Source organism: Frankia sp. CcMO1, from assembly GCF_977945845.1.
Map to the genome: position 1 here is coordinate 1 of NZ_CDWTMG010000023.1, position 41,086 is coordinate 41,086.

Consider the following 41,086-nt stretch of genomic DNA (forward strand, 5'->3'; position numbering starts at 1 on the left):
TTAACTTCGAAGACCCGGCATCAGTCCCTGGTCCTCACCTTCGACGACGCCTATGCGAGTCTGTTCGAGCATGCCGTGCCCGTCCTTCGGGAACTTGGTATTCCCGCGACGGTTTTCGTGGTCACGAAAGAGATCGGCGGTTGGAACAGGTGGGATGCGGTGAACGGCGCCGCCAGGCTACCGCTCCTCGACGCGAGCCGGCTGCGCGCCCTTCACCGGGAAGGCTGGGAAGTGGCGGCGCACTCCCGCACTCACGGGAGTTGACGAGGATGAGCAGGGCCGGCCTGTGGGACGAGCTTTCCGCGGCGCGCAGCGACCTCGCGGCCATCGGGCTGCCGAGGCCACGCCTGTTCGCCTATCCCTACGGGGAACATGACGCGCGCGTGCGCATGATGGTGAAGAAAGCGGGATACGACGCGGCGTTCACGCTGCTGACTCGGCGTGCCTTCCCGACAGCTCAGGACCGCTATGCCCTGCCCAGGATCGAGGTGGGGCGCCAGACCCGCGTTGATGCGCTCGTCGAGACGGCACGCAGACCGCAGGTTTACCGACGCCCCGACCTCGAGCGGGAACTGGGTGGGGCATTGCGTCGAGTTATCCCGGCCCAACGGACGATCCGCGGACGCGCCGGGGATCACGAGGCAGAAGATCACGAGGCGAGGAGCGCCGGATGAACCCGCACGGGAATCGGGAGTCCCCAACCGGTCCGGCCGCGACCGACGAGGGTACCTGCTGCTGTCAGCTCGAGGTGTCGGCCGAGGGCGTCGTGCGCTCGGCCGTGCCGCCACGCGACCATCAGCGACGTGCGCGGGTCCTCGTCCTGCTGCACGGTGAGCCGCTCGGCTATGCCGCGGCCGCCAGGACGGCCACCGGCATCGACGTCGATGAGCTGCTCGGCAGGGTCTGGTCGGAGTTCGGCGGGCGCATGAACGATCACCTGGTCAGCGAGGGTCTCCGCCCGCTCGAGCGCCTCGAGGCCCGCACCAGGCCTGCCGCAGCCACCGAGGCCTGCCCAAACAAGGTTCAATCCACAGATCTCGATTCCACGGATCTCGTCTCCGTCGTCGTCCCCACCAGAGACCGCAGTGAGATCCTGGCCAACTGCCTGCGTCGACTCACGGAGATCACCTATCCGGCCGTCGAGTTCCTCATCGTGGACAATGCACCGTCGAGCGACGCCACGAAGCGGGTCGTCGACTCGTTTGCGGCCACCGACGAACGATTCCGCCATGTCCCCGAACCACACCCGGGTCTCTCCCGCGCCCGCAACCGCGGGCTCGCGCTGGCGCGGGGGGTTTCCGGCGCCAGCCGGACGTTGCGTGCGTCACGGGACTCGTCTGCACGGCGAGCATCGCGAGCGCGGCCGAAGCCTACTTCGACGCCCGGGCGTCGTACTGGTCCACCCGCTGCGAGCCGGTGCTTTTCGACCTCGCCGACAACGAGCGGCACGGTCCGCTGTACCCCTACATAGGTTTCGTCGGCACCGGCGCGAATTTCGGGTTCGACGCCGCGTTCCTGCGGGACCTCGGCGGCTTCGACGAGACGTTGGGACCGGGCACCAGGAGCCGGGGCGGCGAGGACCTCGACCTCTTCGTGCGCAGGCTGCGGGCGGGCCGAGCGATCGCCTACGAACCAGCCGCCTTCGTCTGGCATCACCACCGCGCCGACGACGCGGCGCTGCTCGCCCAGATGTTCAGCTACGGCTCCGGTTTCACTGCCTTCCTGGCCAAGCTGCTTCTCCAGCGGTCGACCCGGGGTGAGGTGGTACGTCGCATCCCACGAGGCCTGCGTGGGATGGCCCGCATCGGCCATGCGACGAGCCAGCGGCTCGACGGGCGGGTCCAGGCCCCGAAGGGTGCCCTGCTGCGGGAGTTCACCGGCTACACCGCCGGACCATTGCTCTACGCCCAGGAGCGGCGAGCAGCCGCCAAGCAGTGAGACAGAAGACAACAAGGAAGGCGGTGACGTGGTGCAACGAGGAGGTCTCATGGCGCCGAATACGGAGGTCGAGATAGAGAAACTCCCACCGGAATGGGCTCTCCGCTGCTACCGGCGATCACCACGAATGGTGCAGCAAAAGGCGCAGCAGATAGCATACTGGACGTTGCGGAACGCGCCGGGACACCGGGTTTCGTGGGGGAACATGAAACGGGTCAGGCCGTTCAGCGACCGCTACGGATGGGACCGCGGGCTGCCGGTCTACCGGCACTACATCGAGCAGTGGATCAGTCGGCATGCCGACGACATCCGGGGGGTATCTCGGCCGGGTCGGCCGAGCCGTCGGCGTCGAGCGTGACAACAATGTCCCCCGATGCCACGGCAAAGCCGCAGGCCATGGCGTTGCCCTTGCCGTATCGGGTCTGGCGGACGACGACCACGCCGGGGCGTAGCTCGCGGGCCAGTCGGACGGTGTCATCGGTGGAGTTCCCATCCACCAGGATTATTTCGGCGTCCACCGGAAGTCGGCCAAATACTTCCCGCAGATTCCGCGCCTCGTTGAGCGTCGGAATCACCACGCTTACCGATGACGAATCACCCGAACCAGACAAGGACGCCCCCTGGACAGACCTGGATGGCCGGTGGACTACGGTGGAATTTCGTCCTGCCGAGCTTCCGACCACGCGCTCGTCACGCGCCGTGACTCTAAATAATGGATGTTGATAGCTCCGGAAGCCCGGTGCTGGCGTGTCGCCGACGGGGGTCGGGATATTTCCTCATCGTCGGCGGCGGACGGTACGCAACCGGCGGCCCAACCGTTTCCCCGGCCGGTCGGGGCATGGCCAGCGGATGCGTTCACCTAGACACGGACGCGGCGGCGATACGCGTCCAGACGGGGTGGCCAGACGGGGTTCTGGACGCGCGACCACTGAGGTGCGTACGTTCGCCACGACCGGCGGGTCACTGGGGCTGCTCACCGACTGGCTCACCTTCGCCGGCTACGGGAGCGGATCGTTCCAGGTCCAACCCAGCAGCAACTATGAACACCCACTGCCATCCGATGGAGCGGAGAACAACCGATATGGCCAAGGCCGGGGAAACCGCACGACGAAGGCCCGAGGTGCCTGACTCAACCGGAGGGCGGGACGAGGACCCCGCGATGCTCTCGTCGGTGGCGGCCACGCCCCGGGACACAACCATCCCGGCTATTCCGCAACAACGGCAACCAGAGCCGCCGGCAGCCGGGCCGCCGGAGTGGAAGGTCCGGCTGACCGCCAGAATCTTCATCATCGATGCCACGGCAATCACGGTCGCGCTTACCTGTTCCTATGTCCTCCGGTTCGGTATGAATTCGAACCCAACCGTCCACGGGGCGTCATATCTCTCCGTCGCGATAGGTATCGGACTGGGCTGGCTCGCCATGCTCGGCGCCGCCGATACCTATCAGACGAAATATCTGGGCATCGGAACCGAGGAATACCGGCGGATCAGCGTCGCGACGTTCCGACTGTGGGGCACGACGGCGATCCTCTCCTACGTCCTGCGCGCAGAAGTCGCTCGCGGGTTCTGTCTGGTGGTCCTGCCGCTGGGGCTGCTGCTGCTGATTACCGGTCGGATGCTCGCCCGCCGGCGGCTGGTGGCGGCTCGGCGGGCCGGCCGTGCCCGCCACCGGGTTGTCGTCGTCGGTGACCGTAGCACGGTGGCCGAACTCGTCAGCGAGTTCCGATATGAACCCGCGGCCGGATTCGAGATCGTCGGCGCATGCCTACCCCGGCAGGACGACTACTCGGCCGATTATTTTCCCTTTCCCGTCCTCGGTGCCCTGCCGGCGCTGCGGTCCGCCGTCGCCCGCGCCATGGCCGACACGGTGGTGGTCGCCTCATCCGCGGCGGTCAACATCGAAGCCGCCAAGCGGATCGCCTGGGACCTCGAGGGGACCGGTGTCGATCTCGTCATCGCGTCGAGTATGGCCGGAATCGCCGGACCGCGGGTGTCCCTGCGGCCGATCGCAGGTCTCCCCCTGCTACACGTGGAGAGCCCGGTCTATACCGGTTGGCGAAAGGTCGCCAAAGACATCTTCGACCGAATCCTTGCCGCCATGGCCCTCGTTACCCTGTCTCCGCTGCTGCTTCTCGTCGCGTTGACCATCCGGGTCGACAGCACCGGACCGGCGTGGTTTCGCCAGACCCGGGTGGGTAAGGACGGCCGCGCGTTCCAGATCCTCAAGTTCCGGACGATGTACGTGGACGCCGAACGGCGCCGGGCAGCCCTGGAGGAGCGCAACGAGGCTGACGGGCCACTTTTCAAGATTCGCGACGACCCCCGCGTCACTCGGGTCGGACGGACGCTACGGCACCTGTCGATCGACGAGCTGCCGCAACTCGTCAACGTCCTCCGCGGCGAGATGTCGCTGGTGGGGCCGCGGCCGCCGCTGCCGGCAGAGGTCGCTCAATATCACGACTCCGTCCACCGTCGATTCAAGGTCAAGCCCGGCCTGACCGGACTGTGGCAGGTAAATGGGCGTTCAGAACTGCCCTGGCGGGACGGGGTGCGGCTCGACCTCTACTATGTCGAGAACTGGTCGATCATGCTCGACCTCGCCATCATCGCCCGGACTGTTCGCGCCGTTCTGCGGCGGTCCGGCGCATTCTAGGCTGGCGGAAGGGGCGGATAGCCGGCCCGCCAGTCGGCCCGCCGAGTCCAGACGACGCGCCAGCCGCCGCTCCCGGCGCCGGCCGGCCGGCCGGTTACCGTGGCGAGGGCCGCCCGCAGCGCCACCCCGAGGAGCAGCATCGCCAGACACACCGTCCGGCGCCACCCGGTCCAACGGGTCCGCGCCAGTGTCACCTTGCCCGTCATCACCAGCACGTGCTTGTCCGCCCATCCGGCGGAGGACGCACCGCCATGGTGAACCACGACCGCGCCGGGTGTGATCACGGGATCCAGGCCGGCTCGGCGGGCCCGGATCGACAGGTCGACGTCCTCGCCGTACATGAAGAAACGGGGGTCGAAGCCACCGAGCTGCTCGAACAGCGCGCGTGGGATGAGCAACAGGCAGCCCGTCACCACCCCCACGGCCCGAACCGTGTCGCGAGGCCACGGTCCCATTGATTCGGGATCGAACAGGGCCGAACGCCGGAAGGCGGTGGACAGTCCGAGGCCGAAGCACACATGGCTCCAGACGGTCGGGACAGCCCAGCACGACCTGGGGTCGATGGTCCGGTCCGGACCGAGGGTGCGACCGCCGTAGATGCCGTGCCTCGGGTTGGCCCGCGCGAAGTCCAGCAGGTTCGCGACCGCGCCGGGGAGCACCACCGTGTCGGGGTTGAGGAGGAGCAGGTACTCCCCCTTCGCGTGGGAGGCCGCGAGGTTGACCGCCCGGCCGAAGCCGAGGTTCGTCCTCTGCTCGATCAGGTTCACCGCGGGAAACCGACCACGGATGATCGAGACAGAGTCGTCCGTGGAGGCGTTGTCCAGGACGATCATCTCGGTCGCTAGACCGTCGGACGCGGCTACACAGGACTCCAGGCATGCCGCCGTCATGGCGCCGGTGTTGTAGGAGACGATCAGGATCGAGACGTCGACGCCCATTTCCCTCTCCAGACCCAGGTAATCTGTGTCGGCAGTGGTGGTCCGGCCGTCGGCCGTAACGCTGATCGTGCCAACTGGCCCCGGCCGCCAGTTCCTGCCTCACCCTAGACGACGGGTTGTCGTTCGGTTGGTTATCCGACCGCGGGCCGGTGGCGTTTCTGGCGCATTCCGGGTCCTCGCAACGCGGGCCAGCATTCCCACCCGGTCCCCGGTCGGCTCCTCGGGGTCAGCAGCTCCGCTGCCAGATCAGTGCCTTTGCGAGGGCGCCCCATTCGTAGGCGATCGCATAAGGCCATTCCCGGAGGCGACGCGGGCCGACCACAGTGACCCGCAGATCACCGTGGAAGCAGCGGCTGATGCGGACACGGGCGCGGGTGTCCTGCGCGCGGCCGGTGACGAAGAGGATCCTGGTCCAGCCATGTCGGGCGGCGAGCTCAGCGGTTGCCCGCGCCTCGCCCCGAGTGGTCACCGGGTGCGGAGAAAAGCAGATCACCTCCACCTTCGGTGCCTCGTGGGCGGAGCACCACCGCATCCCGGGGGTAGACATCACGAGGACGGGAGCGTAACCGGTACGGGCCAGTTCGATCGCCTTGCCGGTTCTGTCCCCCGGACCCGCCAACATGACGATGGCGTCCGCCTGGACGGGCACGTCGGCGGCCGGGAATACGAACAGCCGAAGGGTAAGCGCGGTGAAACCTGCCAGGACCACCGCGAACAGCATCACGATGAGCCGGCGTCGCCCCGCTCGTCCCCACCGGTGGCGCGCAGCCCGGCCCGCCTCCGGCGGGGGGCCGGATGACCGCCGCTCACCGGCCGGCGGTGACGACGCAGCGGAAACCACACCGTCATTCAAACATGCCGGTACCTGACCACGACCGAGGAAATCGTCGGTGCCCGAGGACCCCGGCCAGCCCCGAACCCCCATCTGTCGGTATTTCTCCTGACCACGGATTCTCCGTTTCCCGGGCCGGGCTAGAGGTCTCTCAACAAAGTCGCGAACCGGCGGGCCTGGGCTTCCGTGTTCAGGCGGTGCTCGACGTCCAGGTGGGCGGCCGCACCGAGCGCGGCCGCCCGGTCCGGGTCGAGCACCAGCTGCACGACCGCTTCAGCGAGCGCATCGGTGTCGTAGGGCGGAACGAGAATACCGGTACGGCCGTGATCGACGTAGTCCCGGATGCCGGGGGTATCGGTCACCACGACGGGACGACCACTGGCCATCGCCTCCAACACGACGGTGACGCCGCTCACGTGAAGATTGGGCCGGAGGCAGACGACCACCATCGATGCGGTCCTGTACAGGTCGCTCACCTCGGGAAGAGTAAGACGGTTCCGACGCCGGCCGAGCCACGGTGGCACGGCCACGTTTCGGGCTGTCACCAGCTCGAGTCTCAGCTCCGCCAGCCTCATCTCCGCCAGCCTGCTCCGCCCCTGGGACAGGCCGCGGACCAACGTTTCGAAGTCGCGGTGCCGATCATTTCCGACACTCACCACGGGCCCTTTCTTCGGAGGGTTTCCAGATGGCCGGAAAAATGTGGAGTCGCCCCCGAACGGAACGTACGAGAAACGGCTTTCAGGAATGCCAAGCTGCGTTCGGAGCGGCGGAATCTGGGCGGTGGAAAGCGTAAATATCCGACTGGCCCTTCGCAGGGCGCAGCGGGCGATCTCCAGCGAGCCGGGCCGTCGACCGGCGACATCGGCCAGCCAGTCGCCAGCGCCGGGCGTCACCACGGGAAGTGTCGTCGGGTCCCCACGCACGCACCCGGTCCGGCCACGATGGTCTACCGTGTGTGCCGCCCGCCTACCTGAATACGACTGCGTCGCGCGGGCCGGCGCCGGCCTGGGGTGATCAGACAGTGGATTTTGTCATGCAACAGTCGGATCGCGCCGACCCGGCGAGCGGAAAAACCCCCGCAGCCCCGGCGCACCATAAGCATGCGCGCGCAAGCGTCGTCATTCCGGCCTATAACGAGGCGGCCGTGATCGGCCGCTGCCTTGACCGGCTCGCCGACGGCGCCGCCCCCGAGGACCTGGAGATCGTCGTGGTCGCCAACGGCTGCTCCGACGAGACCGCCCGTCGGGCCCGCGACCGAGGTGTCCGCTGCGTGGAGACCGCGAAGGCCGGCAAGGCGGCCGCGCTGAACCTTGGCGACGCCGAGGTCACCGCCTTCCCGCGATTCTATGTGGACGCCGACCTGGAGGTGTCCGGCGCCGACCTGCTGCGGGTGGCCGACGTGCTGCGGACCGGCCCGGCACTGGCCGCATCACCGCGCCTGACAATCCATCTTGCCGGCACGAGCCGCGTAGTACGCGACTACTACCGCATCTGGCTGCGGCTGCCCTATGTGCGCAACGGCCGAATCGGTGGGGTCATTGGAGTGAGTGAGCAGGGCCGGGCCTGTTTCGATCGTTTCCCGGACGCAATCGCAGATGACTTCTTTCTCTATCACCGGTTCGCACCGGATGAGCGATGCACGGTCGACGGCACCTGTTTCGTCGTACATCCGGCCCGGACCGCACGCGACCTCGTTCGACAGAAAAGCCGGGTTTTCGCCGGCAACGCCCAACTGCGCGCCCTCGGGCTGGCGCCCGCGGGCGGTCCCACGAAGGGTGGTCGTGGCCTCGCCGGCGGGTCCGTGGACTGGCTCAGGGTGGTCCGCGCCGAGCCCCGCCTGCTCGGCGCGGCGCCGGCGTATCTCGCGGTCTCCACCGTGGCGAAGATGCTCGCCCGCCGGAAGGTTCGCCGCGGGGACCTCGGCACGTGGGAGCGCGACGGCAGCAGCCGCGGGGGCAGCCCAGCACCATCGCCATCGCCATCGCCATCGCCATCGCCATCGTGTCTCTGACCTTGCCTCGGGTCCGGCCACTCATCGGGTCCGGCCACACAGGACCACCGGCCGGCCGGTGTCCGCCCAGACGTTCCCGGCACTGAAGAAAGTGGTCTTACCGGCATCGTCGTTGCCCAGCCGGCAGACACTCCAGCGGAAGCCGCGGCCGAAACGGTTGTCCGTCACGCGGAGGTTCCTGGCAGCGACCACAAGCGTCGTTCCGCCGGCGTTCAACCAATTGTGGTCGATAACCACATCACGGTTACCTCCGTTCGCCCACTCCAGAAAGACGACGGCTGTCTGGGTCTTGTCGTACGGGGAGAGGTCGAGGTTGTTACACACCACACTCAGGTCCCGGACCCCGCGGACCTGGATGCCGTCGGTATGGGCCCCTTTCGGTGGCCCTCGGTCATGGACGTAGTTATGACGGATGGTGACGCCGGAAACCGGTCCGAGCGTGGACGAGATGTGGAAGCCGTCGTCGCCACCGGAAAGATTACTGTACTGGATGACGTGACCTGCGCCACCTCTGATTGCGATCCCACTTGTCGCCACGTGATCGATCAGCACATTACTTCCGCGCACGCGGATGCCATCGTGGACGATCGAGTTTCTTATCGTCACGTTGTCGGCATAGATGTCGATGAGTCCGGAGAACTCCTTGTTCTCCAGTACCTGTCCGGGAGTGGCCAGTTTCCCGGCGGGCATCGGCTGGAACCGGGATCCGGGCGCGGGGCCGGTGTTCGAGGCGTCCGGCTTGCGGTCGCATCCTCGGGCCGCGGCCGGGTCGCCCCCTGGTAGGCCGCGGGTCGCGGCACCGCCATCCCGGGTCGCGGCACCGCCATCCGGTGAAACCCCGGCCGGGACAGTGGCCGGGACAGTGGCGGGGGCCGGTGTGCCCGCCGTCCGCGCGGGCCCGTCTCTCGAGCGAAGGGCGACCAGCAGCCCACCGCCCGCCACCAGCGCCACGAGCACCGCCACGGATCCAATCAGGACATACCGGTGTCGATTGGTCAAATCAGCGCGAGCCATCGAATCCTTCCAGAGCTATCCCACCGAGCCGGGGGCCGCGCCGTACCGGCCCTTTTCGTGGGTCTGGAGACCCGAGCGGGGAACTCCAGCCGGTCTACGCCTGCACTGCCAGGAGACGGGGCTCGGCGGGCGCGGCCGGGCCGAGGACGAAGTCCAGGAAGGCGACGTGCCGAGCGGACCAGCTGTTGTCCGCGACGAAATCCAGCCGGTCAGCCTCCGTGACGGCCGGCCAGGTCAGGATCTCGTTCATCGCCGCCACCGGATCGTCCCCCGGACGCAGCAGTCGGACCCGCCGCCCGATGCCCCGAACCGGGGCAAGGTCCGTGGCGAGGACGGGACGCCCGGCTGCCAGATATTCGTAGATCTTGATGGGGTCCATAGCCTCGGTCAACGGAGTGCTCCGGTGGGTGAGCAGGCACACGTCGGCCGCGGCGATCAGACCGGTCACGGCCGGCCGGGGCAGATGTCCGGGCAACCGCACCGACCGCAGCATCCGCAGCGACCGGACGGAGGCCTCGTCCGGGATGGGGCCGGCCAGAATCACGGTGCCGGCCGACGCCAGGCGGCGAATCATGTCCAGATCGAGGCGGGTGTCGACGGTGCCCGCGTACACGCACCACGGCCGAGGGAGGCGCCGGAGCCAGTCCGGCGGGGACGGCGGGCGCAGCCACTCGGCCGGGTCGACACCGTTGTGCACGACCAGCCCGGCACCGGTCGGCCCGGCACCGGTCGGATGGAGGCGTTCCAGCAGCGGCCTGGACACCGCGATGACCGGCAGCCGCCGGCGCCGGATCTCCTCGTAGGCATGCCGGAAGGCCGGATGCCACCGCCGTAGCGATGGGTGGGTCGCCCAGTCGTCCCGGGCGTAGTACATGACCAAGCCGGCCCAGGACATGTCGGCGAAGCCCGCCAGCGGCGGATACATAGTGATCACGACGGGTCGTTTGCAGCCGGCCCGGCCCGCGGCCCGGCCGAGCCTCCTGTCATACCGCCGATAGGCCGCCCGCAGCGACGGCAGCGTCACCGGGTCCTTGCGGCGCCACCGCTGCGGCGACACCAGATGCCCCTCAACGCCACCGGACGGTGGCAGGACGGTGGTCCGGCCGCCCCGCAGCACCGTACCGAGGTGGCTCCGAAACGGCTCGGCCACGACCACGCGCCGGACCCTGGGCGATCGCAGCAGGGTGAGCAGTAGACGATCGGGAGGACGCATGTACGCCCTGATCGCCATGTCCTGGAGCGTCTCGATCGGCAGGGCCAGCACCACGTCCCGCTGGCCCGCCGTGGGGGCATCTTCCATAAGAGTGGACTCCTTCACCGTTGAGCCATCGGGTTCACCCGTGAGCCGTCGGGCCCAGCGCGTCGTCTCTGCGCGACGACGCCGGAGCAGGCTGCCCCGAGCCGGCGCTCGCGCGCCGGGCATACTGCAGTAGGTCCGCCAACGCGGGTGGGCGTTGTCTCCACGTGATCATGATGTAGGTCGCGGCACCGGCCAGCACGCTCGCCAACAGGCACACTGGGCGGGCAAGCCGGAACCCGTGGGTGAGCCACTGGACAGCGGCCATCACGGCGACGGTCCCCGCGGTCGCCACGACGTGCGGCCAGACCGCGGTGACCAACTCGCGCGGCTTCGCGTCCACCAGTCTGAAGGGAATCGCGAAGCCGGGCGGTAGCAGGAGGACGATCACGATGGCGTACGCCGCCGCGACCCCGTTGATTCCCCACGGCAGGCCGGCGAAGTAGCTGCCGAGCATCAGCAGGCCGGAGAAGATTCCCCAGCGCAGCAGCAGGTCAGTTCTTCCCTTCACGTTGTAGAGGACCCCGACGCTGAAACTCACCGACTGGATGCCGCCGATCGGGGCGAGCAGCCAGATGAGCGGCACCAGCCGTTCCCAGCGCGCGCCGAGCACGACCAGGACGACGTCGCGCGCGACGACAGTGAGTCCGGCCATGACCGGAAAACAGACCAGAGCGGCGAGCGCGCATGACCGGAAATAGACCCGGCGGATCGCGGCGTGATCGTCCTGGAGCCGGGACAGACCGGCGAACATGACTTCCTGGAACGCCGTGGAAACAGTGCTCACCGGATACATGAGCACCCGCTGCGCCAGGCCATAGTAGCCCAACTGCTGGGCTCCGAGGAAATGCCCGACAATCACCTTGTCGCCGTGCAGCAGAAAGAAGTTGAAGACGCTGAACCCGCTCAGGTTGGCGCTGAAACGCAGCACGGACCTGACCTCGGCGGGGCTGAACGACGCCCTGGGACGCCACGGCGACTGCAGCCACGCGACGAGGGTGGTGACCCCGAATCCGACCAGATAGCCGATGACCAGTGACCACACCTGGTAGCCCAGCAGGGCGAACAGGATCGAGCAGGCCACGTTGGCCGCCATCCCGATGATATTCGCCGCGGCGACGGCACCGAACTTCATCTCCCGGCGGAGCAGCCACTGCTGCAGGTCACCGAGGCTGGCGAGCAGCAGGCCGAGGCCCAGGACCTGGAGCACGGGCGTCAGCGCCGAGTCACCGTACAGGCTGGCCAGGCCGGGCGCCAGCAACGCCAGCAGGCCCGAGATGACCAGACCAAGCCCGATGTTGAGGAAAAAGACGCTGCTGAGCAGCCGCTCGCTGATCTTGTCTCGTTGGACAACCGCCATGCCGGTCCCGAAACCCCGCAGAATTTCGAGGAACATCACGATGACCAGCGCCATCGTCATGAGACCGAACGCCCGCGGTTCGAGCAGGTGAGCCAGGACGACCTGGACCAGCAGGCGGGTGACCTGCACGACAACCTGGTTCACCGACATCCACCGGGCTCCGCTGGCCATCGAACCGCGCGGCGCCCGACGGGACGGCGACGGCTCCGCCACGGTCTCCCCCGCCCCCAACAGGGCGGCCGGCCGGGTCACGGACGACCGGGTCACGGCCGGTGGCTGGCTCACCGCTGCCACCCGGAGGCCAGGACCGCCGGTGCGGGGGTCATCCGCCAGAGTGCTCCGGCGCAGCCGATGAGCAGGAACAGCAGGCCGGCAAGCATCGCGAAGCTCAGGGCGTCGAAGGTGAGGAAGCTGACGACCCCGGCCAGGATCGAGGCCATCAACGCCTGGCCGAGTTCCCGGTCATGCTGTTCCCGGGCCCGACGCCGCGCCCCACGGGCCACCAAGAGACCGACGGCGACCCAGACCAGCAGCACGATTGTCCCGACGACTCCGGTCTCCAGCACCGAGCCGAGTAGCTGATTGTCAAGGTAGAAGTACTGGTGGGGGGTGAATGTGCCCAGTCCACGGCCGAGGAGCAGCCTTTGCGTGAACAACTTCCAAGCCTGGGCGTAGTCCTCGGTGCGGCCGGTCACGCTGGGGTCCGCGCCGGCCCGCAGGAACAGCGAGACGGTCGCCTCGAGCAGACCGGGAAACAGCGTGTGCAGGACGAGGACGGACCCGGCCAGCGCCAGCAGGCCGTTGAGGCGGCGGCGGACCGGCCAGACCGCCGTCAGGGTCAGGATCGCCACGGCGGCGCTCACGGCGGTGCTTCGCGAGACGCTCATCGGCAGGACGGCCCCGATGACGGCGACCTGGGCCCAGGCACCGACCCGCGCCCACCCGCGGGCGGCGACGGCGTAGTACAGGGCCAACGGCAACACCACGGCCAGGACAACCCCGAACTCGATCGGATGCACGGCCGTCGCTGCGACCCGCTCGAAGCCAGACCGGACGTCGACGCGATCGACGTCCGGTCTGAGCGACATTCCCGGGGGGACCAGGACGGCGCTGTAGTTACGACCGGTCAGAAACTCGATCCCGCCGATGGTGGCCATGAAGGTGGCGCCCAGCACCACCCGGCGCAGCAGGCTGTCCAGCCGGGTCCGGCACCGGATCGCATCGGCGGCCAACAGCGTCACCCCGGCCTGCGCCACGACCGTCACGAGACTGCGATGAGCGGAGCTGACCTCTGTCGCTTCCACCACGCGGGTGAACATCATCGCGAAACTGAGCGTGAGAACCCATACGAGTACCAGCGTCGCGGCCCGCACCGGCTGGAACACCGGGTCGAACCGGGCGCGTCGTGCGGCCTGGTGAACCAGCCAGCCGGCAAGACAGCAAAGGCCGACGGGCACGGTCAGCTTCCCCAACGGCGGGAGCCGGTAGGTCGCCGGCACGGCGAAGAGAACGAAGACCATCAACGTCAGCAGCGTCACCGCGTCCCGCCGACTCGCCAGCAGGGGCACCGCCACGGCCGGGACGGCCAGCACCACGGCCGGCCCGACCGGCCCGAGCACCATCGCCGCCGCTACGGCGGCGGATCCGAACGCGACCGCAGCGAGCACCGACCCGGCGGCGCCAGGTGCCTGGCCGGCACCGAACGGCCCGGCCCCCGGCGCCGCCCGGCCGGTGAGAGAGCCGGCGGTCATCCGGCCACCAGCCCGCTGGTCACCGGTTCACCTCTCACCGGTTCGCCTCGAACCGCCAGGCGACCCGTCGAGTGCCCGCCATGGGATCTTCGGGGAGTGCGTGCCGTCCGCGCCGACCCCGGCCACGGCCACGGCTGGCGCCCGCCCGGGCGGGACCGTAATGCTCCGCCCCTCCCCGTGACCGGGCCCGGCGCCCGGCCTCGGCGTCGACGGCAAGCGCCAGCCCCAGCGCCGCTGCCACGCCGAGGAACGCGACGGTGCCAAGCAGCTTGAGGCTACGGGCGGGCTGCACGCTCGTCAGCGGCGGCTCGGACAGCGGCGCTATCCGGTAACGCTGGTCCGGCGGCACAGCAGACTGCAGATCGTTCGACTTCGCGGTGATCACACGTACCACCTGATCCAGGGTGCGAGTGGCCTCGGTGGGATCGGCGGCCGTGGCCGTTACATCGAGGAATACCGTCTCCGGTTGCACCGAGATCTCGTAGTCACCATGGAATCCAGCCGAACGGATCTCCTCCCGCACCTGCCGAGAGTCCATGATCTTCGACTCCGTGAGAGCCAGCAACTTGAGTGAATCGCCAAAGTAGGAGAGCGGGTTGACGGGCTGCAGGATAAACCCGGAACCGGAGGAGGATGTGGCGAGCTTCTGCTCCACCGACGGGCCGACCACGAGGACCATGGCCTTCGACTGGTAGACAGGCTTGGCGACAGACATCGTGATCCCGATTGCGGCCGCCGTGGCGAGCAGGATCGGAAGCATGACATACCATCGGCGGAACGCCGTTCTGGAGATCGTCACGATGTCCATGTCGGACTCCCCCGGTAAGCCGACGACGCCGACGGCGAGGCCTGGTCCGCACCATGACCAGAAGGTTCTGTCATTCGGGGCTCCAAGGATTCATACGCCTGAACCGATCCCATCATCAGCCTGGATCGATTCAATGTAGTCGCCCTGCGCCGCGCCGATATGCAGGCCGACCCGCGTGTCGTCGCGCTACCCGGACCGGTGGGATGGGGACTTCGCGGCGAGTCGGGTCCCGATTCGGGTCCCGAATGTCATGCGTACCTCGCCGCCCATGTGCCGAGCATGGGGCAATGCCCACTGCCGCCCCAGAACCGCCAGGCAGCGAGCCCGCTCGACCCGATCGAGCCGGTCGTGGGACAGGATCACATGAATCATCCGGACGGTCTTCTCCACCATCGGCAGCGACGGTGCCTGCCGGTGCGGGTCAAACCACAGAGCGCGTTCCTCAGCACCCGGGTTGGCATTCATCGAAGTGTTCTCGTGGAAACGCCTGAGAAACAGGCGTTCGGGCACCTCGACAAACTGTCCACCCAGGGCGAGTTGCGCCAGGAGAACCACGTCGGAACCGACGTATTTTCCGATGAGATCCGTCTTCAGGATCGCTTCTGCCCGTATGACACCGAATACCGGATGGTATTCGGTGCGGGTCGACAGGAAGTGTCGCAGACGCTCGTGCGGCGTCGGCTCACACAGGTTCATCCCATCCTCGAAGCCACCGGTCACCGTATCGTTCAGGTCGATGAGCGCCGTTTTGGGGTAGGCCAGGACGGCAGTGGGCGACGCGGCGGTCAGGGCCGCGACGCACCGGCTGACGAACGCGGGGGCGCAGAGGTCGTCGTGGGCGGCCCACTTGAAGTAGGTTCCCTCGGCGAGGTGGACGATCCGGTTGTAGTTCCAGGCCGCGCCGCGGTTCACCGGACTCCGGTGGTACTCGATCCGCGGATCCCGGCGGACGAATTCCCGGCAGATCTGCTCGGTTCGGTCGGTACTGCCGTTGTCGGCGACGACGATCTGAAGGTTCGGGTAGTCCTGCACGACGATCGACTCCAGCGCCCGGGCCAGGAAGTTCTCCCCGTTGAAGACGGGTAGTCCCACCGTCACGAGCGGCCGGGCGGGCGGGCGGGGTGACGGGACACCAGGCCCCGCCTGGCGATCATGCCCCTTGCGTCGGGCCTCACCCTGGGTGCCGCTGTCGACAGGTATGGCCATTCTCCATCGTCCCTCCGTCCGGCCGGAGCCGGACCTCTGCTGACGAGCTTGTCAACTACTAAGTGGCACGACCTCCGCGGGCACACCCAGTTCCGCCAACCGGCCGCGCACCTCGTCCAGATACAGCGGATTCGGGAGAAAAACGCGCCCCACCCGCTCCACCGACAGGTCCTCGGGTGCCAACACCGGATGCCCGGTGCCGGGCACGAACAAGCCCCTCTTCCGCGGGTTGAGGTCGACGACTCCCCGCACGGCGGAACCGGCGTCCAACACGTTGAGGAATGCCACCCCCTTGGACCCCGCCCCCCAGACCAGCGCACGCGGCGCGTCCCAAGCGGAATCGGCGGCCGTCGCCAGGTCGGCGAGATGCGCGGACCAGCGCCCGACAACCTCCCGGTAGACGTCACCGAACTTTCTGGCCTGGACCACGAACCGGTCCGTCGCCACCACGTCCTCGCCGGCGGCCGGTCCGATCCGACCGGGCGGACGGGCCGGCGGCGCCGTCCTGGCCTCGATCCAGAGGAACTGGTCACCGTAGGACGTCCCGGCGTCGGTGACGGTGAACCCGGCCGCGCTCACCACCCGCCGGAGTCCGGCCGGCGAGAAGTACGACACGTGCGGGTAGATGAAGTCCCACACCCCCGCCTCGCCGAGGACGAAGCCGCCGTTGGGCACCTCGAGATACAGCGATGCGTCCCGGCCGCCCAGCGCATTGCGGATATCGGTCAGGAAGCCCAGTGGATCGGACACGTGCTCAAGGACGTGCCGGCAGACGACAAGATCTGCCGGGAGATGGGAATAGCGCGGACCGTACAGGTCGACCACAAAGGTCACCGCGGCGTCGTCGGCACGTTCGGGGCCGATGTAGGTCGGGTCGTACCCGGTTCCGGCACACAGTCCCCGGGCGCACAACAGGCGCAGGAAGTCCCCCTTGCCCGACCCGATCTCGACAATCTCCCGCCCCACCAGGTTGTGCCGGACGATCAGACGGTCCGCCAACGCCTCGGCGTACGCCCGGAAGGCGGGCGAGAAGTGCAGCGAGTTGTCATACTCGCCGCCGTACTCGACGAGCCCGGCCTCGAACGCGACATTGACCACGGTGCCGCACTCGGCACACAGCGACAGCTCCAGAGCACGGCGCTGCGCGGCCATAGCGGCCTCCCGCGACGGCCACAGCACGCCGGTCATCACCGGCGAACGCTCAACACGTACCAGGTCTTCGAGCGCGGTGCCCTGGCACGCCGGACAGACATTGGTCACCGGACAGACGTTGTTCACCAGACAGACATTGCTCACTCAGACGGCCCTCAGCTCGGTGTCGACACCCAGCCGGGTCAACTCCCCCGCGATCTCGTCACGATAGATCGGATTCATGATGATCAGAAGGTCCGGCCTGTCTTCCCGCAGCCACTCGGACGGGACGATGCGGTGGCCGCTGCCCGCCATGAACATGCCGTGTTTGTGCGGGTTGATGTCGACGGCGTAGCGGACCAGGCCGGCGGCCGGGCCGAGGGTCGCCAGAAACGACACACCTTTGGAGCCCGAACCCCAGATCGCCGCCTTTTCGCCGCGCTGCTGCCCGTGCCGCAGCATCTCGCTCCACCGGTTCAGCGTCGTGGCCACCTCACGCTGGAAGTGCCGTACCCCGACGCGCAGGGTGGCCAGGTCGTCCTCGATCGGCAGCGGGTCACCGGCCGCCGGAACGGTGGACGGCCGCGCCTCGATCAGCAGGTACTGGTCGTCATAGTCGAGGGAGACGTCGAGCACCTCGAACCCGGTAGCTCGGAACAACCTCGCCAGCGAACCGGCGCTGAAATAGGAGCAGTGCTCGTAGTACACATCCCAGAACGCCGCCTCCTGCAGCACCCGCAGGACGTCCGGCAGCTCAAAGAGGACCGGGATATCGGTCCGGTCACCGATCGCGGCCCGGATCATTCGCATGAAGTCGCCGACCGGCGCGATGTGCTCCAGGGTGTGCCGGCACACGACGGCGTCGGCGGTCAGGTGCGCATACCGCTCGGAGTAGAGGTCCGTGATCCAGGTCAGCCGGCCGGCAACCGGGCTGGTGATGCGCTCGGGCCGGACACCCGGGTCGATCCCGATGCCGGCGCCGGCACCCTGCTCGACCATGTGGACGAGAAACTCACCCTTGCCGCACCCGATCTCCAGGACCGTCTTCCCGTACAGGTCGTACTTGTCGGTCCATCGCTTGGCAAGGTCCCGCGCGAACTCCTGAAAGCGGGTGGAGAATGCCTGCGTCTCCTCATAACGGGCGGAATACTGATTCTTGGCCGGATCGAAGGCCGTGTTCATGATGAAGCCGCAGCCCTCGCAGAAGGCGATCCGCAGGTTACCCCTCGGGAACGCCCGGGCCTCGTCCTCGCCGGCCAGCAGCAGACAACTGTGCGACGGGACGTCGTCCTTTGTATAGAAGGAGGTGAGACGGGAACCGCCGCAGGCGGGGCAGGCGGTGGACTGGTCAGTCATGGTACGACCCTCGGTGTCGGAACCGGAAGGATGAACCGGCCGCCCCGCCGCGGGTACGGCAGGTACCGCGGGTACGGCAGGTACGTCGAGCCGCGGGAGTGGCAGCCGAGCACGCTCATAGCACCCGCATCGGTGCGGCCGACCGCAGGGTGGCGTCGAGCAGACCGTCCGCCATGAGTTGCTGGATGCGCCGGATCCGCTGGAAGCGGGAGCCGATCAGGTCCTCCTTGGTCAGCCAGGCGGCGACGTAGGCCAAGTAGAGCTCCTCGACCCCCTTGCGGACGGTCCACACCGGCCGGAATCCCGGTATCTCCTCGGCGATACGGTCGCAGTCCACCCGGTAGTTCCGCTTGTCCGGCCCGGCCGTGTCCGCGAAGACCACCCGGCCGCCCGGCACGACCTCCTCGACGATCGCGGCCACGTCGCGTATCCGATAGTTCTCCGCCGACCGGCCGACGTTGTAGGCCTTGAGGTGGATCTTCTCGCGGGGCGCCTCGCACACGGCGAGCATCGCCCGGGCGATGTCCTCGATGTGTACCAGCGGCCGCCACGGCGTCCCGTCGCTCTTGAGGTAAACCTCGCCGGTCGTCACCGCGTAGCCGGTGAGATTGTTCACCACGAGGTCACCACGCAGTCGGGGTGAGACGCCGTACGCCGTGGCGTTGCGCAGGAAGACCGGGCTGAAATCGTCGTCGGCAAGCTCGGCGAGCTCCCGTTCGGCGATCACTTTTGACTCGCCGTAGGGGGTCACCGGATGAAACTCGGCCGACTCGTCGATGGGCGCGTCTCCGTGCGCGCCATAGAGGCTGCACGAGGACGAGAAGACGAAACGCGGTACGCCCGCGGCCTTGGCGGCGCGCCCGACCAGCAACGTCCCCCGGGCGTTGATGTCATAGGTCACGGCTGGGTTCAGATCACCCAGCGGATCATTGGATATGCCCGCCAGATGGACCACCGCGTCGTAACCCTCCAGATGGGACGGCCGGACGTCCCGAATATCAAGTTTCAACGCCGGCACGAAGTCCGGATCGAGTCCGAGGGTACACCCAGAGAACAGTCCGCTGTCCAGACCCACCACATCGTGCCCGGCGGCCCGGAAGAGCGGGACGAGACGGGTTCCTATATATCCGTCGTGTCCGGTGACCAGAATACGCATCGAGCTCAGTCCCATACCTTCCAGGGCGCACAGTCGCCATCCCACAGCGACTGCAGGAGTTTGCGGTCGCGTACCGTGTCCATACACTGCCAGAAGCCGCCATGCCGATATGCCATGAGCTGACCGTCCTTGGCGAGCCGCTCAAGGGGCTCCTTCTCGAACTGGGTGTCGTCGCCGGCAATGTAGTCGAAGACCTGCGGTTCTAGGACGAAGAAGGCACCGTTGATCCAGCCCTCACCGGCCTGTGGTTTCTCCGAGAACTCCACGATCTGGTCCCCGGCCAGCTCGAGGTGCCCGAACCGGGCGGGTGGCCGCACGGCGGTCAGCGTGGCGATCCTGCCATGCGAGCGGTGGAAGTCGAGCAACGTGTTGAGATCGATGTCCGCTACGCCGTCCCCCCAAGTCAACATGAACGTCCCCGTGCCACCGAGCCAGGGCGCGAGTCGCCTGATACGACCGCCGGTGGCGGTATTCTGACCGGTGTCGACCAAATTTACCCGCCAATCCTCCGAGGTACCCCCGTGCCGTTCCACATCACCATTCCGGAGCGACACCGTGAGATCACTGGTCAGCGCCGCGTAGTCCACCAGCCAGCGTTTTATATATTCTCCTTTATACCCCAGTGCGATCGTAAAATCGGCGAACTGGAAGTGGGCGTAGTACTTCATGATGTGCCAGATGATCGGCCGATTCCCGATCTCGATCATCGGTTTTGGTTTGATGACCGTCTCCTCCGCCAACCGGCTTCCCAGACCGCCGGCAAGAATACCGACCTTCATCGTTCCGCTCGTTCCCGGGACCCGGCCGTGTGAACCGGCGCTGCCGAGCCGCCCACGCGGGTCAAGCCGCCCTGGCGAGGGACCGGGATACTGGGGTAGCTGGCCTGGCGACCACGTAGCCGGTCGTGGACCCCAACGTAGCTGGGCTCCGAATACCGCCAGGACAATTCGTTCACAATGCGCTCCCGGCCCCGGGCGCCAAGGGTCCGGCGTCGGTCCGGGTCCGTCAGCAGTTCGGCGAGGGTCCGGGCGAAGTCCGCCACCGTGTCGGAGGGTACGTAGACGGCGGCGTCCTCGGCGCTCACCCGGGTCTCGGTCAGGTCATAGGCCACCACCGGCAGCGCATAGGCCATGTATTCGAGCGTCTTGGACATGGTGGACACCTCGTTCAGCGGGCTCCGCGGGTCCGGCGACAATCCGACCGTAGCGGTGGACAGATAGTCCCGGATCATCTGGTCGTCGGCCCGCCCGGTGAACTCGACCCAGTCGTCGAGACCGAGCCGGCTCGACTGTTTCCGCAGATCGTCCAGACAGTCACCAAATCCCAGCAAGGCGAAGGCGCAGTCGGTGCGCCCGAGAACGTGGACATAGTGATGTATGGCATCGAGGAGTCGGTCGACACCGTCCTGCGGGCCCATTATGCCCAGATAACAGGCAAGGTGCTGCCGGCCGCGCCGCAACTCGGGACGCTCCGCGGCAGGCTTCATCAGTTCGGGGTCCGGTCCGTTTCGGACGACGGTCACCCGTTCCGATGGCAGCCGCCCCCTAGTCAGGGCCAGCCGCCGGTACGATTCGTTGGTCACGATCACGTGGTCGGCGACCAGCTGGTTCATCCGTTCAAGCAGCAGCAGCGCGCGGAGCAACAGCCCCCCGTCCTTGCCGAACCGTGAGCGATAGAGTTCCGGACAGAGATCATGATGGTCGAAGACGAACTTCTTGCCGAACGGCTTGTAGAACAGCGCGAGCGCCCAGTACGTGTCCGGCGGGTTACACGCCTGGATCACGTCGAATCCGTGCCGGCGGGCCACGGCGACGGACAGGACAGCGGTTCGCACCCAGCAGTAGCCGAACTCGAAAACGTAACTGAGTACACCCTGGGTCCGGGGTGCGCCGCGATAGGTCCAGATGCTGACACCGTCGACGATCTGGTGACGCCGCTGCCCCGGGCCCCGTGGGCATATTACGGCGACCTGGTAGCCCTGGTTGCGAAGCGCCTGGCATTCCTGCCACGTCCGATGGTCGATCAGAATCGGCAGGTTCTGAACTACGATCAGAACCCGTCCTGCGTCGCCAATGTCGGGAGATTCGGTTGAGTCGGCGTCAGGCGCCGACGTGAGAGTATTCGCAGCCGTAGCCAACGAGATAGTCCCGTCGCGTGTCTGTCCCACATTTTTCTCCCGAAGATGAACGACCCCGTTGCCCGCGGACTGTGGACCCATCCCTCCCTTTCCACTATGGCGAGGCTAGCGGCCGGCCTGGGCATCACCGGCGATTGAAAAACTTGCGTGTCGCGTCTTGGTGCCGGGCTCGGCCGATTCTCGCCACAGGAACGACAGAACTGACCGTTGGGGGCGGCTTATTCCAGCCATGCTGTTTGACGACGGCAGCCATGGCCGCCATGGATGCCGTGTTCGCGCCTTTAATGCCCGGGTCACTCTCGCGCTTTTTGACGCAAAGCCGCTCCTGGCAGCGGACCGCCAGTGACTTGTCGTGCGTTCCTCGGCTTTCTGGTCAGCTTACCGAATCAGACGGTCATCGAATCAGACGGTCCCGGATCAGACGGTCGACGATGCGCGGCCGGCGAGCAGTCCCAGCGACCCGGCCGCCTCCGTCAGGCCGGCTCGGGCGTCGGGGTGGGCGACGTGGTCGATGAGTCGGGCGGTCTGTTCGTGCTGACCACGCCCCCACACGGCCGCGGTCCCGTTCTCGGAGACGACGTAACTGTGCTGGAAACTGGTGACCGGGCTGGTAAGCCGCGGCAGCACACAGGAATCCCCCGACCGGGCATGCCGGCTCGGCAGGGCGATGATCGCCTTGCCGTCGGCCGCGTGCAGCGCGCCGACGACGAAGTCGGACTGCCCACCGAAGCCGGAGTAGATGCGGTTGCGGATCCAGGACGCGTTCGCCTGCGCATACAGGTCCACCTGCAGCGCGGTGTTGATCGAGGTCATCCGCGGCTGCCGGGCGATGACCCCCGGGTCGTTCACGATCTCGGTGCGTACCAGCAGCAACCGCGGATTGCGGTGCGCCCACGAGTAGAGCTCGGCCGACCCGAACAGGAACGAGGTCCGCAGCGGTGTCCCGGCGGCCAGCGCGCCGGAGGCTTCGAGCGCGAGCATGCCATCGGAAAAGGTCTCGGTCCACACGCGCAGATCCCGCCGGTCGACGAGGGCCGACAGCGTGGCGTTCGGGACACCGCCGATGCCGAGCTGCAGGGTCGCCCCGTCCTCGACGAGCGCGGCGACCCGCTCGCCGATCTGCCCGCGGACGTCGTCGACGAGCGTGACCGCGGGGCTGGCGAGCGGCTGCTCCACCTCCACGGCGAGGTCGACGTCGTCGATGCTCAGTTCACCGTCGCCGAAGGTGTAGGGCATCGACGGGTTGAGCTGGGCGACCACTAGTCCCCCGTGCGCGCGGGCCGCCTCGACCGCGGCCGGCAGGATGTTGACTTCGGTGCCGAGCGAGACCTTCCCTCCGTCGGGCACGCTGGTGTGCAACACGACGACGTCGGGCCGGTGGGTGGTCGCGAGCAGGCGGGGTACGAGGCTGAGCCGGTTGGGCAGGTAGTCGAGGCCGGGCACGTTGCGCATCGCCGGGCCGACGAACGCGGTCTCCGGCGTCACGCCGTCGCGCTCCGGCACGCCGCCCTGAGCGTTGATCATGAAGAGGCGGTATTCACTCACCACCGCGTCGATCACACGCAGCGCGACGAGCGGGGTAGCGAAGTTCCCCGCCGCCACGACCCGCGGCGTGGCCGACCGCCATCGGCCAGGACCGGCTACCCCAGGATCGGCTACCCCAGGACCGGCTCCACCGCCCGCACCGGAGCCTGCGGCGAGATGGGTCTCGACGCGGCGACCGAACTCCGCCTCGCTGACGATATCCATACCCGCATGGTGGCGTACCGGTGCGCGGCCGGCGAAGAATGGTCATCACCTCATCCCGCGGCTCATGCCGGCCCAGGCCCGGTCGGTTATCGTCTTGAGAACATGGAGTCCGAACGGGACCTCGCCTCCGCGGACGAAGGGACCTCCGATCTGGCCGGCACCGCACCGCCGCCAGGACCGCCGGGACCGCCGGGAGAGCTGATCTTTCCCGCGGTCGCTCGGCTCGAGCTCGACGAGCTTCTCGCCCAACTGGTGGACCGGGCCCAGGACGTTCTGGCCACTCAGAGCCGGCTGCACGGCCTGCTGCGAGCCAACCGGATGATCACCGCCGACCTCAGTCTCGACGTGGTGCTACGGCGCATCGTCGAGTCCGCGTGCGAGCTGGTCGACGCCCGCTACGGCGCGCTCGGGGTAATCTCCCGTGACGGTCGGCTCGAACAGTTCGTGCACGTCGGGATGGACCCGGGACTCGTCGAGACGATAGGGCGGCTGCCCCGGGGAGACGGCGTGCTGGGCCTGCTCATCGCGGAACCGCAGCCGGTGCGCCTCGACGACATCGCCGACCACCGCCAGGCGGTCGGTTTCCCCCCGGGCCATCCACCGATGCGGGCCTTCCTCGGGGTGCCGATCCGGGTCCGCAACGAGGTCTTCGGCAATCTCTACCTCACCGAGAAACGCGGCGGTCGGGTGTTCACCGCGGAGGACGAGGAGCTGGCGCTCGCGCTGGCCGCGAACGCCGGTGTGGCGATCGACAATGCCCGGCTGTTCGGGGAGGCCCAACATCGCCAGCAGTGGTCGCAGGCGTCCGCCGACATCACCCGGCATCTGCTCGCCGACGGCGACGACCCGCTGGAACTGATCGTCCAGCGGGCCCGCGACGTCGCCCGCGCGGACACGACGGCGCTGGCTCTCGGGTCGGAGACGGCGACCGAGCTGTCCTTCGACGTCGCCGCCGGGCAGGACGCGGACCTGCTGCGGGGCCGGCGGGTACCGATAGAGAGCTCGCTGGCCGGCCACGCGGTACGCGACCATGCGCCGCTGGTCGTCGCCGACGTCCGCGAACTGGCCGAATCCGAGGTCCACGACCTCGACATCGGGCCAACGATGATCGTTTCGCTGATCACGTCACATGTCACGTCCGGGGCGCTGATCCTCGCCCGGCGCCGTGGCGGTGACCTGTTCACGGACGCGGACCTGGAGCTGGCGGCCGCGTTCGCCGCGCACGTCGCGCTCGCGCTGGAACTCGCCCGCTCCCGAGCCGCACGCGGCCGGCTGTCCCTGCTGGAGGACCGCGACCGGATCGCCCGCGACCTGCACGACCACGTGATGCAACGCCTGTTCGCGGTGGCGATGGGCCTGCAGGGCCTCGCGGCCAGCGAGGAGCGGCCCACCCGGGCGGAGCGGATGAACACCTACGTGGAGGATCTCGACGAGACGGTACGGGAGATCCGCCACACCATCTTCGAGCTGCGGGGCCGGGCGGCACCGGCCACGGGCAGCGGCCTGCGGGCGCAGATCCTGGGCGTCATCGACGACATGACCGGCGCGTTCGGCTTCACCCCGCGGGTCCGGCTGGACGGACCGGTGGACACGATGATCGGTCCCACCCTCGGCGACCATCTGATCGCGGTCGTGCGTGAGGCGCTGTCCAACGCCGCCCGGCATGCCAAGGCGGGCAGTGTCGAGGTGACCGTGACCGCCGCGAGCGGCGCCGTCACCGTCGACGTGCTGGACGACGGGGTCGGCATCGGCTCCACCACCCGCCGCAGCGGGCTGGCGAACATGCGGGCCCGGGCGCAGGACCTCGGCGGGACCTTCGAACTCGGCCCGGGCCCCGACGGCGGCACCCAGCTGCGCTGGTCGGTGCCGACCAGCTGACCCGTCCGCAGATCCGCCAGCCGACGGATCTCACGGATTCGTCGCGGATTCGTGACGGATTCGTCACAGATCCGCGACGGATCTGTGCGTTCCCGGCGGGAGCTCAGGGAGTCACCGTCTTCTCCCCGTCCAGGAAGAGGTCGACGCGCTCTTCGTAGAAGCAGACCAGCCCGGCGATCCGGGCGCTCTCCGGGAACGGGGTCCGGTAGGTCCAGACGAGATCGGGGTACATCTTCCCGTCGATCTCGACCGAGTAGTACTCGGCGTGCCCCTTGTAGGGGCAGCTGGTCCGGGTGTCCGAGGGGCGGAGCAGGTCCTGCCGGGCGTCGGTGAGGGAAAAATAGTAGCGGGGCGGCAGGCCCGTCTCGAACAGGATGACGGGTCTGCGCGAGTCCGCGACGGTCACCCCGTCAACCTCGACCCGCACGTGCCGGGAGCTGGCGAGAGCGTCCACCCGGGTGTACGGGCTGCGCGGATGGACGTAGACCGGCTCGTCCTCCTCGAACCACCCGTCCATCGCGTTCCAGTCGAAGCGGACCAGGTCGCGCAGCCCCTCCAGCGGTGACTGCGGGTAGGACCAGGCCGCCTCGGGGGCGGTCGTCCCCGCCACGACGACGTCGTAGTAGACCGCCTCCCCCCGACTCGGCGAGTGCTCCACCCGCCCGGTAGGCGCCAGGGTCGCGCCGACGTCCGCTCTCGGCAGGTAGTACACAGGATGGTGGGGATTTTCCCAGACCAGCGCCGGGCGCGCCGTGTCCGCGACCAGCTGGCCGCCCAGATACGCCCGCACCCGCTTGCGGCCCTGTTCGAGCCGAACCCGCCCTCGTGCCTCAGTCGTCATCCGCTCGCCTCCCGTCCTCGCATTCAAACCGGCCCCTCCCGGGACCGGTTTCTTCTCTGGGCCAACCGGCGCGGCGCCCCGCGCCTTCCCGCCCCCCGTGTCACCGGGAAGCACGCGGGCACGTGACAACCAGGAAGAACTCATCCGAGGAGAGCTCGTCGGACGGAGGCCGAGATGACCACCACAAGAACCTGGACCGTGCAGATCTCCCTGACGGAGCAGGACGGCCGTACCCAGGCGGACGCGGCCCTGCACGGCAGCCGCCCGCGACGATCTACACGGGACGGGACAGGCCCGGCTGCACCCCGGGGAGCCCGACGTTCCCGAGATCGGGGACGAGGTGGCCGCCGCGCGCGCGTTGTCGGAGCTGGCACACCGCCTGCTCGACGCGGCCGCCGAAAATATCCAGGCGGCGATGGCGGGACCCGACCGGACTATGTGATCGTCGTCCGCCGCCGGCGGAGCCAGTGGAGCCGGCGGAGCCCACCGCCCGGATATGGCCAAACCCGGCTGAACCCCTCATCCGGGAGCATGAAACCATTCGTGTTACTTTCCGTGCTAGGCCGGACCCTGCTCGCCGGACCGCTCGAGGAGAGGCGGGAAGTGACCGCACCGCACCTGCAGAACGACTCCGCCGACCACGTGCGGGTGCTTCCGCCCCGGCTCGACCCGCGGGGATCGAGGTCCGGCCGGTCGGGATCCGGGTCGGCACGCGGCGGGCGGTCGGCGAGGCGTCGCGGGTTGCTGGTGTTCCTGGCCTTCGTGTCCTGCATCGTGTTCGTGGCCACGGTGGGAGGCTGGGCCGCGTACTTCTATGTCGACGGCAAGGTCAACCGGATCGATCTCGGCCTCGGTTCGAGCGGCGACTCCGGCGGAGTGGGGAGCGCGAACTACCTGCTGGTCGGGACCGACAGCCGGGCCGGTACTGACGGTAAATACGGGAACGCGCCGGGCCATCGCTCCGACACGACGATCCTCGCGCACCTGGCGAAGGACGGGACCACCACGATGGTCTCGTTCCCCCGTGACATGTACGTGCTGATCCCCGAGTACACCGACGACGCCGGCAAACACCACAAGGCCTGGCACGATAAGTTCAACGCCGCGATCTCCGTGGGCGGCCCGTCGCTGTTGGTGCGGACGGTGCAGAGCCTGACCGGCCTGCAGGTCGACCACTACCTCTCGATGGACCTGGCGGGCTTCAGGGCAATCACCGACGCCATCGGCGGTGTCCAGGTCTGCATCAAGCCGTCGGGCACGGAACCGAGCCGCTACCAGGACGACCGCGGGCGGTGGCGGGTGAGCACGAACACCAACGACCCGATGAGCGGATTCGTCGGCGGGCCGGGGACGATCCAGCTCGGCGGCGACCAGGCCCTGGCCTTCGTCCGTCAACGCCACGGCCTGCCGGACGGCGACTTCGACCGCATCCGCCGGCAGCAGCAGTTCATCGGTGCGATGTTCCGCAAGATCATGACAGGCGACACCCTGACGAACCCGGTCAAGACCGAGAAGCTGATGTCGGCGGCGGCGAGCGCGCTCACCCTCGACGACCACACCAGCATCGCCGACCTGCGCAGCCTCGGGACCCGAGTCCGCGGGCTGGCCACCGGGGGCCTCCAGATGCAGACCGTGCCCGTCCACGCGCCGACCCGTGCCGAGGGGGCGCTCGACGACAACGGCAACATCCGCCTGCACGGAGTCCCGGCCTCCGTGCAGTTCTACCGGCCGGACGACCTGCAGCGCATCGTCGCGCCGATGGGTGGCAAGGTCGAGGGCGCGAGTTCTACCACCGACGCCGGGAGCAGGGGGACCGGTCCGGCGCTCGCTCCCGGCGCCGCCGCCGCGCCCTCCCAGGTCCGGGTCGCCGTCTACAACGGCTCGTCGCGGGCCGGACTCGCGTCCAAGGTCACCGAGCAGCTGACCGCCAAGGGCTTCCACGCCCGCAACGCCGGCAACGCCTCGGTCCTCACCCACGAGACCTCCCGGGTGGTCTACGCCCCCGGGCAGGAGGCCAAGGCGAACACTGTCGCCGCGGCAGTGCCCGGCTCGGTCCTGCTCGCCGATGCGAGCATCACCGGTGTCCAGCTCGTCCTGGGCTCCGGCTTCACCGCGGTGGTGACGCCGAGTGTGACGGCCAGTGGGACCGCGCCCGCGCCGGCGGCACCAGCGGCCGGACCAGCGGCGGCCGGACCAGCGGCGCCGGGAGCGCAGGTGGGTGCGCCCTCGCCGGGCGCACCCACCTGCACCTACTGATTCTCCTGGTCCCGCCGGTAGAGTCCCACCGGCCCACGGGACCGCGGTCCGCCCGCGTGGCTTGCACTACTCTTCCGGGATGTGCACGTCTTCCGGGGTGTGCACGGATGGCCGCCTCCTCTGGCCGCGGTCGGGGGTCAGCCAGGTCGCTCCCCCAGCTCCACCCCGCACAGCCAAGGCCGAGCCTCCGGCCGGCGTCCCTCCCGGAGAGGAACTCACGTGCAGATCACGGATTCAGTCGCCGTGGTGACCGGCGGGGCTTCCGGCCTCGGCCTTGCCACCGCCACCCGGCTTGTCGACGCTGGTGCCAGCGTGGTCCTCCTCGACCTCCCGTCCTCGAACGGCGCGGCGGTCACGGAGAAGTTCGGCAGCTCGGTGCGATTCAGCCCCGGCGACGTCACCTCCGAGCAGGACGTGACGGCAGCTCTGGACGTGGCGGCCGAGCTGGGCCCGCTGCGCATCGCCGTCAACTGCGCCGGCATCAGCAACGCCGCCAAGACACTGAGCAAGGAAGGGCCGTTCCCGCTGACCATCTTCGAGCGGGTCGTCAAGGTCAACCTGATCGGCTCATTCAACGTCATCCGGCTCGCAGCCGAGCGGATCAGCAGGACCGAGGAGATCGACGGCGAGCGTGGCGTCATCATCAACACCGCGTCCGTGGCGGCGTTCGAGGGCCAGATCGGGCAGGCCGCCTACTCGGCGTCCAAGGGCGGCATCGTCGGCATGACGCTGCCGATCGCCCGCGACCTCGCCAGTCTGAAGATCCGCGTGGTGACCATCGCCCCTGGCCTGTTCGACACCCCGCTGCTCGCCTCGCTGCCGGAGCCGGCTCGCGTCTCCCTCGGCCAGCAGGTCCCGCACCCCTCGCGCCTGGGCTCCCCCGACGAGTACGGCCTGCTCGCAACCCAGATCATCGCGAACCCCATGCTCAACGGCGAGACCATCCGCCTCGACGGTGCCATTCGGATGGCACCCCGCTGAACGGGTTCACAGCGCCGCGAGCTGCTCGGCGAGGCGCGCAATCGAGGTCTCGGCGTCGAGCAGCCGCTGGCGGGTCTTTTCGACCACGGCGACCGGCGCGCGGCCGGTGAAGTTCGGGTTGGCGAGCTTCGCGGCGACCTGCTCCTTCTCCCTGCCGGCCTCGGCCAGCAGCTTGCTCAGCCGCGCCCGTTCGGCCGCCGTGTCAAGCGCGCCGGACAGGTCCAGGGCCACGCTGACCGATTCCAGGGCGACGGCGGGCCAGTCCCCCGGTAGTCGGTCGGCGACCGTGAGGTCGAGGGAGCACAGCGCCCCGATCTCCTCCCGCCACCCGGCCAGACCCCCAGCGCCGGCCGGGCCACCCGGACCGACCCGGTCACCTGGACCGACCCGGCCACCTGGACTGACCATGACCGCGGCCACCCGCCGGCCGGGGCGCAGCCGCTGGTTCGCCCGGAACTGCCGCAGCCCCGTCACGACCCGCCGGAGCCGGTCGATCTCGGCCTCGGCGGCCGGATCTGCGCGGCCGGCGATCGAGACCGGCCAAGGCGCGGTCACCACCGTCGTCCCCCCGGTCAATGCCGTCCACAGTTTTTCGGTCACGAACGGGATGACCGGATGCAGTAAGCGCAGCAGGACGTCGAAGCAGCGGCCCAGCACGGCCCGGGCCGGGTCCGCCGCCGGGCCACCCGCCCGCAGCGGGATCTTGGCCAGTTCGAGGTACCAGTCGAAGAGCTCGTCCCGGGCGAAATGGAAGAGCGTCTCGCAGGCCCTGGCGAACTCGAACTGTTCGTAGTAAGTGTCGACGTCGGCCACCACAGCCCGCAGCCGGGAGAGAATCCACCGGTCCGCGGCGGACAGCGGCCCGCCGGCGAACGGGTCCGCGGTCGGGTCGGCGCCGTTCATCAGCGCGAAACGGGTGGCGTTCCAGAGCTTGTTGACGAAGTTGCGGCTGGCGTCCACCGCCTCCTCGGACAGCGGGACGTCGGCCCCGGGATTGGCTCCCCGGGCCAGGGTGAAACGCAGCGCATCCGCGCCGTGGGAATCGATGAGCGCCAGCGGGTCGATCGCGTTTCCCCAGCTCTTGCTCATTTTCTTGCCGTGCACGTCCCGGATGAGCCCGGTCAGCGCCACTGTCCGGAAGGGCACGTCGGGCATCGTGTAGGAGGCGAGCATCATCATCCGGGCGACCCAGAAGAAAATGATGTCGTATCCGGTGAGCAGGACGGCGGTGGGATAGAAACGGCGCAGATCCGCCGTGTCCTGCGGCCAGCCCAGCGTGGAGAACGGCCACAGCCCGGACGAGAACCAGGTGTCGAGCACGTCGACGTCCTGGCGAATGCCGGTGGCGCCGCAGGTTCCGCAACGGTCGGGATCGAGCATCTTGTCCCCGGCGGGCGGCACGGTGACGTGCCCGTCCGAGCAGTACCAGACCGGGATGCGATGGCCCCACCACAGCTGGCGGCTGATGCACCAGTCATGCATGTCGTCGACCCAGCCGAAGAACCGCCCGGCGAGCTCCGGCGGGCTGATCGTGGTCCGACCGTCACGGACCATGTCCCCGGCGGCGCGGGCCAGCGTGGCGACCGCGACGAACCACTGCAGGGACAGCCGGGGTTCGACGACCGTCTGGCACCGGTCACAGTGCGGAACGGCGTGGAGGTAGGGCCGCCGCTCCGCAACGATGCGCCCCTCCGCCCGCAGTGCCGCGGTGATCGTGCTGCGCGCCTCGAACCGGTCGAGCCCCTGGAAGGGGCCGTGGGCGATGATGATGCCGCGCTCGTCCATCACAGTCAGGCTCGGCAGGCCGTGCCGCCGGCCGATCTCGAAATCGTTCGGATCATGGGCGGGGGTGACCTTCACCGCGCCGGTACCGAAGGCGGGATCGACGTGCTCGTCGGCGATGATCGGGATCCGCCGGCCCGTCAGCGGAAGCTCGATCTCGGTGCCGACGAGATGCGCGTACCGCTCGTCGCCCGGGTGCACGGCCACCGCCGTGTCACCGAGCATCGTCTCCACCCGGGTGGTCGCCACCGTCACCGGGCCGTAGGAGATCGAGACGAGCTCGCCCTCCTCCTCGAACGCGTCGACCTCGATGTCCGACAGGGCGGTCAGGCAACGGGGGCACCAGTTGATGATCCGTTCTACCCGGTAGATGAGCCCGTCGTGGTACAGGCGGGCGAACATGGTGCGCACGGCCCGGCACAGGCCCTCGTCCATCGTGAACCGCTCGCGGGTCCAGTCGACGCCGGCCCCGAGGCGGCGCATCTGCTCGCCGATGGTGCCGCCGTAGGACTCCTTCCACGCCCACACGCGCTCGACGAACGCCTCGCGCCCGAGATCGTGCCGGCTCCTGCCCTCCCGCGCCAGCGCCCGCTCGACGACGTTCTGGGTCGCGATGCCGGCGTGGTCCGTGCCGGGCAGCCACAGCACGTCGTAGCCCTGCATCCGCCGCCGCCGGGTCAGCGCGTCCATGAGCGTGTGCTGGAAGGCGTGGCCCATGTGCAGCGAACCGGTGACATTGGGCGGCGGGATGACGATGCAGTATGGCGGACGCCCGGGCGCGCCGGTGGGAGTGAAGACACCCTGCTCGATCCAGCGCCGGTACAGCCCGGACTCTACCGACGACGGCGCGTACGTCGTCGGCAGATCAAGACGGATACCAGGCGTGGTCATGTGGGCCAGTGTATGAGGAGGCACCGACCTGATCGGCGGGAGAACCGACCGCGCTGGCTGGTGAGGACCCCTGGAAGCAGGGCTTCGGCGGGTTCGGTCCGGACCGCTCGCGGGTAGACAGACAACCATGCGGCCTAGCCAAGGCGAGATCCCCGGGCGGATCTCCCGGGGGTGCTGAGGGTGCTGCGGTGCTGAGGGTGCTGCGCTGGTTCGCCCCGATCGCCCCGTTGCTCATACTCGCCCTGGTGGTCGGACTGCACCTGAGCAACCCAGAATGGAACATGCTCGGACTCGCGATTCTGAGCCCCATGCTCGCGGCCACGTTCGCCGGCCCCCGGCTGACCGCCGGCTACGGGGTGGCGGCGATCCTGGCGGGCATCCTGCTGAGTCTGCACAATGACCTGTTCGGCCGGAGCGGCGGTGGCCCGACGGCCCAGGTGGTCCGGTTGGTCGGGGTCACGGCCGGCGGAGTGATGGCCGTCCTGGTCAGCCGGTACAACATCCGACGCGAGACGAAGCTGCAGAACGTCACTCGGGTGGCCGAGGTGGCGCAGCAGACGATCCTCAGTCCCGTCCCGTCGTCGTCCGGCGGGCTGCGGTTCGCCGTCCGCTACGAGAGTGCCACCGTGGAGGCCATGATCGGTGGGGATCTGTACGAGGTCGTCGACAGCCCGTGGGGAACCCGCCTGCTCATTGGTGACGTACGGGGCAAGGGGCTCGATGCCGTGCGGATCGCGAGCCGGGTGCTCAGCTGCTTCCGGCTGATGAGTCGACACACGGGCGACCTGCGCGATCTGCTGGCGAACCTCGACGCGGAGGTCGCCGATGTCAGCGGCCTGGACGACTTCGTCACCGCGGTCGTCGGACAGGTCGACGGCAGCCGTCTGACGCTGGCGAACGCGGGACATCCCGATCCCGTTCTCGTTCGTGCCGGGCAGGCGGATCTGCTCACCGTCTCGTCCAGGCTGCCACCGCTCGGGCTGATCACGGACGGGAGCAACGTGACGGACGCCGCGCTGCGGGCGGGGGATCGCCTGCTGCTCTATACCGACGGCATCACCGAGGCACGCGCCCCCACGACCAGTGCCTTCTTCCCCCTACTACCCGCGGTCGAGGCCGCGTTCGCCCACGCGTCACTCGACGAGGCGCTGACCGATCTCGCCGACCGGGTCCGGGACTGGACGCGATCGACACTGAACGACGATGTGGCGCTCCTGGCGGTCGAGGTTCCCGGACCGACCCGGCACGCCGGCCCAACCGACGATCGGGTGATCACTGGGAACTGTCGGCGACCCCCTTGGCCAGCCGGTCCGCCCGCTCAATCCGTTCGTCGATCTCGTCACGGAAGGCCACCAGCCGGCTGATTTTCTCGTCGATCTCGACACGGAGCCTCCGGTAGGCCGACGTGCCCTCGGTCAGCAGCCGGATGCGGTCCGCGTTGTCGGACGCCGCGTGGTACTCCTGCCGGACCTGGACGAGATCCGCACGATCCTCGTAGGCGAGGATCGTGCGGATCTCGTCCAGGTTGAAGCCGAGCAGCGTCTGCAGCTCGCGGATGCGCCGCACCCGGGCGAGGTCGGAATCCGCGTACAGCCGGTTCCCGCCCAGGGTGCGCCCAGACGGGGTGAACAGCCCCACCTCCTGGTAGTACCGCAGGGCCCGCACCGAGACGCCCAGCTCCTGCGCGGCCTGACCGATCCCGCGCAGGTCACGAGCCGCGTCCTTGGCCGCGTCCCTGACCGCATCCTTGGCCGCGCTCTTGGCTGCGTCGCCGTCCCGCACCAGGCGATTGTCCCGCATGACGCCATCGGCCCGCATGACGCCATCGGCGGCTCTGATCATCGACGTCGGGGCCTTTCTCGCGCTCAGCCTGTCCCGCGCTCGGCATGTCTCGCGGCCTATCGCTCGGCGACCAGGGGGCTGCTCGGAAGAGCACTCCCGGCACCGTCCTCCATCGCCGCGATGTCGCCCGCGCCGGCCAGCCCCTCGGCCGTCTCTTCGAGCAGTGGACGGCGCACGTGCGGCCGGTCCTTCCCGCGCAGCCAGGAGAAGCCCGCGGCGACCAGGCAGACGACGGCGGCGAAGGCGAAGCACAAACCGTCACCGAACGGCCCGGAGATGATGTTCGGGAAGAAGGTGTGCCCGGTGAGGAAGTCGGCCTTCGCCGGGTCGAGCTGCGACAGGGTGTCCGGGCCGAGCAGTCGCTCGGTGGGGTTGTACCCGAGGAATACGGCGAACAGGCTGCCGATCGGCGGCAGGTTCGCCAGCTCGTGCGCCTTCGCCGGGGAGACGCCCTGCCCGACAAGCCCGGAGTACATGGCGTCCGGAAGGCTGGCGGCCAGCCCGAGCGCGATGATGGTGAAGAAGACACCGATGGACAGCACGCTGGCCGAGTTCTGGAACGTGTTGAGCATGCCGGCACCGGCACCGCGCTGGTTGGGCGGCAGGGTGTTCATCACGCTGCTGGTGTTCGGCCCCGCGAACAGGCCCATGGACAGACCCATCAGCAACATGATCAACGCGAACCACGGATAGTCGAAGTCGATGGGAATGGCGTCGAACAGCAGGAACGCCACCGCCGTGATCACCAGCCCCAGGGTGGCGAACGGACGCGCACCGTAGCGGTCGGCGAACCGGCCGGCCAGCGGCCCCGCCACCAGGAATCCGACGGTCACCGGAATCAGGTAGATGCCGGCCCACAGCGGGGTCTTCTCGAAGCTGTAGCCATGCAGCGGCAACCAGATCCCCTGCAGCCAGATGATCAATATGAACTGCAGACCACCACGGGCGAGCGCGCCGAGCAGGGCCGCGATGCTGCCCATGGTGAAGGTCCGGCTCCGGAACAGGTCCAGGCGGAACATCGGGTCGGCGGAGCGCAGCTCGATGACGACGAAGCCGATCAGCACCGCGAGACCGCCAAACAGGCAGCTCAGCACGAACGGCTTGGTCCAGCCCATCGTGTGACCGCCATAGGGCTGCAGCCCGTAGACGATGCCGGTCAGGATCGCGATGAGGCCGACCGCGAACGTGATGTTGCCGGCCCAGTCGATCCGGGCCTGGGTGCGCGCCCCGTTGTCGCGCAGCTTCAGGTAGGCCCAGGTCGTCCCGAAGATGCCGAACGGCACCGAGACAAGAAAGACCAGATGCCATTCGACCGGCGCCAGCAAACCTCCGATCAACAGCCCCAGAAATGATCCGACGATCGCCGCGACGCCGTTGACCCCCAGGGCGAGCCCGCGTTCGTTCTCCGGGAAGGTGTCAGTGATGATCGCGCTGGAGTTGGCGAAGAGGAAGGCACCGCCCACGCCCTGCAGCACCCGCATGATGCTGATCCACCAGGCGACTGCCGTGCCATGCATCCAGGTGACGGCGAGCAGGATCGAGAAAAGCGTGAAGATCGCGAAGCCGAGGTTATACATCCGCACCCGGCCGAACATGTCGCCGACCCGCCCCAGACTCACCACGAGCACCGAGGTGACCAGCAAGAATCCCATCAGGATCCAGAGGAAGTACGAGGTGTTCTCCGGTGCGAGCGGGTCTATCTCGATTCCCCGGAAGATGTCCGGAAGGGCGATGAGAAGAATCGAACTGTTGATCGTCACCATCAGGATGCCGATGGTCGCGTTCGACAGCGCGATCCACTTGTAGTTGTCCGGACCGGGCCGGGCCAGGACCTCGTCGGCCCCGAGCGGCAGGATGCCGGCGGCGGTGTCGGAAGTCGTCACCGCACGAAGGTAGCGTCTCCATCTAACGTCAGCGGCAGATGTGACCTGGTTCATAGCGGTGCTTACCGTTCACCCGCTACGCAGCCGGTGGTCAAGCGCGGTGTGCCGCTGGCCGTGACCGGCGGCCCGCACCGCCTGGCCGATCGCCCGGCGGGACCCCACCAGCACAACCAGCTTCTTCGCCCGGGTGACGGCCGTGTAGAGCAGGTTGCGTTGCAGCATCATCCAGGCGCTGGTGGTGAGCGGGATGACGACCGCGGGGTACTCACTGCCCTGGGAGCGGTGGATCGTCACCGCGTAGGCGTGGGTCAGCTCGTCGAGCTCCCCGAAGTCGTAGTCGATGTCCTCGTCCTCGTCGGTCCGGATGGTGAGCGTCTGGTTTTCCACATCCAGCGCGGTGACCACGCCGAGAGTGCCGTTGAAGACCCCGCTCGCGCCCTTGTCGTAGTTGTTGCGCACCTGCGTGACCTTGTCGCCGACCCGGAACGTCCGGCTGCCAAAGCGCCGCTCGGCCACGTTCGGGCGGGACGGCGTCAGGGCCTCCTGCAGCAGGGTGTTCAGCGCGCCGGCCCCCGCCGGGCCGCGGTGCATCGGGGTCAGCACCTGCACGTCCCGGCGCGGATCGAACCCGAACTTCGCCGGGATCCGCCGGGCGACCACCTCCGCGGTGGTCTTCGCCGCCTCCTCCGCCTCCTCGGCGGCGAACAGGAAGAAGTCGGGCAGTCCCCGGACCAGCGGATAGTCGCCGCGGTTGATGCGGTGCGCGTTGGTCACCACCCCGGACTCGGTCGCTGCTCGGAAGACCTGGGTGAGCCGGACATGCGGGATCGGCGTCCCCTCGGCGAGCAGGTCGCGCAGCACCTGGCCGGCACCGACCGACGGCAGCTGGTCGACGTCGCCGACCAGCAGCAGATGCGCGCCGGGCGGAACCGCCTTGGCAAGCTTGTTCGCCAGCAGCAGGTCGACCATCGACGCCTCGTCGACGACGATCAGGTCGGCGTCGAGCGGGCGGTCCCGGTCGAAGGCGGCGTCACCGCCCGGCCGCAGCTCCAGCAGCCGGTGCACCGTCGATGCCTCGTGCCCGGTCAGCTCGGTCAGCCGCTTCGCGGCCCGGCCGGTCGGCGCGGCGAGGATCACCTTCGCCTGCCGGGCCAGCGCGAGCGTCACGATGGAGCGGACGGTGAAACTCTTGCCGCAGCCCGGTCCCCCCGTCAGCACGGCGACCTTGGACGTCAGGGCAAGCTGCACCGCATCGCGCTGTGCCGGCGCGAGCTCGACCCCGGTCCGCTCCCGCAGCCAGCCCAACGCCCGGTCCCAGTCCACCGAGGCGAAGGCGGCCAACCGGTCCGCGCCGGTGTTCAGCAGGCGGCGCAACTGGCCGGCGACGGAGATCTCGGCCCGGTGGAAGGGCACCAGGTAGATCGCGGCCGTCGGCGTCGCCGGATCCTCGCTCGGAACCTCCTCCCGGACGACCCCGTCCTCGGCGACCAGCTCCCCCAGGCACTCGATGACGTCGCCGGTGTCGACCTGGAGAATCTGCACGGCGTCGCTGATGAGCCGGGGTTCGGGCAGAAAGCAGTGGCCACCGCCGTCGGTGGCCTCGGACAGCGTGAACAGCAGGCCAGCCTTGATCCGCTGCGGACTGTCATGCGGAATCCCCACCGCCTTCGCGATGGTGTCCGCGGTGCGGAACCCGATGCCCCAGACGTCCGTGGCCAGCCGGTAGGGCTCATTGCGCACCACACCGATCGACGCGTCCCCGTACTGTTTGTAGATCCGCACCGCCAGCGAGGTGGACACACCCACCCCCTGAAGAAAGACCATCACCTCCTTGATGGCCTTCTGTTCCTCCCACGCCTCGGCGATCGCCCTGGTACGCTTCGGGCCGAGCTTCGGCACCTCGATGAGCCGTTCCGGCTCCTTTTCGATGACGTCCAGCGCCGCGACCCCGAAATGCTCGACGATGCGTTCGGCCAGGCGCGGACCGATGCCCTTGATGAGGCCCGAGCCGAGATAGCGCTGCACGCCCTGGACGGTCGCCGGCAGCACGGTCGTGTAATCCTCGACCTGGAACTGGCGGCCGTACTGCGGGTGCGAGCCCCATCGCCCCCGCATCCGTAGCGACTCCCCCGGCTGCGCGCCGAGCAACGCCCCGACGACGGTCACCAGGTCGCCGCCGCGCCCGGTGTCGACCCGCGCGACCGTGTAGCCGGTCTCCTCGTTGGCATAGGTGATCCGTTCCAGCACCGCATCGAGGACCGCGCCACGGAAGGGTTCGCGTCCGGTCATGGCAGCCGCCGGGACGCCGGGACGATGAGAATCACCGCTTCCTCGGGGTGGGACAAGACGATCTCCAGCTTCGGATGGGGTAGCAGGGTAACGGACCGAGCGGGGCAACGAACAGAGCGGCCGGGGCGGGCGGTGTCCGCCCCGGACCGTGTGCCCATCCTGCCCTTCGGTCGATCGCCACCGTTCCCCGGCGCGGTCCGGCCGTCCCCTTCCGTGACCAGTACCGCGAAGTAGGTCCGCCGGCATCCTTTTCAGACACCCTCGCTAGCTCAAGGGGCGCCGCTGTTCCTCGTCAAGTGCCCGACGCAACCGGGTGACCACGGCGTCCACGCCGGCGGAGGTGCGGAATACGACGACGGCTGTCCCGGCTTCGGCAGGTGTTTCGAGATGCTCGAGCGCCACCTCCATCGCACGGTTGCACTCCTCGCCGGGGGAGGTGGTCTCGCCTCGGAGCCAGCGTCGGAGCACATGGTTGTGGGCGGTGACGATGGCCGCGGACACCAGCTCGGCACGCAGGGCGCCGTCGGGCTCGTTGCCCATCCAGTCGCGCAGGAACCTGGCGAACAGGCGCTGATACTGCCGGATGCCGGCCACCTCGCGGGCGCGGAGTACAGGGACGGTGCTGGTCAGGCGGTAGCGGGCGCGGGCGAGCTCGCCCTCGGCGAGGTAGTGCTGCAGCACGATGCGGGCGGCCTCCGCGAGAGCGAGCCCGCGGGTCTCTGGAGCGGCGGTCGCGAGCCGGGCTTCGATGTGGCCGAGCAGCACGTCGTGCTCGGGAAAGATCACGTCCTCCTTGGACCGGTAGATCCGGAAGAACGTCGTCCGACCGACGCCCGCGCGTTGCGCGATGTCGTCGACCGTCGTGCCCTCGAAGCCACGCTCCTCGAAAAGCTCGAACGCCGCCGCGACGAGCCTGTCCTTGGCCAAGCGGGCCGGCTGCTGCTCCACGGCACCGAAATTACTTGGTGGTACGTAGTTCCACAACTATGATACTGCGTACCACCACCGTGGAGGAGGAGCCAGGTGAACGCCATCAACAAGGTCGGTGTCGTCGGCTGTGGCCTGATGGGTGCCGGGATCGCCGAGGTCTGCGCCCGCGCCGGCAAGGACGTGGTCGTCGTGGAGATGACCACGCCCGCCGTGGCCGCGGGACGGCAGCGTCTGGAGACATCACTGTCCCGCGCGGAGAGCCGCGGCAAGGTGGCCAGCGCCGCGGAGGTGCTCGCACGCATCCAGGTCGTCGAGGACATCGAGGCCCTGGCCGACCGCGGCCTCGTGGTGGAGGCGATCGTCGAGAACGAGACCGCCAAGTCCGCGCTGTTCAAGCGACTCGACGACGTCGTCAAGGACCCGGACGCGGTGCTGGCCTCCAACACCTCCTCCATTCCGATCATGAAGCTCGCCGTGGCCACCGAACGGCCCACCCACGTCCTGGGTATCCACTTCTTCAACCCGGTCCCGGTGCTGTCCCTGGTCGAGCTGGTGCCGAGCCTGCTGACCGACCCGGAGACGACCGAGCGGGCGCGGGCGTTCGTGCAGGACGATCTGGGCAAGCACGCCATCGACTGCCAGGACCGGGCGGGCTTCGTGGTCAACGCCCTGCTGATCCCGTTCGTGCTCTCGGCGATCCGGATGCTGGAGTCCGGGTTCGCCACGGCCGAGGACATCGACCAGGGACTGGTCCGTGGTGCCGCCCACCCGCAAGGACCACTGGCGCTGGCTGACCTGATCGGGCTGGACACCACCAAGGCGGTGGCCGAGTCGCTGTACGAGGAGTTCAAGGAACCCCTCTATGCGCCGCCGCCGCTGCTGGCCCGCATGGTCGACGCTGGCCTGCTGGGCCGCAAGACCGGCCGTGGCTTCTACACCTACTGAGCGCCCTAGTAACTGAAGTAACTGAGCGCCCTGGTAAGCGACCTAGCGAGCGAGGAACCCATGACCGCCACCGACTTCGACCTGTACCGACTCAGCGACGAGCACCTCGAGCTGCGCGACGCCGTACGCACCCTGGCCTACGACAAGATCGCGCCGTACGCCACCCACGTCGACGCCCACAGCCGGTTCCCGCAGGAGGCCTACGACGCGCTGGTGGCCTCCGACTTCCACGCGCCCCACGTCCCCGCCGAGTACGACGGCGTCGGCGCCGACGCGCTCGCCACCTGCATCGTCATCGAGGAGGTCGCCCGCGTCTGCGCGTCCTCCTCCCTGATCCCCGCCGTGAACAAGCTCGGCAGCCTCCCGCTCATCCTCGGCGGCACCGACGACCTGAAACAGCGATACCTCCCACCGCTGGCCCGCGGCGAGGCCGCCTTCTCCTACGGCCTCTCCGAACGTGAGGCCGGCTCCGATACCGCTGCGATGAAGACCCGCGCCGTCCGCGACGGCGACCACTGGGTGCTCTCCGGGCAGAAGTCCTGGATCACCAACGCGGGGATCTCCGAGTACTACACCGTGCTCGCCGTCACCGACCCCGACGGCCGACGCGGCGCCAACATCAGCGCTTTCATCGTGGAGAGCTCCGACCCGGGCTTCTCCGTCGGCAGCCCGGAGAAGAAGCTGGGCATTAAGGGCTCTCCGACCCGCGAGCTGCTCTTCGACGACTGTCGCATTCCCGAGGACCGTCTCATCGGGGAGCTCGGTCACGGCCTCCGGCTGGCACTGCGTACTCTCGACCACACTCGGGTGACCATCGGTGCACAAGCCATCGGCATCGCCCAGGGCGCGCTCGACCTCGCCCTGGACTACGTCAAGGAGCGCAAGCAGTTCGGCAAGCGCATCGCGGACTTCCAGGGGATCCAGTTCATGCTTGCCGACATGGCCATGGCGCTGGAGGCCGCGCGCCAGATGGTGTATGTCGCCGCCGCCAAGTCCGAGCGGGAGGACGCCGACCTCACGTTCTTCGGCGCCGCCGCCAAGTGTCTGGCGTCGGACACCGCCATGCAGGTGACCACCGACGCCGTACAGCTACTCGGCGGCTACGGCTACACCCAGGACTTCCCCGCCGAACGGCTCATGCGGGACGCGAAGATCACCCAGATCTACGAAGGTACCAACCAGATCCAGCGCATCGTCATGGCCCGCCAGCTGCTCGCCGGCCAACTCCGCT

Annotated in this window: 34 protein-coding genes and 1 pseudogene; 13 read left to right on the forward strand and 22 right to left on the reverse strand. The window is 68.5% G+C overall.

Annotated elements, in window-relative coordinates; all coding sequences use genetic code 11:
- From AC08OU_RS05240 to AC08OU_RS05255, 4 genes are all read left to right on the forward strand, one after another.
- The coding region (locus AC08OU_RS05240; protein WP_476604430.1) for a polysaccharide deacetylase family protein at nucleotides 1-264 on the forward strand (264 nt) is incomplete at its 5' end.
- Nucleotides 265-269: 5 nt separating this feature from the next.
- Nucleotides 270-674 carry a polysaccharide deacetylase family protein gene (locus AC08OU_RS05245; RefSeq protein WP_476598678.1) on the forward strand — a complete coding sequence of 135 codons (405 nt, stop codon included), beginning with the start codon at nucleotides 270-272 and terminating at the stop codon, nucleotides 672-674.
- 251 nt (nucleotides 675-925) lie between these two features.
- Nucleotides 926-1,471, forward strand: a complete 546-nt coding sequence (locus tag AC08OU_RS05250; RefSeq protein WP_476604437.1) for a glycosyltransferase family 2 protein — start codon at nucleotides 926-928, stop codon at nucleotides 1,469-1,471.
- On the forward strand, nucleotides 1,417-1,938 hold the full coding sequence (locus tag AC08OU_RS05255; RefSeq protein ID WP_462186943.1) for a glycosyltransferase family 2 protein: 522 nt from the start codon (nucleotides 1,417-1,419) through the stop codon (nucleotides 1,936-1,938). Before AC08OU_RS05250 ends, AC08OU_RS05255 begins: the two co-directional genes overlap by 55 nt.
- A gap of 317 nt (nucleotides 1,939-2,255) precedes the next feature.
- On the opposite strand, the pseudogene AC08OU_RS05260 reads toward AC08OU_RS05255, so the two are convergent.
- Nucleotides 2,256-2,549 (reverse strand): annotated as a pseudogene (locus AC08OU_RS05260) (glycosyltransferase family 2 protein); the annotation flags it as partial.
- Nucleotides 2,550-3,058: 509 nt separating this feature from the next.
- Between AC08OU_RS05260 and AC08OU_RS05265 the strand changes: the two are divergent.
- Nucleotides 3,059-4,591: a sugar transferase gene (locus AC08OU_RS05265; protein ID WP_476598676.1), complete on the forward strand. Its 1,533-nt coding sequence runs from the start codon at nucleotides 3,059-3,061 to the stop codon at nucleotides 4,589-4,591.
- Here AC08OU_RS05265 and AC08OU_RS05270 read toward each other — a convergent pair.
- The 3 genes from AC08OU_RS05270 to AC08OU_RS05280 form a co-directional block, all read right to left on the reverse strand.
- On the reverse strand, nucleotides 4,588-5,529 hold the full coding sequence (locus tag AC08OU_RS05270; protein ID WP_462202490.1) for a glycosyltransferase family 2 protein: 942 nt from the start codon (nucleotides 5,527-5,529) through the stop codon (nucleotides 4,588-4,590). The genes AC08OU_RS05265 and AC08OU_RS05270 overlap by 4 nt on opposite strands.
- Nucleotides 5,530-5,755: 226 nt before the next feature.
- Complete coding sequence (locus AC08OU_RS05275; protein WP_476604431.1) at nucleotides 5,756-6,370, reverse strand: YdcF family protein; 615 nt, start codon at nucleotides 6,368-6,370, stop codon at nucleotides 5,756-5,758.
- 131 nt (nucleotides 6,371-6,501) lie between these two features.
- Nucleotides 6,502-6,936 (reverse strand): glycosyltransferase, encoded by a 435-nt coding sequence (locus AC08OU_RS05280; RefSeq protein ID WP_476604438.1) that lies wholly within the window; start codon nucleotides 6,934-6,936, stop codon nucleotides 6,502-6,504.
- Between the two features lie 458 nt (nucleotides 6,937-7,394).
- Here AC08OU_RS05280 and AC08OU_RS05285 point away from each other — a divergent pair, with 458 nt between their 5' ends.
- A complete protein-coding gene (locus tag AC08OU_RS05285) occupies nucleotides 7,395-8,372 on the forward strand; it encodes a glycosyltransferase family 2 protein (RefSeq protein WP_476598673.1) in 978 nt (325 codons plus the stop codon).
- Nucleotides 8,373-8,393: 21 nt separating this feature from the next.
- On the opposite strand, the gene AC08OU_RS05290 is transcribed toward AC08OU_RS05285, so the two are convergent.
- From AC08OU_RS05290 to AC08OU_RS05345, 12 genes are all read right to left on the reverse strand, one after another.
- The gene (locus AC08OU_RS05290) at nucleotides 8,394-9,335 is read right to left on the reverse strand and encodes a right-handed parallel beta-helix repeat-containing protein (RefSeq protein WP_476598671.1); all 942 of its coding nucleotides are present in this window, start codon (nucleotides 9,333-9,335) and stop codon (nucleotides 8,394-8,396) included.
- A 145-nt stretch (nucleotides 9,336-9,480) separates the two neighbouring features.
- Nucleotides 9,481-10,686 carry a glycosyltransferase gene (locus tag AC08OU_RS05295; RefSeq protein WP_476598669.1) on the reverse strand — a complete coding sequence of 402 codons (1,206 nt, stop codon included), beginning with the start codon at nucleotides 10,684-10,686 and terminating at the stop codon, nucleotides 9,481-9,483.
- A gap of 34 nt (nucleotides 10,687-10,720) precedes the next feature.
- Complete coding sequence (locus tag AC08OU_RS05300; protein WP_476604432.1) at nucleotides 10,721-12,328, reverse strand: lipopolysaccharide biosynthesis protein; 1,608 nt, start codon at nucleotides 12,326-12,328, stop codon at nucleotides 10,721-10,723.
- On the reverse strand, nucleotides 12,325-13,794 hold the full coding sequence (locus AC08OU_RS05305) for an O-antigen ligase family protein (protein WP_476598665.1): 1,470 nt from the start codon (nucleotides 13,792-13,794) through the stop codon (nucleotides 12,325-12,327). The genes AC08OU_RS05300 and AC08OU_RS05305 overlap by 4 nt, the downstream gene beginning before the upstream one ends.
- 34 nt (nucleotides 13,795-13,828) lie before the next feature.
- Nucleotides 13,829-14,602: a Wzz/FepE/Etk N-terminal domain-containing protein gene (locus AC08OU_RS05310; protein WP_462188463.1), complete on the reverse strand. Its 774-nt coding sequence runs from the start codon at nucleotides 14,600-14,602 to the stop codon at nucleotides 13,829-13,831.
- A gap of 186 nt (nucleotides 14,603-14,788) precedes the next feature.
- Nucleotides 14,789-15,808 carry a glycosyltransferase family 2 protein gene (locus AC08OU_RS05315; protein ID WP_476598663.1) on the reverse strand — a complete coding sequence of 340 codons (1,020 nt, stop codon included), beginning with the start codon at nucleotides 15,806-15,808 and terminating at the stop codon, nucleotides 14,789-14,791.
- Between the two features lie 51 nt (nucleotides 15,809-15,859).
- Nucleotides 15,860-17,104 carry a class I SAM-dependent methyltransferase gene (locus AC08OU_RS05320; RefSeq protein ID WP_476598662.1) on the reverse strand — a complete coding sequence of 415 codons (1,245 nt, stop codon included), beginning with the start codon at nucleotides 17,102-17,104 and terminating at the stop codon, nucleotides 15,860-15,862.
- Nucleotides 17,105-18,295, reverse strand: coding sequence for a class I SAM-dependent methyltransferase (locus AC08OU_RS05325; protein WP_476592207.1), 1,191 nt, complete (start codon nucleotides 18,293-18,295; stop codon nucleotides 17,105-17,107). It lies immediately after the preceding gene.
- A gap of 115 nt (nucleotides 18,296-18,410) precedes the next feature.
- Nucleotides 18,411-19,451 carry an NAD-dependent epimerase/dehydratase family protein gene (locus tag AC08OU_RS05330; protein ID WP_462186774.1) on the reverse strand — a complete coding sequence of 347 codons (1,041 nt, stop codon included), beginning with the start codon at nucleotides 19,449-19,451 and terminating at the stop codon, nucleotides 18,411-18,413.
- A gap of 5 nt (nucleotides 19,452-19,456) precedes the next feature.
- Complete coding sequence (gene rfbF / locus AC08OU_RS05335) at nucleotides 19,457-20,230, reverse strand: glucose-1-phosphate cytidylyltransferase (RefSeq protein ID WP_476598659.1); 774 nt, start codon at nucleotides 20,228-20,230, stop codon at nucleotides 19,457-19,459.
- A complete protein-coding gene (locus AC08OU_RS05340) occupies nucleotides 20,227-21,525 on the reverse strand; it encodes a glycosyltransferase family 4 protein (RefSeq protein ID WP_476604439.1) in 1,299 nt (432 codons plus the stop codon). Before AC08OU_RS05340 ends, rfbF begins: the two co-directional genes overlap by 4 nt.
- A 480-nt stretch (nucleotides 21,526-22,005) precedes the next feature.
- Nucleotides 22,006-23,337 carry an acetyl-CoA hydrolase/transferase family protein gene (locus AC08OU_RS05345; protein WP_476598657.1) on the reverse strand — a complete coding sequence of 444 codons (1,332 nt, stop codon included), beginning with the start codon at nucleotides 23,335-23,337 and terminating at the stop codon, nucleotides 22,006-22,008.
- A gap of 102 nt (nucleotides 23,338-23,439) precedes the next feature.
- On the opposite strand from AC08OU_RS05345, the gene AC08OU_RS05350 reads away from it, so the two are divergent.
- Complete coding sequence (locus AC08OU_RS05350) at nucleotides 23,440-25,215, forward strand: sensor histidine kinase (RefSeq protein WP_476598656.1); 1,776 nt, start codon at nucleotides 23,440-23,442, stop codon at nucleotides 25,213-25,215.
- A 103-nt stretch (nucleotides 25,216-25,318) separates the two neighbouring features.
- On the opposite strand, the gene AC08OU_RS05355 is transcribed toward AC08OU_RS05350, so the two are convergent.
- Nucleotides 25,319-26,056: a DUF427 domain-containing protein gene (locus AC08OU_RS05355; protein ID WP_476598654.1), complete on the reverse strand. Its 738-nt coding sequence runs from the start codon at nucleotides 26,054-26,056 to the stop codon at nucleotides 25,319-25,321.
- 298 nt (nucleotides 26,057-26,354) lie between these two features.
- On the opposite strand from AC08OU_RS05355, the gene AC08OU_RS05360 reads away from it, so the two are divergent.
- The 3 genes from AC08OU_RS05360 to AC08OU_RS05370 all read left to right on the forward strand — a co-directional run bounded on the left by AC08OU_RS05360 (nucleotide 26,355) and on the right by AC08OU_RS05370 (nucleotide 29,293).
- Complete coding sequence (locus AC08OU_RS05360) at nucleotides 26,355-26,498, forward strand: dsRBD fold-containing protein (protein ID WP_462186778.1); 144 nt, start codon at nucleotides 26,355-26,357, stop codon at nucleotides 26,496-26,498.
- Between the two features lie 161 nt (nucleotides 26,499-26,659).
- Complete coding sequence (locus AC08OU_RS05365; protein WP_476604433.1) at nucleotides 26,660-28,312, forward strand: LCP family protein; 1,653 nt, start codon at nucleotides 26,660-26,662, stop codon at nucleotides 28,310-28,312.
- A 219-nt stretch (nucleotides 28,313-28,531) separates the two neighbouring features.
- On the forward strand, nucleotides 28,532-29,293 hold the full coding sequence (locus AC08OU_RS05370) for a 3-hydroxyacyl-CoA dehydrogenase (RefSeq protein ID WP_462186767.1): 762 nt from the start codon (nucleotides 28,532-28,534) through the stop codon (nucleotides 29,291-29,293).
- A gap of 6 nt (nucleotides 29,294-29,299) precedes the next feature.
- On the opposite strand, the gene AC08OU_RS05375 is transcribed toward AC08OU_RS05370, so the two are convergent.
- Nucleotides 29,300-31,966: a valine--tRNA ligase gene (locus AC08OU_RS05375; RefSeq protein WP_476598651.1), complete on the reverse strand. Its 2,667-nt coding sequence runs from the start codon at nucleotides 31,964-31,966 to the stop codon at nucleotides 29,300-29,302.
- A 188-nt stretch (nucleotides 31,967-32,154) separates the two neighbouring features.
- Here AC08OU_RS05375 and AC08OU_RS05380 point away from each other — a divergent pair, with 188 nt between their 5' ends.
- Nucleotides 32,155-33,330 carry a PP2C family protein-serine/threonine phosphatase gene (locus tag AC08OU_RS05380; protein WP_476598649.1) on the forward strand — a complete coding sequence of 392 codons (1,176 nt, stop codon included), beginning with the start codon at nucleotides 32,155-32,157 and terminating at the stop codon, nucleotides 33,328-33,330.
- On the opposite strand, the gene AC08OU_RS05385 is transcribed toward AC08OU_RS05380, so the two are convergent.
- The 4 genes from AC08OU_RS05385 to AC08OU_RS05400 form a co-directional block, all read right to left on the reverse strand.
- A complete protein-coding gene (locus AC08OU_RS05385) occupies nucleotides 33,239-33,784 on the reverse strand; it encodes a MerR family transcriptional regulator (protein WP_476604434.1) in 546 nt (181 codons plus the stop codon). The genes AC08OU_RS05380 and AC08OU_RS05385 overlap by 92 nt on opposite strands.
- An 80-nt stretch (nucleotides 33,785-33,864) precedes the next feature.
- Complete coding sequence (locus AC08OU_RS05390; protein WP_476598645.1) at nucleotides 33,865-35,691, reverse strand: MFS transporter; 1,827 nt, start codon at nucleotides 35,689-35,691, stop codon at nucleotides 33,865-33,867.
- 69 nt (nucleotides 35,692-35,760) lie between these two features.
- On the reverse strand, nucleotides 35,761-37,980 hold the full coding sequence (gene recD2, locus AC08OU_RS05395; protein WP_476598643.1) for an SF1B family DNA helicase RecD2: 2,220 nt from the start codon (nucleotides 37,978-37,980) through the stop codon (nucleotides 35,761-35,763).
- Between the two features lie 264 nt (nucleotides 37,981-38,244).
- Entirely contained in the window at nucleotides 38,245-38,928 is a 684-nt protein-coding gene (locus AC08OU_RS05400) for a TetR family transcriptional regulator (RefSeq protein WP_476604435.1), read from the reverse strand.
- Between the two features lie 75 nt (nucleotides 38,929-39,003).
- Between AC08OU_RS05400 and AC08OU_RS05405 the strand changes: the two genes are divergently transcribed.
- Entirely contained in the window at nucleotides 39,004-39,855 is an 852-nt protein-coding gene (locus AC08OU_RS05405) for a 3-hydroxybutyryl-CoA dehydrogenase (protein WP_476598639.1), read from the forward strand.
- A 60-nt stretch (nucleotides 39,856-39,915) separates the two neighbouring features.
- A partial coding sequence (locus tag AC08OU_RS05410; RefSeq protein WP_476604436.1) for an acyl-CoA dehydrogenase family protein occupies nucleotides 39,916-41,086 on the forward strand: 1,171 nt, incomplete at its 3' end.

Excerpts from the sequence above, each read along its gene's own strand:
- AC08OU_RS05245 (WP_476598678.1), top strand. The coding sequence starts at position 270 with ATGAGCAGGGCCGGCCTGTGGGACGAGCTTTCCGCGGCGCGCAGCGAC.
- AC08OU_RS05250 (WP_476604437.1), top strand. The coding sequence starts at position 926 with ATGAACGATCACCTGGTCAGCGAGGGTCTCCGCCCGCTCGAGCGCCTC.
- AC08OU_RS05270 (WP_462202490.1), bottom strand. The coding sequence starts at position 5,529 with ATGGGCGTCGACGTCTCGATCCTGATCGTCTCCTACAACACCGGCGCC.
- AC08OU_RS05280 (WP_476604438.1), bottom strand. The coding sequence starts at position 6,936 with ATGAGGCTGGCGGAGCTGAGACTCGAGCTGGTGACAGCCCGAAACGTG.
- AC08OU_RS05285 (WP_476598673.1), top strand. The coding sequence starts at position 7,395 with ATGCAACAGTCGGATCGCGCCGACCCGGCGAGCGGAAAAACCCCCGCA.
- AC08OU_RS05295 (WP_476598669.1), bottom strand. The coding sequence starts at position 10,686 with ATGGAAGATGCCCCCACGGCGGGCCAGCGGGACGTGGTGCTGGCCCTG.
- AC08OU_RS05305 (WP_476598665.1), bottom strand. The coding sequence starts at position 13,794 with ATGACCGCCGGCTCTCTCACCGGCCGGGCGGCGCCGGGGGCCGGGCCG.
- AC08OU_RS05310 (WP_462188463.1), bottom strand. The coding sequence starts at position 14,602 with ATGGACATCGTGACGATCTCCAGAACGGCGTTCCGCCGATGGTATGTC.
- AC08OU_RS05315 (WP_476598663.1), bottom strand. The coding sequence starts at position 15,808 with ATGGCCATACCTGTCGACAGCGGCACCCAGGGTGAGGCCCGACGCAAG.
- AC08OU_RS05325 (WP_476592207.1), bottom strand. The coding sequence starts at position 18,295 with ATGACTGACCAGTCCACCGCCTGCCCCGCCTGCGGCGGTTCCCGTCTC.
- AC08OU_RS05330 (WP_462186774.1), bottom strand. The coding sequence starts at position 19,451 with ATGCGTATTCTGGTCACCGGACACGACGGATATATAGGAACCCGTCTC.
- rfbF (WP_476598659.1), bottom strand. The coding sequence starts at position 20,230 with ATGAAGGTCGGTATTCTTGCCGGCGGTCTGGGAAGCCGGTTGGCGGAG.
- AC08OU_RS05345 (WP_476598657.1), bottom strand. The coding sequence starts at position 23,337 with ATGGATATCGTCAGCGAGGCGGAGTTCGGTCGCCGCGTCGAGACCCAT.
- AC08OU_RS05350 (WP_476598656.1), top strand. The coding sequence starts at position 23,440 with ATGGAGTCCGAACGGGACCTCGCCTCCGCGGACGAAGGGACCTCCGAT.
- AC08OU_RS05355 (WP_476598654.1), bottom strand. The coding sequence starts at position 26,056 with ATGACGACTGAGGCACGAGGGCGGGTTCGGCTCGAACAGGGCCGCAAG.
- AC08OU_RS05375 (WP_476598651.1), bottom strand. The coding sequence starts at position 31,966 with ATGACCACGCCTGGTATCCGTCTTGATCTGCCGACGACGTACGCGCCG.
- AC08OU_RS05385 (WP_476604434.1), bottom strand. The coding sequence starts at position 33,784 with ATGCGGGCCGATGGCGTCATGCGGGACAATCGCCTGGTGCGGGACGGC.
- recD2 (WP_476598643.1), bottom strand. The coding sequence starts at position 37,980 with ATGACCGGACGCGAACCCTTCCGTGGCGCGGTCCTCGATGCGGTGCTG.